The sequence below is a fragment of the Arthrobacter sp. NicSoilB11 genome (genome assembly GCF_019977375.1).
In the GTDB taxonomy this organism is placed as follows: domain Bacteria; phylum Actinomycetota; class Actinomycetes; order Actinomycetales; family Micrococcaceae; genus Arthrobacter.
The window spans coordinates 2459181-2516263 of record NZ_AP024657.1; the positions used below are offsets into that span (position 1 = coordinate 2459181).

Consider the following 57083-nt stretch of genomic DNA (forward strand, 5'->3'; position numbering starts at 1 on the left):
GGCGTCGGGCCGCAGCATGGTCATCACGGGGGCCTCCGGACCGCCCGTTCCGAGCACGGACCCGTCCGGATATTCGACGCGGAGCGGCAGCCGCTTGACCGCACCCCTGAACAGCAGGCCCGCTGTCCTGCCGGCCAGTCCGGCTTTCAGGCCCGACGGCGGTTGGGCAACACCTGGCCACAGGTCGGGATTGATGATGGCGGGCGACGCCGGCACCCCGGTTGCGCCCCAGGCTGCGGGCACGTGTCCGGCGGATGGTCCGCCGGCCTTGCCTTCGACACGGCCTGCGGTGGTGCCGTTATCGTCCGTCATGGTCATTGAACTGCCTCCTGTGAAGTGTGGGGTGGTCTGGCAACGACGGGCAGGTGTCTTGCCCAGAGTTTAATGCCCTGTATCCGGATCAGGGCGGATACCAGCAGCGGCGCGGCAGGCACCGCGAAAGCCGCCGCCAGGATGTTCGAAACCGTGGCGGGGCGGCGCCGTCCGTCCATGGTGGCCACGAAGGGCCGGTGCCCCTCCCGCTCCAGGATGATTGATACGGCAAGCCTGTCCCCCGGGGCCGGGAGCTTCATCCGGTACTCGCCGTCGACGTCGTTGAAGGGTGACACGTAGAACGCCTTCGGCACCGAGGCCCGCCCGGAGGGATCGGTTCGCAGCAGGTAGCAGTGCCGCTCCCCGTAGGTGTTGTGGACTTCGGCCACCACGCACTGCAGTTCCCCGGTGGAGCGGTAGCACCAGAACAGGGTGAGCGGGTTGAAGACGTAGCCAAAAACCCTGGCACTGGTGAGCATGTGGATGGGTCCGCCGTCGGGCTCCACCCCCTGGGTGCGCAGGTAGCGCTCCACGTTGGCCCGAATGCTTGCGCCGGGATCGCCCAGGTGGTCTCCGGCGCGGAACACTGCCAGCGGCCGGAGCAGGAACGGCAGGCGCGGCATGTGGTCCAGGTCCACGAACCAGCTGTAGCTGCGGTAGGTGAACGCATTCTTCAAGGGGCTGCGCCGGACATGGGAGATGGACGTGCGGAAAATCGAGGCGTCCATGGTCATGCCCGTTCCGTGGACAGCAGTTCCCGCTCCCCCTCGCCGGAGGAGTTGCCCGGTTCATCCGCGCGGGCCTCCGGCCAGGTGCGGCCCAGTTTCTCGGCCGCCCGCACCCCGGAGAGGGCACCGTCCTCATGGAAGCCCCAGCCAAGGTAGGCCCCGGCGTAGGCGATCCGGTTGTCGCTCAGCGCGGCGATGGCCTGCTGGGCTCGGAGGGATTCCGGCGTGTATTGCGGATGTTCGTACACCATGCGCTCCAGCACGGCGGTGCCGGCAATCAGTTCCGACTCCCCCAGGCTCACCAGGTACGGCTTTCCGTCCACGGGATGCAGCCGCTGCAGCCGGGTCAGGTCGTAGCTCACCACAACCTTGTCGGGTCGCGCGTCGCACGCCGGGAGCCGGTAGTTCCACGACGCCCTGGCGTTGTCCGCGGCAGGCAGGACTGCCGGGTCCCGGTGGAACACGGTGTGGTTCACCGAATACGGCATCCCGCCCAGCGCTTCCTTCTCTTCCGGTGTGGCGTCGGACAGGAACCGGAGAGCCTGCGCGGGATGGGTGGCGACCACGACGGCGTCAAACTCTTCCGGCCCGCTGGCCGTTGCGAGCTCCACGCCGTCGGGCACGCGCCGGATGGCAGTGACGGGCGTGTTGAGCCGGACGTCGGCCAGCGTGGCGGCGAGCTTTTCCACGTACCGGGCAGAGCCGCCGGTGACGGTGCGCCACTGCGGCGAACCCTTGATCCCCAGCATGCCGTGGTGGCCCAGGAACGTGAAGAGGTACCGCGCGGGGTAGGCCAGGGCGGTGGTGGGGTCGCAGGACCAGACTGCACTGACCACGGGGGTCATGAAGTGGGAGATGAAGTAAGGGCTGAACTTCTCCCGTTCCAGGAACGCGCCAAGTGTCAGTTCCGGCACCGGCACCTCGCCGCTGGCGGCCGACGGCGGCGCGGTCCTGAGCAACTCCCTCGCCTTCCGGTAGAAACGGGTCACCTCCAGCAGCATCAGCAGGTAGCGGCCGCGGAGCAGGCTGGAGGGTTTGGCGATGATGCCGCGGGCGCCGTCCCGTGCCCCCGCGTATTCCAGCCCGCAGCCGTCGCAGCGGATTGACATGCTCATCTCGGAGTCCTGGGTCTCGACGCCGAGTTCGGCGAACAACCGCAGCAGTGTGGGATAGGTCCGTTCGTTGTGCACGATGAACCCGGTGTCCACCCCGATGACGCTGCCGTCGGGCTGCGGCATGTCGTGGGTGTGGGCATGGCCTCCCAGCCGTGAGTCCGCCTCGAACAGGGTGACGTCGTCCTGCCTGTTCAGCACGTAGGCGGCCGTCAATCCGGCCACGCCGCTGCCGATCACGGCGACGCGCCGCCGCCCGCCTGGACTTCCTGCTGGGTTAGGTGACAATTCATGCTCCTCTGCTGAACATTTGCCGCTGGGCTGCGTATACAACTGGCTATTCGGTGCCGTGCCGGCTGTGGATGGGTGAAGTACTGTGGGCTGGTGTTAAACCCGGTGCACCTGAAGACCCTCCTTGAAGTCACGCGGCTGGGATCGTTTGCTGCCGCAGCGGCAACGCTCGGCTACACGGCCTCCGCTGTGTCCCAGCAGATGTCGGCTTTGGAGCGGGAAACGGGCACCATCCTGTTCCAGCGTTCGGCGCGCGCCGTGATTCCTACGGAAGCCGCCGTCGTCATGACGCGGCACGCCGCAAAGGTGCTCACGGATATCGAGGCACTGATGGCCGCCGCCTCCAGGACCCAGGCCACGGAAAGCCAGGAACTGCGGCTGGGGATCTTCCCCAGCCTGGCCACGTATGTCCTGCCGCGGATCCTGAAGAACCCGGCGTGGAAGAAACTTGGGATCGACCTGCAGGTGTCCGTGGCTGAACCCGGCCAAACCATCCAGGGGCTGCGTACCGGCGGCGACCTGGACCTGGCCGTGGTGTTCCAGGTGGGCCAGACCGGCTTCGCCTGGCCCAACACCATCAACAGGCAATGGATTGGCGACGACGATTTCCGGGTGGTGCTGCCTGCCGGCTGGGGTTTCCGGGCCGACGCGAAGGTCGCGGCCGACCACCTCTCGGAGATGCCGTGGATCATGCACCATCCCGGCACCAGTGACGCCATGGTGATCGAGCGTCTGTTTGCCGGCTGCAACCTGCACCCCAGGGTGGTGGCGCACAGCGACGATTTCCATGCCAGCCTGGAGATGGCCGCCGCAGGGCTGGGAGCCGCTTTGGTTCCGGAACTCGCGCTCCGGAACAAGCCGGCAGGCGTTGTGGTGCTGGACGTCCCGGAGATCCGGCTGGCCCGGAACGTGTTTGCGCTGCTGATCAATGACCGGAAGACGGCACGGGTGCAGCTTTTCGTTGACCTCCTGGCCGAAACCCTTGCCGGGATGCGCACGGCAGTGAATTAGGGCAGAACGCTGGAATGGTCTGCCCTTCGGGTCTATGTTGAGAATATGAACAAGGTAGCGAGCCAGCACTTTGGGGAGATCGAGCTCAACCACGGCATGGACCATCTCTTTGCCGCCAAACATGAGCTGCGTGGCCACCCGCTGGAACTCGACCTGAACATCAACGCCCACGACAACTTCGATGAAGCCGCGCTCCGCAAGGTCGAGTACCGGCTGCGCTTCCTGCCGGAACTGGTGGACGAGGTCCGCGAGATGATCGCTGAGGAACTTGAGCAGGAGGGCACCAGTCCGCAGGAGTATCTGCACTTCCACTGCAACGCCCTCAAGGACGAGCACCTGCACAAGGTTTTCGGTGTCCAGGACCGCAGCCAGCTCACCAACGAGGTCTTCCTCAAGGCCCTCAAACTTGGCCATGTGGGCATTTACCCCGGCCAGCCCGAGCGCTACTTTGTCCTGGATTTCACCCTGGGCGAGCACTTCACGGACGAGGTCCTGGTGGCGTCCGCCGACCAGGACGGCGTGGTGGACGACGAGATCGTCTGGGAGTCCTAGGCCGTCGACCGGTCGACAGCGCCCGGGCACCAAGGATGGTGGGCGGCCATGGATGTGGTTGATGACAGGCGTGGCATCTGGCGGCTGGCTTCGTCGCTGCTCCTCGCCGGCGTGCTTGTTTCGATTCTCGCCGGCCTCCTGCATGCCGAGTCCCACGACGCCAACGACCACGTGGCGTCCTTCACCGCCTATGCCAACAGCGGGATCTGGACCGCCGTGCACCTGGGCCAGTTCGTGGGAATGGCGCTGGTGGGGGCCGGACTTGTTACGTTGGGCACCGCGCTCGGCGTCCAGCGCCGCCCGTTGGCCTGGGCCGCACGGTTTGGTGCTCTGTCCGCCGCTGCTGCAGTTGTGCTCTACGCCGCCCTGCAGGCAGTTGACGGGGTGGCCCTGAAACAGGCGGTGGACGCGTGGGCTGCTGCCCCGGACCCGGAAAAGCCGCCCCGTTTTGCCACGGCTGAAGGCATCCGCTGGCTGGAATGGGGAATGCGCAGCTACCAGAGCATCCTGCTGGGTGCCGCCTTGGTACTGGTTGGTGTTGCTGTGGCCGCAGCCCGCCACACCTCCCGGATTGTTGGCTACCTCATGGCGCTGTCCGGGCTGGCGTATGTGGCGCAGGGGTGGATCATCGGGGAATCCGGATTTTCGGCAGCCAATTCGTTGCCCACGCTTGTGGGCATTGTGGCCATTGTTGTGGCGGCCGTGTGGCTGGCCGTCAGCGGGTGGCGGATGACGCAGACGACGGCGGCCGGCCACCTGGGGTGACCGGCCGCGGTTGCGTCGTTTCCCGTCTTACTTGGCCGCCTCCAGCAGGCCGGCCCGGACCGTCTGCGTGGCCTTGACCAGGTTGCGCAGGGACTCTTCGGTCTCGGCGTAGCCCCGGGTCTTCAGGCCGCAGTCCGGGTTGACCCACAGCTGGCGGGACGGAACGTGCTTGACGGCGGTGGCCAGCAGCTCGGTGACTTCCTGCTCGCCCGGAACACGCGGCGAGTGGATGTCGTAGACGCCCGGGCCCACACCGCGGCCGAAGCCGTGCGACTCGAGGTCGTGGACAACCTCCATCCTGGAGCGCGCAGCCTCGATGGAGGTGACGTCCGCGTCCAGCCCGTCGATCGCGTCGATGATCACGCCGAACTCGGAGTAGCAGAGGTGGGTGTGGATCTGCGTGGAGTCGGCGGCGCCGGCGGTGGCCAGGCGGAAGGAGTCAACAGACCACTTCAAGTAATCCGCCTGGTCGGCCTTGCGCAGTGGGAGCAGTTCGCGCAGGGCGGGCTCGTCCACCTGGATGACCTTGATGCCGGCAGCTTCCAGGTCGGCGATTTCGTCGCGCAGGGCCAGGCCGACCTGGTTGGCGGTCTCGCCGAGGGGCTGGTCGTCGCGGACGAAGGACCAGGCCAGGATGGTGACGGGGCCGGTGAGCATGCCCTTCATCGGCTTGCTGGTCAGGGACTGGGCGTACTTGGCCCACTCAACGGTGATGGGGGCGCTGCGGGTGACGTCGCCCCAGAGGATGGACGGACGCGTACAGCGTGAACCGTAGGACTGCACCCAGCCGTGGACGGTGACGTCGAAGCCCTCGAGGTTCTCGGCGAAGTACTGGACCATGTCGTTGCGCTCCGGTTCGCCGTGCACCAGGACGTCGTAGCCGAGCTCTTCCTGCAGCTCCACCACACGCTTGATTTCGTCCTTCATCAGCTGCGCGTACTGGTCGTCGGTGAGCTCACCCTTGTTGTTCCGGGCGCGCGCCGACCTGATGTCCGAGGTCTGGGGGAAGGAGCCGATGGTGGTGGTGGGCAGGGGCGGCAGGTGCAGTGCTTCCTCCTGCGCCGCTTCACGGACCGCATAGTCGGAGCGGGTGAAGTCGGCTGCGGTCAGTGCCTCGGTGCGGGCCCGGACGTCAGCGCGGCGGACGCCCTCTGCGGAGGCGCGGGAAGCGATCACGGCGGTTGCCTGGTCAATGGCGGCCTTGGCGGAAGCGGGGTCGGCCAGGTAGGACGCGAGGGTTTTGACCTCCACGGCCTTCTGGTCCGAGAACGCCAGCCAGCTGCGGAGCTGCTGGGAGAGCTGTGTCTCCTCCTCGACGTCATGGGGAACGTGCTGGGTGGAGGTGGACGTGGAAACGGTGACCCTGCCGGCAGCTGCCGTCAGTTCATCCAGCTTGGCAGCCGAAGCGGCGAGGTCGTTGCGCCAGATGTTGTGGCCGTCCACGACGCCGGCAACCAGGGTTTTGTTGCCCAGCGCGGCGAGTGCCGCTGCGGAGGGGACGGCGCCCTTGAAGACATCGATATGCAGGGCGTCGATGTTGGTGGCGGCGAGGGTCCCAAGCTGTCCGTCGAGGGAACCGTATGGGGTGGAGACGAGGATCTGCGGGCGGTTGGCCGCAGCGGTGAGGACCTCGTAGGCGCGGGCCACGGCTGCTTCGATTTCGACGGCCGGGGTGTCCTGGTCAACCACGAGTGCGGGCTCGTCGAGCTGGATCCAGCCGGCGCCTGCTTCGGCGAGCTTTTCGAGCAGCTGCACGTAGACGGGCAGGATGTCTTCGAGGCGGGACAGCGGCGCGAAGCCGGCGGGGGCGTCGTCGGAAGCTTTGGACAGCAGCAGGTAGGTGACCGGGCCCACGATGTAGGGGCGGGTCTCGATGCCGTTGGCCAGCGCGAAGGCGAACTCGTCAACCTTGGCGGTGGACGCAAGGGTGAACTTGGTCTCCGGGCCGATCTCCGGAACCAGGTAGTGGTAGTTGGTGTCGAACCACTTGGTCATCTCCAGCGGCTGCTGTTCCTTGTTGCCGCGGGCCAGCGTGAAGTAGCCGTCGATGTCCAGCTGGCCCCCGGCGTTGAGGAGCTTGCCGAACCGGGCCGGTACCGCGCCAAGGTGCGCGGTGGTGTCCAGGACCTGGTCGTAGTAGGAGAACGTGCCCGGGACCGCTGCGGCTTCGGTGAGGCCCAGTTCCTGCAGGCGTTTGGCGATGCTGAGCTGGATGTCCTTGGCGGCGGCGTCCAGGGCGCCGGCGTCGATCCTGCCGGCCCAGTAGGCCTCAACGGCCTTCTTCAGTTCGCGGCGGCGGCCGATCCGCGGGTAGCCGAGGAGTGAAGCTGCCGGAAACGGCGTGCGGGCGGTGTTCTGTTCAGTCATGGGGTTACTCCTGATGTCGAGGGCGTGCGCGGATGAACGCAGCACGGATGAACGCGGCGTGTACGAACGCTGCGTGGGTGAAGGAAAGCTGGTGAGGTGGGCGCCGGTCAGCTGGCGAGCTGGCTGCGGGCGATCGATTCGCGGCGGGTGCCGGGACGGCTGCGCCGCGGCAGGGCCAGCTTGTCCAGCACTTCCAAGGCACTCTGGTGCTCGTTGAAGGTGTAGATGTGGATGCCGGGTGCACCCGCATCAAGGGCGGCGTTGGCCAGGTCAACGGTGGCGTCGACACCAATGTGGAGGCGTTCGAGGTCGGAGTCCGCTGCGGCCAGGCGGGCCATCAGTTCCGGGGCGGGTTCCACGCCCGTCAGCTGGCCCAGCCGGTTCAACCGGCGGAGGCTGGTCAGCGGCATGACGCCCGGGATGATCGGGATGGTCACCCCGGCACGGCGGGCCCGGGTGAGGAGGTCGGCGTACTGCCTGGTCTCGAAGAACACCTGGGTGATGGCGAAATCCGCGCCGGACCGCTGCTTGGCAAGCAGCACCTCGACGTCGTGCTCCTCGCTGGGCGACTCCGGATGCCGGGTTGGATATGCAGCCACGCCCACTGCGATCTTTCCTGCGCACAGCAGGGCCGACCGGCGCTGCTCCACACGGCGGATGAGTTCGATCAGGTCCTGGGCGTACCGGAGCGAACCCGTGGCCGGGGCGCTGGCGTCCTTGGGAAGGTCTCCGCGGAGGGCGAGGATGCCCCGAACCCCGGTGTCCAGCAGTTCGCCGACGATCGCGGCAAGTTCCTGCGGCGTGTTGCCCACGCAGGTGAGGTGGGCCAGCGGCCGCAGCGTGGTTTCCAGCAGGAGCCGGTTGATGAGTTCGACGGCGGTGTCCCGGTTGGATCCGCTGGCGCCGTACGTGACGGACACGTAGTCCGGTTCAGTGGCTTCCAACTCGCGGATGGTGGTCCAGAGCGTCTCCGCTGCCGCGGGAGAGCGCGGCGGGAACAGCTCATAGGAAAGCGCCACCGGAGCGGTGTCGGAGAGGTTGGGATGTGCGTCAATCAGGCTTGGTGGTGACATTTGCGTCCTTGGCTTTGGGCCATTGGGGGTTCCCTGCCACGAAACAGGACAGGAAACCGGCAATGAATTTGAGTTTGGGGAACACGGAGGGACTCCACGAGGACGCAGCCGCGACTGTTACGCCTTGAATGAAGTAGTCCGTGAGCAAATGTCAGGCCCACATGGGGGCACCCACACCCTCCGGAACGGAGGATCGCTGACACGTTACCGCGGTAACTTGTCTATGACTCTATGGGGCCGGGCGGGGCCGGGACAAGTCGGGGCCGAATTAAGACGCACTTTTACGGGCTGTTTCCTGCGGCGGCAGAATTTTCTTCGCCTGGCGGGGTTCCTACCAAGGGCGGTCCGGCGCCGTGCCAGTGCCGCTGTCCAGGTATTCTTCCCGTTCGCGCCCGCTGTTCCGCTCCCGCTGGGCCTGCCGTGAATTCTCCTGGAGCCGGTCCAGCTGGCTTTGCTGTGCAGCCGCTGACCCGTCCTGCGGGGATTCATTTCCCGGCGCATCCTCCGGGTCCTCCGGCCGTCCGGCGGCGCCAAGCTTTCCTTCCAGCCGTTCCCGCGCTTCGGCCAACCTCCTGTCCGCTCCTGCTGCCGCGTCCGGGGACAGGCAGCCTTCCGGTGCCTGCCCGGCGGTTGCCAGTGCTTCGTTGAAAAGCGGAACGGCCGACGACGGGTCCCCGGCCTGGAGCCGCTGGTCGCCCAGGCGTTCGGTCACCAGGACAAGGTTCACCAGGACCAGGCATTCATCGCCGGCTCCGTCCGGGACCAGTCCCAGCGCCTGTTCGAACAGGGCCTTCGCCTCCCCATAGTCACCTGCCAGCACCGCGGCGTCACCGGCAGCGAACGGCGCCTTGTGCGGTTCCACCAGGTTGGCCAGGCCAAGGCCCTCTGCTGCGGCATCCACGGCGGGCGCATTCCCTGCCGCAAAACCGGTCGCGGCACGGTCCGCAAGAACATTGAGGCTCAGGAGTTTGGCGGCGACGCACAGCAGCAGCATTACGGGCACCGCCGACCAGAGGAGCAGGCGTTTCCTGCGGGCCCTGGCAGTCACCGGTCCCCTCCGCTGCGGCGCATGCGGGGCAACCCGCACAGCTGCCGGACGATGCCCACCGCCTCCGGCAGGGCCAGCAGGAAGGCGCCGGCGGCGAAGATCCAGTACAGCTCGGCTGCGGCCGCCGTCGGGCCGTCTCCATCCGCACGTTCCACCCTGCCGGGGCGTGCCTGCTGCATCATGTCCCCCACGGGATCGCCGGCGGCGCGGTGGACGTAGGGCACGCCGAGCTGGCCGGCGATGGTCCGTAGCCTCCCCTCGTCGATGACCGACAGTGCGTCTCCGCTGGTGCCGGCGCGGTTGTCCTGGACATACGTGCCGCCGTCGTCCTCCTGCCCTGAGTTGTCCTGTCCTTTGTTCTCCTGGCCTTTGTTCTCCTGTCCGGTGATCTCCTGTCCGCTGTTCTCCTTCATCCGGCCGCCCGCCGCCGTCCCGTAGCCCAGCACCGCTCCCCCGGCCACCAGGCCGCCGTCGAATGTCATTGCCCCGGGTTCCCTGCCGCTGGTCTGTTCGCCGTCGCCCAGGTAATACACCAGCCGGGGCCGGCCCGGATGGCCGTCCCTGGCGGCGGCCAATTGCTCTGCGAGCACCTGCCTCGCCGCGGTGATGCTGCTGCCTTTGGCGTACGCAGTCACCTGGGGTTCCAGGACATCCGTGATGGTCTCGAGTGCCAGCGTATCCGTGCTGAGGGGCATGCGGACGTGGGCGGTGGTGTCGAACGTGATGACTGAAAAGCGGGCGCCGGGCAACTGCCCGGCGATTGCCATGATGTCCTTCCGGACGCCTTCCAGCCGCGGGCTGCCGTTGCCGTAGTCCTCGGCCACCATGCTGGTGGTGGTGTCCACCACGAAGAACACGTTGAGGTCGGCGGCGGCAGCCTGGACCGATCCGCCGGGCAGGCCGGGCCGCAGGGCGGCCGCCATGACCAGCAGCACCACGGCGCCCCGCCGCAGCCACCCCCTGCTGCCGCGGCGGCCCGGCTGCAGCCGCCACAGGACTGCGCACAGGGCCAGGGCGGACAACAGCCCAGCAGCCAGCGGCAGGCCAGGTACCTCCGAGAACACAGCACGCGGCGCGCCCTGGATGGCCGCCGTTTCAGTTCTCTCCACGGCGGTGACTATTCCGGCAACGGCAGCAGGGCTGTCCAGGGCGTAATACGAGCCGCCCGTGGACTCCGCTGCCGCCCGGAGCTGGGCACCGGGCTGGCCGGTCCCGCTGCCATAGTCCAGGTCCCCCGGGTTCAGCGCGTGGACGTGCACCGATCGGTCCTTGGCCAGCCGCGCCGCCTGCTCCAGGGTCATGATCGGTTCACCGGAGAGCAAGTTGTCCGTGGCCAGCACCACCGACCGCGAGCGCCGGGGAGCGTTGCTTCCCGCAGCGTCGGAGCCGGGAAAGCTGTTGATGCACGATGCCAGGCCGTCGCCTATCAGTGACGAACCCCTGCCGCTCCATGTGCCGTCGAAGAATCCGGAGCTGCCCTGCTTGCCGTCGAACGCGTCCCTCGCGAGGTGGAGCTGCTCCTGGGCGTAGTGGTAGTCGTCGGTCAGTGGAAAGACCTGGATGGCGGTGCTGTCAATGATGGTCAGGCCGATCCGTTCACCGTCGAACTCCCGTGCCAGGCCAGCAAAGACGTCCGCCACTGCCGCGTCGGCACTGCTCATCGATCCGGAGGTGTCCAGGCAGAGCATGATGTCGCGGTTGTGCTGCTCCGGACGGAGGGTGGACACGTCAAGGGGGCGGGCCGCCGCAACCGCAGTGGAAACCAGCAGCACGGCGCAGGCGGCACCGGCCAGGACCAGCCACCGCCGGTGCCGGCGAAGGGCTGCCTGGTATTCGGGCAGCGCGGTCAGCCTGTCGGCGTGGGCAACCGGCCGCCGTCGTCCGTTGGACAACCGGTTGCTGCGCAAGGCAGCCCATACCGCCGCTCCTGCGGCAGCGGCCGCAACCGGCAGCAGCCACCAGAACATCAGCTCCACGAGCGCACCGCCGCCGAAGCTTTTGCTGCCGACACGCTCACGGACGGCAGCGGACCGGGGCCGAATTCAGCGGGGTACAGAGCTTGGACGACGTCGGCCGCCGCCGGGAGCGGGTGGCGCGCCAAATCGTGGTGCGTCATCCTGGTGGCGTCCACTCCGGTTGCATCGCGGACGAACCCGCGCAGCAGCAGGCTGAGCTGCTGGTGCGCTCCGCGTGCCTCGAGATGCCCGGCTGCCGCTGCCTCCTCCACCTCGTTGATGCGCTGAAGGTACGCGGCTTTGAGGGCCGGCAGGTCGGTCAGGGCGGACCTGCCGGGCTTGGAGCTGCGCTGCGCTGAGCGTTCCGCCTTGCGGGTGGAGGCAAACACGTAGGCGTACCACCCGGCCACCAGTGCCAGCAGTGCTGCGCCGCACCACAGCCAGGCGGGGCTGTACTGCAGCGGGCCATAGAATCCGGGATCAGCCTGCACGCCGGTGCCTCTCCAGCAGGGCGAAGAGACCCGTGATGACGTCTCCGCTGCCTGCCACCTCCCCCTCAGTAATCCCCGCGGCCCGGAGCATGGCCCTGCGCGCCGCGTCGCGCTCTGCGGTGGCCCTGGTGTAAGCGGCCTTCACCGCAGCGGACGCAGCAGGCTGCCATGGCAGCAGGGCGGAATCGGCCACGCTGCAGTAGTCCACCTCCGCGCTTGGAACCTGACCGGTCAGGGGATATGGTGCCAGGTCTGCGTCCCTGACGGTCAGCCAGAGGATCTCGTGCTGGGCGCGCAGCCTGCGGAGGAGTTGGGCCATGGCATCGTCTGCGGCAATCTCGTCCGCGACGACGAACAGCAGGTGGCGTCCCTTGATGGTGCGCGCCGTGTACTCGAGCTGTTCCTGGATCCGGCTGGGCGCCGCGTCGAGGCTCGTGTGGGAGTCCACGTGCCCCAGCAGCCGCTCCAGGTGGGCCTCGCCGCCCTTTGCGGGCAGGGAACGCGTGGCCGTTGAATCACCGCAGACGAGCCCCACCAGGTCCCCGTGCCGGTGGGCCAGGTAGCCAAGGACCCCCAGGGCGAGCACGGCAATGTCCTTCTTCGCCTCCCCTGACCGGGCCTCCGCCGCCATGTTGCGCCCGGTATCGGTGACCAGGAGGACAGTCTGCCGGCGGACGGCGGCGTAGCGCCTGATCAGGGGTGAGCCGTGGCGCGCGGTGGCCTTCCAGTCAATGTCGCGCACTTCGTCCCCGGGCACATAGCCGCGCAGGTCATCGAAGTCCAGGCTGCGGCCCTTGAACACCGAACCGTATTCGCCGTCGAGCATGCCGCGGGCTTTGCGGTGGGCGAAGATGGCCATCTTCGATTTCACCCGCTGGAGGAGGCCGGCCATAGGGGTTCAGGGAGTCTGGACAGCGGCGACGACCGCGTCGATTACCGATTCCACCGGAACCTGTTGGGCCACCGCGTCAAAGTTCAGGATCAGGCGGTGCCGCAGCACCCGATGGGCCAGCGCCTTGACGTCCTCGGGAATGACGTGGTCGCGGCCGTTCAGCAGTGCCACGGCGCGGGCGGCCTGGCTGAAGGCGATGCTCGCACGGGGGCTGGCGCCGAACTCGATGAACCCGGCGAGCCGGGCGTCAATGTACTGGGCCGCGTTCCGTGTCACGTACACCAGGCCCACAATGTAGTTGATCACCGCCGGGTCAATGTAGATGCGCCTGGTCAGTTCCTGGATCTCCAGGATGGCATCAAGGGAAGCGGCCGCCGCCGGTTTCTGTTCCGGCGTGAAGACGCCGGCGTCGATCCGGGCGATGATCTGCGCCTCTTCCGCAGGACTGGGGTAGTCCAGGACGTCCTTGAGCATGAAGCGGTCCATCTGGGCCTCGGGCAGCTGGTATGTACCCTCGTGCTCGATGGGGTTCTGCGTTGCCAGGACCAGGAACGGCGACGGGAGGCGGTAGTCCTGGCCGCCGATGGACGTCTGGCGTTCCTGCATCGCCTCCAGCATGGCGCTTTGGGTTTTGGCGCTGGACCGGTTGATTTCATCGAGCAGGACGATGTTGGCATGGACCGGGCCAAGCTGGGTGCGGAACGTTCCCTTGGCGGCGTCGTAGATCTGGGTGCCCACAATGTCGCTGGGCAGCAGGTCCGGGGTGCACTGGATCCGGCGGAATTCGGCGCTGACGGCTTCGGCCAGCGTTTGGGCCGCAGTGGTTTTGGCCAGTCCCGGTACGCTCTCAAGCAGGATGTGGCCGCCGGTCAGCAGGCCCACCAGCAGCGATTCCCGCAGCCGGGACTGGCCCACCACCTTGGCATCGAAACTGCGTGCGACGCCGGCGGCCACCCGCTGCGCCCTGGCCAGCTCCGCAGGCTGGATTCTTGCGGGCACGCTGGTCGAAAGCACTGGATCTCCCCCTGAAGACGGTGATGGGCGCGCGGTCCGGAAGGCCGTGTCCCGCCCGCCATCCTATCCAAGCCCGGCGCCCGGAACCCGGCAATGGGCACCCCTCCCCATGCGGGGTCTGCAGGTCTATCCTTTTGCCATGATCGAGCTTCCAGCCACCTACAAGGAATACCTCGCCGACAAGAGCCAGATGTTCATCGATACGGTCCGGCCTGTCCTGATGCAGTCTGCGGCGGAAAAGCTGCACGGTGTCCGGGTGGTTTACAACCCGGGCTCCACCGGGCACCAGGCCCACCTCGACGACACCCTGCCGTTCGGCGTGGTCTTTGAGGACATCGACTAACCCCTGACTGCGCCCGCAAGGGCCAGCGAGTTGCCGGATCCGCGTGCCACGAAGACGTAGAGGGCCAGGACCGGGACCGAATAGAGGATCGAGAATGCGGCCAGCTGGCCGTAGGCCACTGCCCCGTGCTGGCCGAAGAAGCTGAAGATCGACACTGCCGCCGGCTGCCGGCCCTCGGACAGCAGGAGTACGAACGGAACAAAGAAGTTCCCCCAAGCCTGGATGAACACAAAGATGAACACCACCCCCAGGCCCGGGCGCATGAGCGGAAGCACGATCGATCGCAGGGCGGCCAGCCTGGAGGCGCCGTCCACCCAGGCCGCCTCCTCCAGGGCCAGAGGCACGGCGTCCATGAAGTTCCTGGTCATCCAGATCGCCATCGGCAGGCTGGTGGCGGCCAGGAAAAGCACCGTGGCGGGCAGGGAATCCAGCAGGTGCAGCTGCACGAACAGTCCGTAGACCGGCACCATGATGGCGGTAACGGGAAGGCAGGTGCCAAACAGGATGCCGTACAGGAACGGCTTGTTGAACCTGGACTGGTAGCGGGAGAGCGGGTACGCCGCAAGCACGGCCGCCGCCAGGGTAACCGTTCCGGTCCCCGCGGACAGCAGCAGGCTGTTCCACAGCGGACGAAACAGCAGTTCGGGGGTCAGGACGGCAGCAAAATTGTCCAGGCCGGGCTGCTGCGGAACCCTGATGCCGTGTCCGGCGGCCGGATCCACGGAACCGAACACCAGCCACAACAACGGCAGCAGGAAGCAGGCGCCAATCAGCACCAGGACCGCGTCCGCCCACGCGTTGCCCCGGGTACGGCCGCGCCTGGGCTGCACTCGGCGTGGACGGCTGGGGCTGGGCTGGCCGGGCTGTTGCTGCGGGAGCCGCCGTCCCGCCCATTTCGGTGCAGTCACGGCTTCTGCTCACTGAGGAGGCGGAGATAGGCTGCGCCAAAGACGGCGCCGATCAGGATGAGGACGGACGCTACGGCGGTGCCGTAGCCGATGTCACCGAATTTGAAGGCTTCCTGGTAGGCCAGGACAGGCAGCGTGGTGCTGCCGTTGGCCGGTCCGCCCGCAGTCATGACCCAAATCAGGGTGAAGACAGCCAGGGTCTGCAGGGTAACCAGCATCAGGTTGGTGGCGATGCTGCCGCGGATCACCGGCAGCGTGATGAACGCCAGCCGCTGCCAGGCACCGGCCCCGTCCATGTGCGCGGCCTCGGTCAGCTCTGCCGGGACGCCGTTGAGCGCTGCCCGGTACACCAGCATGGAAAAGGCGGTCCCGCGCCACACGTTTGCCAGGATCACGGCGGCCATGGGCACGGTGTAGAGCCAGTCGGTTTCCCCCGCACCGAAGCGGCCCAGCAATTGGTTAAGCGTGCCGTCGCGGCTGAAGAAGGCATAGGCGGCGAACGCGGCAACGATTTCCGGCAGGACCCAGGCGGCCACGACGGCGGTGCCAACAGTTGCCGAGACCATCGGACGTGCGCGGCGCATGAGGACGGCGAGGGCCAGTCCCAGCACATTCTGGCCCAGGACTGCCGAGCCTGCGACAAACAGGACCGTCAGCGCCAGCGAGAGCGGGAAGACGGGGTCCTCCAGCAGCCGCTGGTAGTTCTCCAGCCCCACCCATTGGGGGTTCCTTGCGTTGCGGCCGGTCAGTCCGGCGTTGGTGAGCGAGGCGTTGAAGGCCCACAGTACCGGGCCGGCCAGGAAGACGAGCAGCAGCAGGACGGCAGGCAGGACGGGCAGGTAGCGGAGCAGCTGCCGTGTCCGGTGGTGGGCCGCCAACGCTACTTCCGGACGGTCTTGTCGCCGCCCACGATGCCGGCCACGGCTGTGTCATAGTCGGCCGCTGCCTGTTCAGGGCTCCTGCTGCCGGTGATCACGGCCTCGGTGGCTTCCTGGACGGCAGCGGAAATCCGCGGATAGTCGGAGGTGGCAGGCCGGAATTTGGTGACGGCCACCAGGCCGGACACGTCCTTCACGAACGGGTTGGCGGACTGGTAGGCGGGGTCGGCGGCCACGTCGGTCCGGACGGCGATCTGTGAGCTGGCCACCGTGAAGGCCAGCGAGTTCTTGGCATTGAGTGCCGTGGTGAGGAAGTTGAAGGCAAGGTCGGGCTGCTTGGTTTCCGCCCCGACGGCAAGGGTCCACCCGCCGGACATGCTGACCGCGCCGGGGGCGCCGCCGTTCTGCGTCGGGAACGGGGCCACGCCCATGTCCTGTTCGTAGCCCGGCCACGCGTAGCTTCCACCGGCCTGCCAGAACGACGGCGCGTAGGAGCCTTCCACGGTTGCCCCGAGCTTTGCTTTCGGGAACCATTCACCGAACACCTTCTTCCAGATGTTCGGGTCCAGCGCCTCGGCCGGGGCCACTGCGAGGTTCTCGCCGTAAAGGGTCTTGAGGAAGGTCAGCGAGTCCTTGAAGCCGGCAGACCCAACGACCCACTTTTTCGAATCCGTGTCATAGAGGCTTGCCCCGGTTCCATAGAGGAGCTCATAGAAGCCCTGCATCACGGTCCCTTCACCTGTGCCCTTGCCGGCATACATGTTGAAGGGGATGACGTCCGGGTTGGATGCCTTGATCTTCCTTGCGGTGTCCAGGATGTCCTGCCAGCTGGACGGGCGCCACGGCAACCCAATGCCGGCGGCCGCAAAGACCTTTTTGTTGTACCAGATGGCCCTGGTGTCGGTGCCCAGCGGCACCGCGTACGTGCCGCCGTCGTCCGCTTTCCCGGCCTCCTTGGCGCCGTCGCTGAACTTGTCCCAGTCACCCCATCCGGCCAGCCGGCTGTCCAGCTTCAGGAGGTACCCGGCGTCCACGTCGGAGCGGACCTTGAAGGTGTCTTCGTAGAAGACGTCCGGAGCAGTGGCAGGCGAGCGAAGGGCCAGGGCCAGCTTTGTGCCGTAGTCGTCGTCGTTCGCCTGGATGGGCTGCAGTTCGATGGTGACGCCCTGGTGTGCGGCTTCGAACTCTTTTTTCGCATCCTGGAACATGGTGTCCAGGGTCTTGAACGAATCCGTTTTCTGGTAGGCCACCTTGATGGTCTTGTTTCCCTCGGCTGGGTTTCCGGGAGTGCAGGCCGCAAGGGCAAGGACCACGGCGGCCAGCAGGGAGACGGTTTTCGATGTCCGGCGAAGCATGCTGTTCCTCAGCTTTCCAGCAGGAGCCGTTGGGCCCGGGGCGCGAGGGTATGTTCCAGGACCAGCGAGGCGGCGCCGATGGCTCCCACGTCCTCCCCGACGCCCGTGCCAACAACCTCGATGGGGTGGATCAGCCTGACGTCGCTGTTGGCATCCAGGAGTGGCGGAATCAGCTCCAGGTAGCGCTCCGCCAGTCCGCTCCAGAAGGGGCCGCCGAAAACGACGCGTTCCACGTCGAGGGTGTTGGTGACAACGGAGACCGCCCGGGCCACCAGGACGGCGGATTTGTCCAGGATGGCAGCGGCGCGTTCGTCCCCGCCGTCGGCGAGTGCGCACAGCCGGGCGAAGCTTTGCTGGACTTCGGCGCCGCTGTTACCCGCGCGGGATCCGTCCAGGATGCCCGCTGCTTCCGCCTCCGCCACCAGGACCTGCGGGATGCAGGAGGATTTCACGCAGCCGCGCAGGCCGCAGTCGCAGGGTGGGCCGTCGGGATCGACGATGATGTGTCCTATCTCCCCGGCGTTGCCGGACGTGCCGCGGACCACTTCGTCGTTCAGGACGATGCCGCAGCCGATGCCTGTGCCCATATACATGAAGACGAAGCTGCCGGCGCCGCTGGGCCCGCCTGCCCATGTCTCCGCCACGGCGGCGCTGGTGACGTCCTTGTCAACGAGTACCGAGTAACCGGTGGCCCCGGCCAGCGCTTCGCGCAGCTCCACCCTGTCCCAGCCGGGCAGCAGTGGTGGATCCACGACCGTGCCGTTGTCCAGGTCGATGGGGCCGGGCGCAGCCACGCCCAGGCCGGCGATGCGGCTGCGGTCTACGCCGGAATCGGCGACAAGCTGGTCGATTTCCGCAGCGATGGTGCTGATCACGGCGGAGGGATCGTTTCCGCCGGGGGTTTTGATCCGCGAGTGCCGGACAACAGCTCCCACGAGGTCCAGCACCACGAACGTGGTGACTGCGGGGTCCAGGTGGACACCAAGGGCGTACATGCCGCCGGGATTGAGGCGGAGGATGGTGCGCGGCTTGCCCGGGCCGGTACCCTCCTTGCCGGCCTCGACAATCAGGTTCTGGTCCAGCAGGCGGCGCGAGATGTTCGAAATGGTCTGCGGGGACAGGCCCACGATCTGGGCCAGTTCAACGCGGCTCAGGCCACCGGACGTCCTGCGGATTGCGTCAAGGATGACGGTGAGGTTGAAATCCCCCATCCTGGGCAAGTTGGTTCCGCGTCTCGGAGAGGATTGGCGGATCTCAGACACTGTGTCCCCTAAACGTCTTCGGCTACCTCGTGATGGTGATGCTTTGAATCGTACGTTAAGGGTGGTCCCCCGCCCATATGCGCGGGCGGCGGCGCGGCGCGGCAGGATCCGCGGTTCCCGGCGGTGGACTCCCGGTGGCCGGGCGCGTTCCAGTCAGAGGGGGCGGCGGGTGCTTCGGGTGACGGTGAACTTGGGGTTCCGCCCCTCCACCACGGTGGGCCCCACGTACCGTTCCAACGCCGGCAGGTAGGCGAGGTGCCGGTTGAAGACCGTCCACAGCTCGCCGCCGGGAGCCAGCACCCGCCCGGCTGCCTGGATCATCTTGAGGCCGGCACCGGCGTGGACGCCCGCACCAACGTGGAAGGGCGGGTTGAGCAGCACGGTGTCCACGGCGGCGTCCGGGAAGGTGCTCAGCGCATCGTCCTGCAGAACGCTGATGCGGTCTGCCATGCCGTTTGCGCGGGCGGTGGCAAGGGCGGACTGCACTGCGGCCGCGGACTGGTCGGTGGCTGTCACGGCGGCTGCCGGGAACTGCCGCGCGTACATCGCGGCAAGGATTCCGGTGCCGCAGCCGAGGTCGACAGCGTGCCGTGCCGGTTTCATCCGGGGCAGGAACGCCAGGAGGAAACGCGTGCCGATGTCCAGCCTGGGGCCGGCAAAGACTGCGCCGTGGGCTGCCACGTCCAGGTCCAGGCCGGCAAGGTGCTCCACCACCGGGAAGCGGGGCGCCGCGGTGGAGGGTTTGGGGCCCGCGGCAAGGAGGACCCGGGACTTTTGCCGTGCGAGCTGCGGCTGCACCGAAACGAAGTACCGTTCAAGGACGGCGTTCATGCCCAGCGACATGTGCTTCACCCGGCCTCCTGCCAGCAGCCGGACGTCCGGTGCGGCATGCAGGGCCACGGCGGCAGCGATTTCTTCCAGTTCCGCGAGGGTTTTGGGGAGCTGCAGCAGGATGGTGTCTGCTCCCGCCAGCAGCTGGTGCCCCAGGGGCAGCTGGACAAACTCCGCCCCGGGCCCGTCCCCCAGTTCGGCCGCGTTGAGCCGCAGTGCCCTTTCCCCTGTGATCAGGTCCTGGTGCACGCGCAGCGCCGCCGGGGCAAGCACTGCCGAGGCGCCGAGCGTCAGGGCCCCGTAGCGGTCATTGATCACCGCCACGGTACCGCCGGCCCGCCCCAGCTGCACTGCGGTCTCCAGCAGCAGCCGGTCCGTGGCATCCCAGGCCTGCAGGTTGGGGGCTTCGACATCGGGCCGCCGGCGCAGGACGTTGAAAATGTCCGCCAGGGTGTTTGCTGCCACCGGTGTCCTGCCGCCTTCTGTTGCCTTCGTTCGCCCCGCGTCCCGGGGCATCACCCCCACGTTACCGTTTTCGCCGCCGTCGCCATTCCAGGCAGCTTCAGGATCCCGGTCAGTGCCGCGCGGCCCGCACGGTTGGCGCCAATGGTGGACGACGACGGCCCGTAACCTACCAGGTGGACGCGCGGCTCGGCCGCCACCCGGGTTCCGTCCATGGCGATTCCGCCGCCGGGCCCGCGCAGGTGAAGCGGGGCGAGGTGTTCCAGTTCCGCCCTGAAGCCGGTGGCCCACAGGATGACGTCGGCCTTGCGGAGGCTTCCGTCGGCGCGGCGGACGCCGTCCGGTTCGATGGACGTGAACATCGGCTCCCGGTCGAGGGCGCCCCTTCCCCTGGCCGCGCGGAGGGCTGGTGTCCAGATGAGGCCCGTCACGGACACGACGCTTTGCGGCGGAAGTCCCTGCCGGACACGGTCCTCCACGAGCGCCACGGCCTCGTGGCCCGCTGTGGCATCGAACGGCGCGTCGCGCCACACCGGTTCCCTTCGGGTGAACCAGCTGGTGGTGGTGACGCGGGAAATTTCTTCCAGCAGCCCGACGGCGGAAATGCCGCCACCCACCACCACCACATGTTTGCCGCGGAACTCCTCCGCGGAGACGTAGTCGGCGACGTGCAGTTGCCTGCCGCGGAACGAGGACTGGCCCGGGTAAATGGGCCAGAACGGGCGGGTCCACGTACCGGTGGCGTTGATGATGGCCCTGGCCGTCCAGTCCCCGCGTGTGGTTTCGACCCGCAAGCGCCCGGCCGGGTCATCATCTTCGCGCCTGACGGCCCGTACCTTGACGGGCCGGAGAACGGACAGACCCAGCTCAGCCTCGTAGCTTCCGAAGTACCGGGTCAGGAATTCCGAGCTCGGTTCCGCCGGATCCACCTCCGGTTTGGCGATGCCCGGCAGATCGCTGATTCCGTTGACCGTGGCCATGCGCAGGCTCCTCCAGCGGTGCCGCCATGCACCGCCCGGCCCTTCCTCGGCGTCCAGCACGGCATAATCAATTCCCCGGCGCTGCAGGTGGTAGGCAGCCGAGAGGCCGGCTTGGCCCGCCCCGATTACCACCACGTCGGTTGGGTCAGGACTCACCTGCCCATGATAGTCGCGGAAGCCAACACGGCCTTAGGGTAGGCGCATGGAAACTGGAGCAGCCGAACGGACAGGAAACGGAAGCACCGGGCACGCTGCCCGGCTGGAAAAGGCCCTGGGGGTGGTGCTGGGGACCGGGCAGATCCCGTTGCGCCTGCGCGCGTGGGACGGCTCGGAAGCGGGACCCGTGGACGCACCCGTCCTGGAGTTCAGGTCCCGAAAGGCTCTGCGCCGCATTCTGTGGTCGCCGGGACAGCTGGGACTGAGCCGCGCCTACGTGGCAGGTGAAATCGACACCCCGGGGGACATCTTCGCGGCGTTCACGGCATTGAGCTCGGCCGGCAAGTTCGCCGAGCCCGGGCCGTTCCGCCCGCTGACCGCAGGCGAGCTCTGGCTGCTGTTGCGCACCGCGGTCCGGCTCGGCGCCATCGGGCCCAACCCTGCCCCGCCACCGGAGGAGGCGCGCATTGCCAAAAAGGGCAGGATGCATTCCCGCCGCCGGGATTCGGCCGCCATCTCGCATCATTACGACGTCGGCAACGACTTCTACGCCCTGGTGCTGGGACCGTCGATGGTCTATTCCTGCGCGGTATGGGCCGCCGGCGGCGCCGAAGCCCCCGGGAGTGGCCCTGACTCGGGGCTGGACGCCGCTCAGGAGGCCAAGCTGGACCTGGTCTGCCGCAAGCTGGGGCTTCAACCGGGGATGCGGGTGCTGGATGTGGGCTGCGGCTGGGGCAGCTTCGCCCTCCACGCTGCCGCCAGGTACGGCGTCAGCGTAGTGGGCGTGACGCTCTCCAGGGAACAGGCCGCCCTGGCCCGCAAGCGTGCAGCGGACGCCGGCCTGACGGACAAAGTGGACATCCGGGTCCAGGATTACCGGGATGTCAGCGACGGGCCATTCGACGCCATCAGTTCCATCGGCATGTCCGAACACGTCGGGCGCGCCCAGACCCCCGCCTACGCCTCGGCCCTCTACGGGTTGCTCCGGCCCGGCGGGCGGCTGCTGAACCACGCCATCTCCTGGAACGCCGGCCCCACCAGCCCGGACCCGGACTCATTCATTCCCCGGTACGTGTTCCCCGACGGGGAGATGATCAGCCTCGGCGAAATGGTGGCCGCCCTGGAAACGGCGCGGTTCGAAGTCCTCGACGTGGAGGCCCTCCGCCGGCACTACGCGCTCACGCTCCGGGCATGGGTAAGCCGGCTTGAGGAAAACTGGGACGAGGCGGTGAAGCTGGCCGGTGCGGGACGCGCCCGGGTGTGGCGGCTCTACATGGCCAGCAGCGCCATTGGCTTCGAAACCGGGCTGACCGGAGTCAACCAGGTGCTGGTGCGCCGCCCGGGTGGAGAGGAACCGCCGCTGCGGCGCACCGCCTGGATGTGAGCCGTTTTACTCCCGCCAACACTCCACGTACAGCGCCCTCCTGCCGGGACGTAACCCGGCAGGAGGGCGGCCTAATCCCGGGGAGGACCCGGGCTTCCTTCAGGCCACCGGCGGAGGTCCGCCTGGCCGGGTGAAAGGCTGGATTTTCTCGATCTGGACCACCTTCGGGTCTGTCTCGTCGGCGGCGTAATCCGTGGGCCGGGTGAGGTCCTCCCCCGTGCGGACCTTCAGGGCCCGCAGCACCAGGGTCAGGACGGCGGCGACAATCAGGTTCAGCGCGAACGCGGACACCGCGATGTAAACGGTGAAGTCCGTCCCGGGGATGGGGGCCAAAGAGCCGCCAAAATGGGCCTTGGTCGCCGGATTGACCACGTTGTATGCGGAGATTGTTCCGAAGATGATGCCCACCGCCCAGCCGACAAGCAGCGCCCAGCGGTCGAACCACCGGGTGTACAGGCCGGCCACCACGGCCGGGAAGGTCTGCAGGATCCAAATGCCGCCCAGCAGCTGCATGTTGATGGCCGCGGACTGGTCCATGGCGATCACGAAGACCAGCGCGCCCACCTTCACCACCAGCGAGACGATCTTGGAAACCTTCGCCTCTGTCCTGGCATCGACGTCAGGCCGGATGAAGTCGCGGTAGATGTTTCGGGTGAACATGTTTGCCGCCGCAATGGACATGATCGCCGCGGGGACAAGCGCCCCGATGGCGATGGCAGCCAGGGCCACCCCCGCAAACCAGGCCGGGAAATGGTCAAGGAACAGCTGCGGTACCACCAACTGCGGATTGACCGATCCGTCCAGGTCGATGGGCTTGGTGCCCGCCTTGATGGCCACGAAACCCAGCAGGGCCAGGAAACCAAGCATCAGCGAGTACAGGGGCAGGATGGCGGCGTTGCGGCGGATGGTATTGCGGGCCTTGGATGCCAGCACCGCCGTCACGGAGTGGGGATACATGAAGAGCGCCATGGCCGAACCCAGTGCCAGTGACCAGTAGGCGGAGTAGTTGGCAGCACCCGGAATGAAGACCCCTGCGGGCTTTCCGGTGGCCTGGTTCACCGTGCCCAGTTTGGCCTGTGCCGAACTGAAGATGGTGTCCCAGCCGCCGAACTTGATGGGCAGGTAGATGACGGCCACGATCACCGCAAGGTAGATCAGGAGGTCCTTGACGACGGCAATCATCGCCGGCGCGCGGAGTCCCGATGTGTAGGTGTACGCGGCCAGGACCACGAAGGCCAGGATCAGCGGCAGGTCGGTCAGGAGCACATTGCCTGAGCTGCCCAGGCCAAGGACCGTGAGGACGGCCTTGATGCCTACCAGCTGCAGCGCGATGTAGGGCATGGTGGCCACGATGCCCGTGACGGCGACGGCCAGCGAAAGCCAGCGGCTGCCGTAGCGGCCGCCCACGAAGTCCGCTGAGGTGACGTAGCCATGGCGGTGGGACACCGACCACAAACGGCTCATGATGATGAAGATGATCGGATAGAGGACGATGGTGTAGGGCACGGCAAAGAAGCCGCTGACGGCGCCCGTGGCCCACATCGCTGCGGGCACGGCCACGAAGGTGTAGGCGGTGTAGAGGTCCCCGCCCAGCAGGAACCAAGTGATCCAGGTGCCGAATCCGCGGCCGCCCAGGCCCCACTCGTCCAGGCTGTGCAGTCCTTCCACCTCACCGCTGCGGCGCCATTTGGCGGCCAGGAAGCCCATGACGGCAACAACGACGAACAGCAGCACAACAATGATCAAGGCAATCCAGTTGATCTCGCGCCCGTTCATGGCCGGTCCCCTCCCAACCCGGCATCGGCGGAGGCTGTGCCTGCCCGTGGCGGGCCGCCTGGACGTGCCTCAGCCCGCCGTCGTCGGTCTTCCTTGGTTACCAGCCAATAGGCCGTGCCGGTCAGGATGGCCGAAATGGGCACCCAGAGCAGCTGGTACCAGTAAAAGAACGGCAGCCCGGCCAGCCTGGGCGCATCGAAGGAGTAGAGCTGCGGCATGAGGGGGAAGAGGATGGCGGCGGCCAGGATGATGCCGGCGCCGATGTATGGAGCGGGCCTCGCAGGCCCCCGGATCGCGGTATCGCGTGTCAGGCGCGATTCCTCTGGAACAGCATCGCCGTTGTAGCCGGAACCATCTGCGTGGGACATCTGTGACCTCCTCGTCAGCCTGTCCCGCGTCCCCGCTCTTGGGTGAAAGCGGCCGGGCGGCGGGACGATGTGCCCTCAACCTCAGTTGTACCCCGCTTTGACCTGCGCGGGAAGGGTTTTTCCACCGGCTGCAGGTCCCCATCCGGAGAGAAAAGGACCAGGCCCCCAACAACGACGAAAAAGGGAACCAGCACAAATGTGATGGTTCCCTTTTCCGTGTATCGGTGGAGCTGAGGGGACTCGAACCCCTGACCCCCTGCATGCCATGCAGGTGCGCTACCAGCTGCGCCACAGCCCCGTACTCTTGTTCCTTCCGGTCGAATTCGCCGGAGCAACCTGACCAGAGTAATGCACTTTTCCGCTGGACGCCAATCGGCGGTCAACGGCCCCGGAACCGCGCTCCTCCGCCGCGCAGTCCCGCAGGCATTCAGCCCTCGTAAGCTGCGCGGGAACGGCTGGAAACGAAAAAGTCCGCCGGAACCAGGATGGTTCCGGCGGACCCGCCGGTGGAGCTGAGGGGACTCGAACCCCTGACCCCCTGCATGCCATGCAGGTGCGCTACCAGCTGCGCCACAGCCCCGGATTGTTGCTGCTCCAAGGAGCTCTCTCCGGGGTCTCCCCCGAAGCAACTCAAATATCTTAGAACAGCAATTCCGAAAATTCCAAATCGGGAATATTCACTCTCCGCACCCGTTCACGGCGCGGGCGCGGCCTACTCGCTGTCGGCTATTGCGCCGGCTTTGGCGGATGCGTCGTCCCCGAGCTGCAGGTCCACCACGGGGCAATCCTTCCAGAGCCGCTCCAGTGCGTAGAACACCCGGTCCTCCTCATGCTGGACGTGGATGACGACGTCGGCGTAGTCCAGCAGGACCCACCGGCCGCCGGAACGGCCCTCGCGGCGCACCGGCCGCAGGGCCTGTTTGGCAAGTTCTTCCTCGATGCCGTCAACAATGGCGTTGACCTGGCGTTCGCTGGGTGCCGAGGCGATGAGGAAGACGTCGGCCAGGGCCAGGCGTTCACTCACGTCCATGGCGACGATGTCCTGCGCAATCTTGTCGGCGGCGGCCTTGGCGGCCGTACGGGCTATTGCAATGGACGATTCTGTTGCAGTCACGGGACTCCTTGTTTGGTGAAAAGTTGATGCCGGTGCGGTCAGCGGGACATGCCGCTGACGATCAGGATGATGCCGGCAATGAGGGCCAGGATCCCGAACGCGAGGATGCAGAACTGAAGGATGCGGTTCCGCCGCGCCCTTGTCAGGCCGGCCGTTGCGGCGTCCAGGGGGTCAAGGCCATGGGCGGCGCGGGCAGGGACGCGGGGAAGATCCTCGAAGAGATCCTCTGAGGGGTTCTCCGTCTGGTTGTCCGGGAGCGATACCCGTTTGGGACGGCTGGCGGCTTTGGCCGCTGCCTCGGCACGGGCTATGACCTGGGACCTGCCGGTGGCGGATTCGGGCGCTGGCGCCTTGGGGCGGTTGGCAGGTTTGCGTTTTCCCGGAACTTTGGTGCCGGGCCTGGTGGTGACCGGGACATGCGAGGTTGCCGGCGGCTTCATCACCGGACGTTCGACGCCGGGCACCTGGACGAACTCGAGCGGCGTCACCATCGCCAGGTTGTTGGCGGTGGACGGGCCGGGCTTGTCTTTGGCGGCGGCTTCCCTGGCCGGGGCGGGAGGATTCCCCGCCTGTTCGGCGAGCTTCTGCCGGGCCATTGCCCTGCGGTTCAGGACCGCGGCCCGCTCCGCCAGGGCGATCTGTTCGGCCAGGATCTCCGGATCGACGGCCTCCGGATCCACAGACGCGATGTGCTCCATTTTGGCGATCTGGTTCCTGGCCTGCGCGGCGATCAGCGCCCGCGCTTCCAGTGCCTGTTCCACCGTCATCCCCTCCGGGGCGCCTCCTGGAGCCGGTGCAGGACGTTCAGCGGCGGCTGCGGGCCCTGGTTTCGCCGGGGCACCAGTTTTTACCGGCGCGCCGGTGTTCGCTGCAGGGGCCGGGGCAGCAGTGTCCGCTCCTGACGACGCCGTTGGGTCCGGGGAAGCGGCCGGCGGCACCACCGGGTTGGCGGCTGTCAGCGTCTGCTCTTTGAGTTGCTGCAACCGCAGCTGGCGCCGGGTGGGCGGTCCCCCGGCAGCAAGCTGGCCTTCCTTTTCCTCAAGTTCCTTGATGGTGCGAAGCGCGGCCCGGTCGCGGGCGCGGATCTGGGACGAACGCTGGGTGGGCGTCTGGTCTTCAGGCGTCCGGTCGGCAGGCGTGTCGGCGGGGGCCGGCGGAGTTGTTACTGCGGAGCGGGAGCGGGCCGTCGCATCCTGTCCCGCCGGTGCGGGTGCGCCGTCGGCCGGCCGGTTCGCGGCAGGCGGGCGCTGCCCGGTGGCGGGCGGGGTGGCCTGTTGGGCGTCCCTGGCCTTCCGGAGTTCCCGGCGGCTGCGGATTGGGGGCTGTTCCTGACTCATTGAGAACTCATTCAGTACTGGCTGGTTCGCGTGCTTCGGAAGTTGCTTCATCCGCGCTTGCAGGCGGCGGGTCCGAATACAGGCCGTACTTGGCGATGTATTGGACCACCCCGTCGGGGACCAGGTACCAGACCGGGTTGTTCGCTGCCACACGGGCCCGGCAGTCCGTTGACGAAATGGCCATGGCCGGAACTTCCAGGAGGCTGACGTCGTCGCGGCCCATCCCGTCCAGGACGTGCCCGGGACGTGTCACGCCCACGAAGTGGGCCAGCGACCACAGCTCGTCAATGTCCTTCCAGGACAAAATCTGCGCCAGGGCGTCCGCGCCGGTGATGAAGAAAAGGTCGGCATCGGGGCGCTGGGCCCGGAGGTCGCGGAGGGTGTCGATGGTGTAGGTGGGACCCGGACGTTCAACGTCGACACGGCTGACGGTGAAGCGCGGATTGGATGCCGTGGCGATGACGGTCATCAGGTAGCGGTGTTCGGGCTCGCTGACCTGTTTATGGGACTTTTGCCATGGCTGCCCGGTGGGGACGAAGACCACCTCGTCGAGGTCGAACTCCGCCGCGACTTCGCTGGCCGCGACAAGGTGGCCGTGGTGGATGGGATCGAATGTCCCGCCCATCACGCCAAGCCGCAGCCGCCCCCGGGCACCATTGCGGTGCAGGTTGTGGGAAATCTTAGTGGCCCTGCCCGCGATCGTGCTTATTGGGGTGCTGGCGGTGCGGATCGGCGTGCTCGTCCGTGGCGGCGTGGCGGTTGCCCAGGTTGGTGTAGGACCAGGCAATGAACATCAGGACCACCAGGATGCCGAACATGGAAACGCCAAAGACCCACGGTTCGGCCCACAGCGGCGCAAGCTCCTCATGGCCTGATTCACCTGCGGCGGCGACGGACGTGGCAATCTGCTGGAGCAGCATTTTCTCCCCTATGTTCAAGGATTTACGGGCAGCGGAACCTTCCGCTGCTTTCCGGGTTCTGGTCTATGTTACCGCGTTGCTATGCGCGGACCTGGCCTTCGCCCTGGACGATCCACTTGGTGGTGGTGAGCTCGGTCAGGCCCATGGGCCCGCGGGCGTGCAGCTTCTGGGTGGAAATGCCCACCTCGGCACCGAGGCCAAGTTCCCCGCCGTCGGTAAACCGCGTGGAAGCGTTCACGATCACCGCCGCCGAATCCACCTCGGCGATGAACCGTTCAGCGTTGGCAAGGCTGTTGGTGAGGATCGCTTCGGTGTGCCCGGTGGACCAGGTGCGGATATGTTGCACGGCCTCATCGAGGCTGTCCACCATGGCCACGGCCAGGTCAAGGTCCATGTACTCGGTTCCCCAGTCCACATCCGTGGCCGGCTGGGTCTCGATCCCGGGCAGCGCGGCGCTGATGCGCCCGTCCACGTGCAGGCGGACACCGGCGCCACGCAGGGCGGCGGCCACGGCGGGCAGGACGGTTGAGCGCGAATGCACCAGCAGGGTCTCGACCGTATTGCAGACACTGGGCCGCTGGGTCTTGGCGTTGAGCAGGATCTCCACGGCCATGTTTTCGTCGGCGGACTCGTCGAGGAAGATGTGGACGTTCCCCTCCCCCGTTTCGATGACGGGCACGGCGGAGTTGGTCACCACGGTCTGGATCAGGTCGCGGCCGCCGCGGGGAATCAGCACGTCCACCCTGCCGCGGGCCTTCATCAGGACGCTGGCACCGGCGCGGCCGTACTGGTCCACGGTCTGCACGGCGTCGGCCGGAAGGCCCACAGATTCGAGGGCTTCGCGCAGCACCCGGACCAGGACCTGGTTGGTGGCCTCGGCAGCGCTGCCGCCGCGCAGGATGACGGCGTTGCCGCTCTTGAGGGCCAGCCCCGCGATGTCCACGGTGACGTTGGGCCGTGCCTCGTAGATGGCCGCCACGACGCCCATGGGCACGTTGACCTGGCGGAGGCGGAGCCCGTTGGGAAGGGTCTGGCCGCGCACCACATTGCCCACGGGATCCGGGAGGTTGGCCAGGTTCTCGAGGGCGGCCACCAGCCCTGCCACGCGGGCCTCGGTGAGGGTGAGCCGGTCCAGGAGCGCGGCGGAGGTGCCGTTGGCCTTGCCTTTTTCCACATCCATGGCGTTGGCGGTGAGGATGGCCGGCACGTTCTCCTGCAGGGCGGCTCCGACAGCCCGGAGGGCGCGGTCCTTCCAGGCACGGTTGGCGGTGGCCATCCGGCGGGCAGCGTGGCGGGACCGGTCCGCGAGGGCGTGGACAGCCGCTTCAACCTCCGCAGCGGAAAGAGGCGCAGCAGCTGATCCCTGTTCTGCCACGGCACCCGGCTGCGCCTGCGCAGCAGTGGTTCCGGAATTTTCAGCAGTGTGGATCAGGGCTTCAGTCATGCTCCAAGTTTAGGCGAGCCCTGGGCTCAGACCAGCACCAGGTCATCAACATGAACAACTTCGCGGTCATAGCCGCTGCCCAGTGCCTCGCCCAGCTCCCGGGTGGAACGCCCCAGCATGCGGGGCAGCTCCTCCGACGAGTAGTTCACCAGGCCGCGGGCCACAACGATGCCGTCGGTTCCTGCCAGCTCCACGGCGTCGCCCGCTTCAAAGTCGCCCTGCACCGCGGAAATCCCCGCCGGCAGCAGGGAGGTGCGGTGGTGCCGCACGGCACGCACCGCCCCCTCGTCCAGGACCAGGCGGCCCTGCACCGAGGCAACGTGCGCCAGCCACAGGAGCCGGACGGGCTTGCGGGAACCGTTGACGGAAAACCACGTGCCCACGTCCTCGCCATTCAGGGCTGCGGCGGCGTTGGACGTGGAGGTCACCAGGGCGTGAATGCCCGAACCTGCCGCCATGCTGGCAGCTTCCACCTTTGTCATCATCCCGCCGGTTCCCACACCGGCCTTGCCCGCTTTGCCAATGGAAACGCCCTCGAGGTCGTGCGCGCCGGTGACCAGGGGGATGCGCTTGGCACCCTGGGCGGGCGGCCCGTCATAGAGGGAGTCGACGTCGGACAGCAGCACCAGTGCGTCGGCGCGCACCAGGTGCGCCACCAGGGCGGCGAGCCGGTCGTTGTCGCCGAAGCGGATTTCGTGGGTGGCCACGGTGTCGTTCTCGTTGACGACGGGGACCACACCGAGGTTCAGCAGCCGGTCCATGGCGCGGAGGGCGTTGGTGTGCTGGCTGCGGCGCATCAGGTCCTCGGCCGTGAGCAGGACCTGGCTGACGGTGACGCCGTGCGCGCCGAAGGCCTGGGTGTACCGGGCCATCAGCAGCCCCTGGCCCACGCTGGCGGCGGCCTGCTGGGTGGCGAGGTCGCGGGGGCGCTTGGCCAGTCCCAGCGGGGCCAGTCCGGCCGCGATGGCGCCGGAGGAGACCAGGATGATCTCGGCGCCCGCGTTGCGCTTGGCCGCGAGTGCGTCCGCCAGGGCGGTCAGGGATTCCTCCGAGATGCCGCCCTTGATGCTGGTCAGAGACGAGGAGCCCACCTTCACGACGATCCGGCGGGCGCCTGCCAGTGCGCTCCTGTCCGCCGTCCGCCCGGCGGGTTCCGCGGTCATGCCCCTAGAGGTCATCGTCCGCTTCCAGTCCGCTCTCCTTCACAGGGAGGGCAGCGCGGCGGCCACTGACGGATTCGGTCCAGATACCGGCTTTCCGTTCCGCCTCGAGCTCGGCCCGGGCGGCGGCCTTGGCGTCACGGCGCTCCTGCTGCTCATCGCGCTTCTGGCTGCGGGTGGGCCGATCCCCAATGTCTGCGAACCGCACATCGGTGCCGCGCGGCGACGCCAGGAGCTCGGCCCCTGCCATCATGGTGGGCTCCCAGTCGAAGACGACACCGTCGTCCCCGCCGATGACCACGGTATCGCCCGGCTTGGCGCCCTGCTTGAACAGTTCAGTCTCCACGCCGAGCTTGGCGAGCCGGTCCGCAAGGTAGCCGATGGCTTCCTCGTTGGTGAAGTCGGTCTGCTTGACCCAGCGTTCGGGCTTTTCGCCGAGGACGCGGAACAGCGGCTCCAGGTTCTTTTCCTCGCGCCGGATCTTGAAGCCGGCCTCATTGACGGCGCGGGGACGCAGTACGGCGGGCTGGACCTTGGGCGGTGCGGCAGCGACGGCGTCGCGGGCCGCCTTGACGATCTCCGCCATGGCGAAGCCCAGCTGGCGCAGGCCCTCATGGCTGGTGGCGGATACCTCGAACACGCGGTAGCCGCGGGATTCGAGTTCCGGACGCACGAATTCGGCCATGTCCTTGCCGTCGGGCAGGTCCACCTTGTTCAGGGCCACCAGCCGGGGGCGGTGGTTCAGGGGTACCACTTCGCCGTCCTGGCCTGCGTAGCTCATGTCGACGGCGTACTTCTCCAGCTCGCCCTCGATGATGGCGAGGTCCGACAACGGGTCGCGCTCCGATTCCAGCGTGCCGCAGTCCAGCACGTGCACCAGGGCTGCGCAGCGCTCCACGTGCCGCAGGAAGTGGTGGCCCAGGCCGCGTCCCTCGCTGGCACCTTCGATGAGCCCGGGTACGTCGGCGATGGTGAACCGCACGTCTCCGGCCTGCACGACGCCGAGGTTGGGAACCAGCGTGGTGAACGGGTAGTCAGCGATCTTGGGCCGGGCCGCGGACATCGCCGCGATGAGGCTGGACTTGCCGGCCGACGGGAAGCCCACCAGCGCGATGTCGGCGATGGACTTCAGTTCCAGGACGATGTCGCGGGACTCGCCTTCGATGCCCAGCAGCGCAAAGCCGGGGGCGCGGCGCTTTTGCGAGGACAGGGCGGCGTTGCCGAGTCCGCCAATGCCGCCTGCGGCGGCCACGTATTCGGTGCCCTCGCCGACGAGGTCAGCCAGGACGGTGCCGTCCTTGGACTTCACCACGGTGCCGTCCGGGACAGGCAGGATGAGGGTTTCACCGTTTTTGCCGCCGCGCCAGTCACCCATGCCGGGGCCGCCGTTGCTGGCGTGCCGGTGCGGTGCGTGGTGGTAGTCAAGAAGCGTGGTGGTCTGGTGGTCGACGCGGAGGATCACGTCGCCGCCGTTGCCCCCGTTGCCGCCGTCGGGTCCGCCCAGCGGCTTGAACTTCTCGCGGTGGACGGAGACGCACCCATGGCCGCCGGTACCGCCGGATACGTGCAGTACTACCCGGTCTACAAAGCTGGCCACGTGGATCTCCTCAGAAACTGTTTACCTGGCGGCCCAGGGGACGCCACATCGATTGTAATGCGGTTAAAAGAACAGTGGAGCGGACCCTCAGGCCCGCTCCACCGTTTCAGAACTTGTTGTTACTCTGCAGCTGCAGCAGCAACGATGTTGACTACGCGACGACCGCGGCGGGTGCCGAATTCAACGGCGCCCGGGGTCAGGGCGAACAGGGTGTCGTCGCCGCCACGGCCAACGCCGGCGCCCGGGTGGAAGTGGGTGCCACGCTGGCGGACGATGATCTCGCCGGCCGAAACAACCTGGCCGCCGAAGCGCTTGACGCCGAGGTACTGAGCGTTGGAATCGCGACCGTTGCGAGTGGAGCTCGCGCCCTTTTTATGTGCCATCTGAAATGCCTGCCTCTAAATTCTGGGGAATCTGTTGAAATGCCTGAACAGTAACCGGTGGTTACTTGATGCCGGTGATCTTGACCTTGGTCAGTTCCTGGCGGTGACCCTGGCGCTTCTTGTAGCCGGTCTTGTTCTTGAACTTCTGGATGACAATCTTAGGACCACGCAGGTCCTGGAGGATTTCAGCCGTAACAGTTACCTTGGCCAGGTCAGCGGCGGCGGAGGTGACCTTGTCACCATCAACCAGGAGCAGTGCGGGCAGCTCAATGGTGCTGCCGGCTCCACCGGCGACGCGGTTCAGGGTAACGAAGTCTCCAACGGAAACCTTCTCTTGGCGGCCGCCTGCGCGGACAATCGCGTACACCACTTGGGAACTCACTTCTCTCGACGTTTATTACAAAATTTGCGTGCGGAACCGACTTGCTAAAAGCTTGGTTTCTCGCTGTGCCTCAACGCCGTGGGGTCGTAACCCAAGTGTTGGCGTAAGCACCGAAGATCAAGAATACGCTAAATCCATCTTCGGCCGCAAATGAGGCTGGTTCAGGCGGGCCGGCTGTGGTAGTAACCACAGCCTGGCAGGAACCGCCGCAACCGTGCTCCACCATCATAGCCGGGCCCGGCCCGCGGGGGTCAGGAATGCAGCCTCGGCGCGTCGAAGAACTCCACTTCCAGGCGGCAGGACTGCTTGAACGCCGTCACCATCGCCGCCCTCTCATGGTCCGGCGCGGTCCGTCCGGCTGCATCCACGATGGCGATGGCTTTGCGGGTGGCTTCGGCGAAGCCCTCGTCGGCGTACGTCCGGAGCCAGGCCGCGTAGGCATGGCCGTCCGGTTCGCCCGAGGCCAGGAACCGGGCGTGGAGCTTCCCGCCGACTTCGGCGTAGAGCCAGAAGCAGGGAAGCACGGCGGCGGCGAGGACGGCATAGCTGCCCGACGCCGACGCTGCCGTGAGGTGGTCCACGTATGACTTGGTGACGGGGCCCAGGCCCTTCGGGGCCGGGCGGGTGCTGAGCCACGAGCGGTGGAGTTCCGATTCCACCTCAAGGCACTGCTGCGCGGATCCGGCCCAGAAAAGCTGCTCGGCCTCCGAGGGGGCCAGCGCGCTGGCCCGTGCCAGCACCCTGGAGTAGCCGTTCAGGTAGAGGGCATCCTGCGCCAGGTAGTAGGCAAAGTCCTTCTCCGGAAGGTCTCCTGACGCCAGGCCGTGGATGAAGTCCAGTGCGTAGATGTCCGCCAGGTCCTGTTGGGCTTCCGACCACAACCGGGCCGCGAAGCCGCCCTCCTCCAGGACCGGCCGCACGTGGTGGAAGTGGTGTACGGGGCCGTTCCCCTGGCCCACCTCCAATTGGCCGGAGTTCTCAAGTGCGCCGGCCAGCCAGGGCTTGACCGTTCGCAGTGATGCCTCCCAATTGCCCAAACGGGCCTGGACTGTTGCCATGGCAGAGGACAGGGAACAGCCCGTCCCGTGGCTGTTCCGCGTGGAAACCCGCTTCCCCTGCACTTCCACCACGTCCGGGCCCAGGAGGCCCGAAGCGTTGACCAGCGCATCCGGGCAGTCGAGGCCTGAAAGGTGGCCACCCTTGACCAGCACGGTGGCTCCGGTGGCTTCCGCCAGGCGCCTGCCCTGGTCCAGCGCGGTGTCCCAGTCTTTCGCCGGCTCCGTGCCCAGCAGCAGCGCGAGTTCGGGAAGGTTGGGGGTGATGAGGTGGGCAAGGGGCAGCAGTTCCCGGAGCGCGGCTTCGGCGGATTCCTTCAGCAGCCTGTCGCCGCTGGTGGCCACCATGACGGGGTCCAGGACCACGATGGCGGGACGGGCCTTTTCGAGCCATTGGCGGACAGTGCGGATCACCGACTCGTCGCCCAGCATGCCGATCTTGACGGCGTCGATGCTGATGTCGTCACTGACCGCGCCCAGCTGCTGGGCCAGGAAGCCGGCCGGCGGGACGTGGACGGACTGCACACCCCGGGTGTTTTGCGCCGTGAGTGCCGTGATCGCGGCCATGCCGTATCCGCCATGGGCGGCAATGCTTTTGAGGTCCGCCTGGATCCCGGCCCCGCCGGACGGGTCGGAGCCTGCAATGGAGAGGACGCGCGGGACATCGCGGCCCCCAGGCAGCGCGGGGGCCACGCCGGACGCTGTGGGCAGGGGCATGGAGAGGGTCGAAGACAACAGACATCCCTTCGCCGGTACTAGCCGGACAGGTTCAACGGGTGTGGATCTCAGCCGGCCTTCTGCGCGGCACCCCGTGTCGGGTTCCAGAGTAGCCGCTGGGGCGTACCCGGCGGAAAGGTGACAGCACCCGCGCATGCAGGAAGTCCCCGTCCGTGGACTGTTCCCCCTGGATTCATGGGGGACAGTCCGCACGACGGGGACTTCCTGGGTGGCGCGTTAACTGCGCCTTGGCTTAGAGCTCCGAGGCGGGGACGCCGACGCCGAGGATGATCGGTTCCCCTGCCGGCTTGCCGGGCTCCGCCGCAGCGGGCTGTGCTTTGGCGGTGTCCGGGGCCTTGGCTGCGTGCGAGTGCCCCGCGCCTGTCGCCTGGACGTTCTCGTGGTGCTGGACAGCGGTTTCATTTGCGGCACCCTGGGCACGGCTGGCAGCGCGGTGGCGCCGCGGCCTGCGTTGCCGGGACTGCTCCAGCGTGTGGTCGGAGTAGTCCTTTTCCACCGGAGCTTTCACGGCGGCACGCGCCTGCGCTCCCCCGCCGGGCTGCTGTTCGGGCACCGACTGTTCGGGCGCTGACTGTTCGGCCGGCTTCACCGTGTCTGCGGCCTTGGCGGGCGCGTTCTCCACCGGGGAAGCCGGCTGGCCGAGGTGGGCGAAGGCTTCCGCGAGCCGGTCCAGCGTGAGGGCGGGCCTGGGATGCTGGTCCTCAGCGTGCTCCACGAAGGGAAGCGGGACTTCCTCGCCGCCGAAGGTCAGGACAGCTGCGGGGCGTGCCGGGCCATCGGCGTCGTGCTTCTCTTCAACAGGGACCTGCGCCGGCTCGGCGGACGGTGCCTGCCGGGTGGCTGCCACCTCATCGTCATGCAGGTGGGCCGCATGGGCGGCAGCCGCGATGTTCGCCAGGGCAAGCCGGGTGGCCTCTGCCTTGGCGTGCCGCTCTGCGTCTGTGGGGTCCGGCAGGACGGTGTGGACGTGGACAGCAGGCGCCGGGGCAGCCTCGGGCTGCTGGCCGCCGCGTCCCCGCCGCCGTTTGCGCTCGGGACGGACTCCGGGCTGGCCGCCATCGGCCCGCTGCCCTTCGGGGCGGTGGGCTTCCCCGCGGGCTTCGGGGCGGCTGTCGGCGCGCTGGACGTGGTGCTCGGCCGCCACAATGTTGGCGCGGCGGTGCTCCACGGGATCGTCGTGCGTCACTACGCCCCGGCCGGCGCAGGCCTCACACTGCTCGCCGAAGACTTCCAGCAGGCCCGTCCCCATGCGCTTGCGGGTCATCTGGACCAGGCCCAGCGACGTGACCTCGGCAACCTGGTGCTTGGTCCGGTCGCGGCCCAGGCATTCCACCAGGCGGCGCAGGACCAGGTCGCGGTTGGATTCGAGCACCATGTCGATGAAGTCGATCACGATGATGCCGCCGATGTCGCGCAGCCGCAGCTGGCGCACCACTTCCTCGGCGGCTTCCAGGTTGTTCTTTGTGACGGTTTCCTCGAGGTTGCCGCCGCTGCCGGTGAACTTGCCGGTGTTGACGTCCACCACGGTCATGGCCTCGGTGCGGTCGATGACCAGGGAGCCGCCGGAGGGCAGGAAGACCTTCCGCTCAAGGGCCTTGTGGATCTGCTCGTCGATGCGCCAGGCGGAGAAGATGTCCTGGTCCTTGGTCCACTTCTCGAGGCGGCCCACCAGGTCCGGCGCCACGTACGTGACGTAGGCCTCGATGGTGTCCCAGGCCTCCTCACCGGAGACGATCAGTTTGGAGAAGTCCTCGTTGAAGACGTCCCGGACCACCTTGATGGTCAGGTCCGGTTCGCCGTACAGCAGCTCCGGGGCCAGGATCTTGGTGGACTGGGACTGGCTTTCGATGCCTTCCCACTGGGCGCGCAGGCGGTTGATGTCGTGCGTCAGTTCCTCTTCCGAGGCACCTTCCGCGGCGGTCCGGACGATGACGCCGGCGTGCTCGGGCAGGCGGTCCTTGAGGATGCGCTTGAGGCGGTTGCGTTCGACGTCGGGCAGCTTGCGGGAGATGCCGGTCATGGAGCCGCCGGGCACGTAGACCAGGTAGCGGCCGGGAAGGGAGATCTGGCTGGTCAGCCGGGCGCCCTTGTGGCCGACGGGATCCTTGGTCACCTGGACCAGGACGGTGTCGCCGGATTTGAGCGCGTTCTCGATGCGGCGCTGCTTGCCTTCGAGGTTGACGGCTTCCCAGTTGACCTCACCGGCGTACAGCACGGCGTTGCGGCCACGCCCGATGTCCACGAACGCAGCTTCCATTGACGGCAGCACGTTCTGGACCTTGCCCAGGTAGACGTTGCCGATGAGCGAGTCCTGCTGGGTCTTGGATACGAAATGCTCGGCCAGGACACCGTCTTCAAGGACGGCGATCTGGATTCTGTCGTCGCGCTGGCGTACGATCATCTGCCGGTCCACGGATTCGCGGCGGGCCAGGAACTCGGCCTCGGTGATGACGGTGCGGCGGCGGCCGGTGTCGCGGGATTCGCGGCGGCGCTGCTTCTTGGCCTCAAGGCGGGTGGAGCCCTTGACGCTGGTGACCCGGTTGTTGACCGGCGCTTCACTGACCGCGCGCGGGGCACGGACCCTCGTCACCGTGTTGGGCGGGTCGTCGCCTTCCCCGCCGGTCAGCTCCAGGTCCTGGTCACCGCGGCGGCGGCGACGGCGGCGGCGGGACGTCACGCCGTCCTCGGCTTGTGTGGCGCTGTCCTCGTCGGCCTCGTCCTCGGCGTCAGCCTCGGCGCTGCCACCCTCGATGTCCTCGTCCGCCTTGTCGCCGACGCGGCTGCGGCCCCTGCGGCCGCGGCTGCGGCGCCGGCGGCGGCTGGAGGAATCGTCGCCGTCGTCGGTTTCTTCCTCTTCAGGTTCCTCGACGGCGGGTGCTGCGGGACGGACCACGGTGCTGAGGTCCGGGGCCTGGAAGAGCACGGATGTGGGCGATGCAGGCTCCAGGAAGAGGGAACCAAAGGGGCTGGCGGCCGCGGCGGGGGCGGTCTGTTCCTTGACCGCAGCGTGCTCTTCCTTGGCCACAGCGGGGGTTTCCCGGGCAGGCCCGGGGGCTCCGGCAGCCTCGGCGGCCGCGACGGGTTCCTGGGGCTGCTCCTGCGCAGGAGCTGCTTCCTGGGCGGCAGCTTCCTCCCGGGCCGGTTCCTGTGCCGGGGCTTCCGGGATTGCTGGTTCTGCAGCGACGGCGTCCGCTGCCGCGGCTTCCGCCGCGGGCGGGGCAGCCGGGGACGCGGCCTTGCGGGTGGCTACCCGACGGCGGCGAACAGGTTTGGTTTCGGCGTCCGCCGTGGCAGCAGGTGCTGCGGCAGCGTCTTCACCGGCCACGGCCGGTGCCGGGGCATCAACGGACGCAGCATCGACGGACACAGCATCAACAGGCGCAGTGCCGGCGGCAGCGGTTGCCTCTGCGTCATCAGCGAAGGCGGGCAGGGGTTCGGGGGCGTCCGCTTTCCTGCGGGCGCGGGTGCGGCGGGCCGGGGCCTTGGTCGCCGCGGCGGCTTCCGCCGACGGCGAGTCGCCGCTTGCTTCAGGGGCGGCTGCCTCCGGCGCCGTGGCCGCTGCATCCGTCACGGCTTCTTCGGTCTTGGGAGCCGTTTTCCGGCGGGTGCGTACAGCCCTCTTGGGTGCAGCAGCAGCCTCGGCAGCCGGTGCATCATCGTTAACGGCCAGTTCCTGATCATTGTCCATATGTGGCAACACTCCTGCCCCTGACGTACCGCCACATCCGGCACCCATTGGGGCACATATTGTCAAAACCCGCAGGCGTTGACAGAAGTCACGTGGATACTCCCAGGTTCGCACCGTCATTGGGGTGCGGCAGCCCGTGGGAGCCGGTGGATGTTCTGAAAACCCGTTGTTCTGCGTGCCACAACCAGGTGCCGCCCAATGGAGTGGCGGGAGTGCCGGAAGAATCCGAAGCCTGCCCTGCCCATCATTGGCGGTCTTGGGAACATACCACCGGACCGGAGTCCGAATGTGGATCGGCTTCCAGCCACGTTCATTCTCTCATACCCGCGCCGGATCGCCGCGGAGGCAGGCACTTCCGTTCCCATTCCTGTGTGGCGGCACCAGCCGCCGGCGTTACAATCAGGCTCAGGAGCACCGGACGAAAAGGACGCCACACCCATGCCCAGCATCTCCCCCGTCAGCGCCCATGAAACGGAAAGGGCCACGGATCCGCAGGCCACTGCGGCCCCTGGCGTTCCGCGGATGGCCCGGAACCGGCCCTTCGGCTGGCTGCTGGTCATCACCGGAATCGTGGGCTGGCTTGCCTCCGGAACCCTGGTCCTGGAAAAGCTCGAAGTCCTCAAGGACCCCAACCACACCACCGTTTGCGACGTGAACCCCTGGATCTCCTGCGGCCAGGTCATGCAGACGTGGCAGAGTTCGCTGTTCGGTTTCCCCAACATGTTCATCGGTATCGTCGCGTTCGCCGTCACCATAACCGTGGGCATGGCGTTGCTGTCCGGTGCCACGTTCGCGCGGTGGTACTGGATGGGGCTTCAGGTGGGCGTCACGCTCGGCTTCGCCTTCGTGGTGTGGCTGTGGTCCCAGGCCCTGTATTCGATCCACATCCTGTGCCCGTTCTGCATGATCGTCTGGGCGGCCATGATTCCGCTCTTTGTGTGGACCACCATCAGGAACATCACGGCCGGAGTGATCCCAATGCCCGCGGGGGCGGCCCGCGTGCTGGGTGATTCCGGCTGGATCATCACGGCACTGCTGTACGTGGCCGTCGTCGCCACCATCTTCTTCGCGTTCATCCAGGTCTTTGCGGGCACGTCAGGCTTCTGAGCTGCGGACGGCAAAAGGCCCCTGGTTCCGAAGAACCAGGGGCCTTCTGCCGTCCTTGGACTGTCAGCCCTGGAACCAGATCTTGATCTCGCGCTCGGCGGAGTCGGTTGAGTCGGAGCCGTGCACCAGGTTCTGCTGGACCTTCAGGCCCCAGTCCCGGCCGAAGTCGCCGCGAATGGTGCCCGGGGCCGCGGTCGTGGGGTCCGTGGTGCCGGCCAGTGACCGGAACCCTTCAATGACGCGGTGGCCTTCGAAGATGGCCGCCACCACGGGTCCGCTGAGCATGAACTCCACCAGCGGCTCGTAGAACGGCTTGCCTACGTGCTCCTCGTAATGCTGCTCCAGCAGCTCACGGGTGGCGTCGACCTTTTTCAGCTCAACAAGGCTGTAGCCCTTGGCTTCAATGCGGGCCAGGATGGCGCCGGTCAGGTTACGGGCGACGCCGTCGGGCTTGATCAGGACGAGGGTGCGCTCTGTAGTCACAACTGCTCCAATGCGTTCGTGGGGTTTCGGGATAAGTCTACGGGGACTGGCTTACGGGGACTGGTTTACGGGGACTGGGGCTGGGCGGGACCGGCCCCGTCCGGGTGGGCGGCTTCCCATTCGGCCTGTTCGCGTGCCCGCTGCGCAGCCTCGCGGTCCAGCCGGATGCCGGTGCGGATTCCGTACCACCAGGCCGCGGCGAAAAGCCCACCCACCAGGAACATGGCCGGCTCGAAGATGCCTGTGAGGATCAGGACCAGCTGCAGGATCCAGCCCAGGCCGATGCCCCAGGGCCTGTTGAGGACCGCGCAGGCGAAGATCATGACCACGCTGAGTGCGATCCCCACGCCGAGGATCAGTGCCGGCGGAAACTCCCCGCGGCGCAGGCCAAACACCACCAGGGTGGCGAAGAACATGACGAACGCTTCCAGGAGCAGCACCGTGGAAGCGAACATCACCTTGGTGGAGCGGCGCTTCTTGGGCATGCCGGGACGCCACTCGCGCTGGGCCTTGGTCAATCTGGCCACGCCTACGCCTCCGTTTTTCCGAGCAGGATCCGCGCCTCTGCCACCAGGGTGATGGAGCCGGTGACCAGCACGCCGCCGGAAAGGTCGTCATTGGCTTCGGCCCGTTCCACGGCCCATTCGAGTGCGTCGTCCAGCTTTTCGGCGATGTGGACGTTGTCCTCGCCAAATCCCAGGTCGATCGCCAGCTCCGCCAGCTCGGCGGCCGGAACCGCCCGGGGAGAGTTGGACTGGGTGAAGCAGTAATCCACTGCCATGTCGCCCAGCGACTCCCTGATTTCGCGCAGGATCTCCTCCGCGTCCTTCTCCTTGAGCACGCCCACCACCGGAACCAGCCTGGTGAAGGTGAATGCTTCCCGCAGGGCGGCGGCGGAGGCCTTGATGCCGTCGGGGTTGTGGGCGGCGTCCACGATGATGGTGGGTGCGGTCCGCACCACCTCAAGGCGGCCGGGGGACGTGACGGCCGCGAAGCCTTCCTGCAGCACGTCGAGGTCGAGTTCCTTTTCACCGCCGAAGAACGCCTCCAAGGCGGCCACCGCGACGGCAGCGTTCTGTGCTTGGTGGGCGCCGTGCAGTGGCAGCATGAGGTCCGGGTAGCGGCCGGCGATGCCCTGGATAGTCAACACCTGCCCGCCAACAGCCACCGTCCGTGACTCGACACCGAACTCAACGCCCTCGAAGCGGAACGGTACGCCCACCTCCTTGGCCTTCTCCAGCAGCACCTGGGCCGCATCGAGGGGCTGGGCCGCGCTGATGAGGTAGCCGCCGGGCTTGATGATGCCGGCCTTTTCGCGGGCGATGTCCTCCGTGGTGTCGCCCAGGAGGTCGGTATGGTCCAGCGAAATCGGCGTCACCACCGAGACCTGGCCGTCGCCGACGTTGGTGGCATCGGTAATGCCGCCCAAACCCACCTCGATGATGGCCACGTTGACCGGCTGGTCAGCGAAGATGGCGAAGCCCAGGATGGTGAGGCACTCGAAGTACGTCAGTCTCGGCTCCCCCTCGGCTTCGAGTTCCGAGTCCACAATCTGCAGGTAGGGCCTGATTTCGTCCCAGATCCTGACAAACGTCTCGTCGGATACCGGATGGCCGTCGATGCTGATCCGCTCGGTGACCTTGGACAGGTGCGGGCTGGTGTAGCGTCCGGTGCTCAGGCCGTGGGCGCGGAGCACGGACTCGATCATCCTGGATGTGGACGTTTTGCCGTTGGTTCCGGTCACATGGATGATCGGGAACGCCTTGTTGGGCTCGCCCAGCACGTCCATCGCACGGAACAGCGGAGCCAGCCGCGGCTCCATCTTGTTTTCCGGCGCCCGTCCCAGCAGTTCGGCGTACACGCTTTCCACGGAAAATTCGTCGCTCATGTCCTAGGCCTCCACTTTTTCAACCGCAACGGCGGGTTCGGACACGGTGCCCGGCTCTGCCACCAGGTCCACCGTCAGTGTCTCGCCCTTGACCAGTTCGGCGTTGGCCAGCAGGGCATCAACGACGTTCCCGGGAGCGGTGACGGTGGTACGGATGCGGTCGCTCACGTTGAGCCCGGCGTCCTTGCGGGCCTGCTGGATTGCCCGCACCATGTCGCGTGCCAGCCCTTCGGCTTCAAGCTCCGGCGTGACTTCCGTGTTCAGCACGACGAAGCCGCCGCCGGGCAGCACGGCCACAGCCGCGGAAGCACCGCCGGACCCGGCAACCACTGTCTCAAGCGTGTACTCCTGGGGTTCCAGCTGCAGCCCGCCGGCGGTGACCACACCGGCGTCGTCCACCGACCAGTCCCCTGACTTGGACCCCTTGATGGCAACCTGGACGTTCTTGCCCAGGCGTGGCCCGGCAGCGCGGGCGTTGACCACCAGCTTCTGCTGGATCCCGAACTCCTCCGGGGAGGCGGTGGCGGCGTCCAGCAGGCGAACGGAACGGAGGTTCAGTTCATCGGCGACGACGGCGGCGAAACCCTGCAGGGCGTCCGCTCCGGGTGCCACAACCGTCAGCTCCTGCAGCGGCAGGCGGACACGCAGGTTGGCTGCCTTGCGGAGCGAGGAACCGGTGGAGCAGATCTGCTGGATCCGGTCCATGGTTTCCACCAGGGAGGGATTGGCGGGGAAGAGGTCCGCGTCCGGCCAGTCGGCCAGGTGCACGGACCGGCCGCCGGTCAGGCCGCGCCAGATTTCCTCGGAAACCAGCGGCAGCAGCGACGCGGCGGCACGGGTGACGGTCTCCAGGGCAGTGAACAGCGCATCGAAGGCGTCCTGGTCCTCGTCGAAGAACCGCTGGCGGCTGCGGCGGACGTACCAGTTGGTGAGCATGTCCAGGTAGCTGCGCAGCGAGTCGCAGGCGCCGGAGATGTCGTAGGTGTCCAGCTGTGCCGTCATGCTGCGGACGAGGTCGCCCGTGTTGGCCAGCAGGTACTGGTCCAGGGTGTCCCGGTAGCCCTCGTAGCGCAGTTTGGCATCGTAACCGGCGCCACCGTTCGCGGCGTTCGTGTACAGGGTGAAGAAGCTGTACACGTTCCAGAGCGGCAGGATCACCTGGCGGACGCCGTCCCGGATGCCCTGCTCGGTGACGATCAGGTTGCCGCCCCGGAGGATGGGGCTGGACATGAGGAACCAGCGCATGGCGTCGGACCCGTCGCGGTCCAGGACCTCGGAGACGTCCGGGTAGTTGCGCAGGCTCTTGGACATTTTCTGGCCGTCGGATCCAAGCACAATGCCATGGCTGATGACGTTGCGGAACGCCGGCCGGTCAAACAGTGCGGTGGACAGGATGTGCAGCATATAGAACCAGCCGCGGGTCTGGCCGATGTACTCCACGATGAAATCCGCGGGGTTGTGCGTGTTGAACCAGGCTTCGTTTTCGAACGGGTAGTGCACCTGTCCGTAGGGCATGGAGCCGGAGTCGAACCAGACGTCCAGGACGTCCTCGACGCGGCGCATCACGGACTGGCCCTCTTCGGGGGTGCGGGGATCGTCCGGGTTGGGCCTGGTGAGCTCGTCGATGAACGGCCGGTGGAGGTCCACCTCGCCGTCCTTGTTCAGGGGCAGCCGGCCGAAGTCCGCCTCGATCTCGGCCAGGGAACCGTAGACGTCGGTGCGCGGGTATTCGGGATCCGTTGACTGCCACACGGGGATGGGGCTGCCCCAGAAGCGGTTCCGGCTGATGGACCAGTCGCGGGCGTTCTCCAACCATTTGCCGAACTGGCCATCCTTGACGTTCCCCGGGATCCAGTTGATCTCCTGGTTCAGTTCGGACATCCGGTCCTTGAACTTGGTGACCTCCACATACCAGGAGGACACCGCACGGTAGATCAGCGGGTTGCGGCAGCGCCAGCAGTGCGGGTAGCTGTGCTCGTAGCTGGCCTGCCGGACCAGCCTGCCCTGGGCGCGGAGCACTTGGGTGATGGGCTTGTTGGCCTCGAAGACCTGCAGGCCCGCGATGTCGTGGAGGTCGCCGTGCTTGAACAACGGCAGGAATTTGGCACCCTCGTCCACGGAGAGCACCACGGGAATGCCAGCCTCCTCGCAGACTTTCTGGTCGTCTTCACCGTAGGCGGGCGCCTGGTGCACCACGCCGGTTCCGTCGGTGGTGGTGACGTAGTCAGCCACTACGAACCGCCAGGCGTTCTCCATGCCGTACTTTTCGTTGTCGGCAAAGTCGTCCCAGAGCCGCTGGTATGCCAGGCCTTCCAGTTCGGCGCCGGAGTGGGTGGACACTACGGCGGCTTCCGCGTCCTCGAAGCTGTCGTAGCCGAGGTCCTTGGCGTAGGCGCCCAGGAGGTCCGCCGCGAGCAGGAAGCTGCCCGTGACCGGGGCGTCGGCCGAGGCGGCCTTGATGCCGTTGGGACCGGCGGGCAGCACGGCGTACGTGATGGAAGGCCCGACGGCGAGCGCGGCGTTGGTGGGCAGCGTCCAGGGGGTGGTGGTCCAGGCGAGCGCCTGCACGCCGGCAAGTTCCTTGGACAGTTCCGAATCCCCCGCAAGGATGGGGAAGGTGACGGTGACGGTCTGGTCCTGGCGGTTCTTGTAGACGTCGTCGTCCATGCGCAGCTCATGGTTGGACAGCGGGGTTTCGTCTTTCCAGCAGTACGGCAGCACCCGGTAGCCGTTGTACGTCAGGCCCTTGTCATGCAGCTGCTTGAACGCCCAGAGGACCGACTCCATGTACTCGACATTGAGTGTCTTGTAGTCGTTGTCGAAGTCCACCCACCGGGCCTGCCGGGTGACGTAGCTGCGCCACTCATCGGCGTACTTCATGACGGACGCGCGGCAGGCGTCGTTGAACTTGTCGATGCCCATGGCCTCGATCTGGGTCTTGTCCGTCATCCCCAGCTGTTTCATGGCCTCCAGCTCGGCGGGCAGGCCGTGGGTGTCCCAACCGAAACGGCGTTCCACGCGCTTGCCGCGCTGGGTCTGGTAGCGGCCAACCAGGTCCTTGGCGTAGCCGGTGAGGAGGTGGCCGTAGTGGGGCAGGCCGTTGGCGAACGGCGGGCCGTCGTAGAACACGAATTCGTTGCTGCCCGGCTCCCCGCCGGGGACGTCGGCGCTGCGCTGGTCAATGCTGGCCTGGAAGGTGCCGTCCTGGTCCCAGTACTTCAGGATGCGCTCTTCGATCTCCGGGAACTTCACGGAGGCGGAAACGCCGGCGCTGCCTTTGGAGGAGGTGCTGGAGGCTGAGGCCTTGGGGTAAAACGTCATGTTCGACATCCTGGGTTGAGCGTGGTGAGCCCCCGGCACGGCCGGAGGTTCCGTTCAGGATGCGAGGACGGCTGCCGTGCCGTCCCGAAGACTGCACGCCCACCGCGGTACCACCTCACTTACCGGCGCCGCGTGGTTCCCAAAGGAACACCCGCCGCCCCGGCCGCTTCATTACTGCTGTGACGGGCTTACCCGTCCGGTTCTACTGACGCGGGCCCGCCTTGCGGGGCGCGGCCTGCGTGTTCTTCCGGAAGCTCACCGGTGATTGCCGGGTCATAGCCACTGCAGAGTCTACTATCGCCGCGGCATCCAGTGCCATTCCGGGCGCAACGCGGTTCCGGCGGGCAGTGCCGTTCGGGGCGGGCCGGGCCATTTCCGGGCGGCCTTCTCCGTCCGGGGGCTGCCGCCGTCACCGTGCATTGCCTAGACTCGCGTCATGACGGCTTCCGGGCGCCCCGCGGGATGGAGGCGTACGGCCACGGCGTGCAGGTGGCTGTTCATCCCTGCTGCCCTGCCGGTGGCGGCGGTCTCCGCCGTCCGCGCGGTGCCTGCCGACTGGCCGGTACTCGGTGTCCAGCTGGTGGCATTCACGCCCTGGCTCGCCGTTCCCGCCGCCGCAGCGCTGCTCATGGCCTTCGCTGGACGGAGCCGGTGGCAGCAGGTCCTGGCCACGGCACTGGCGGCCTGCCAGGTGTTCTGGCTTTTCCCGCTCGATATCCGCGCACCGGCCGCCGGGGCAACCGCCGGGGCAGCGGCCGGGGCTTCCGGCACGTCGGTCTCCCTGGTTGCCATGAGCATCAACACGGAACTGGGCGGGGCTGATGCCGGCAGCATCGTGGCCCTGGTCCGTGATTTGCATGTAGACCTGTTGGCGGTTGAGGAGTACACACCCGAAATGGCGCGAAAGCTGATGGCGGCCGGACTCGACGACCTGCTCCCCCACCGGGTTGCCCAGGCCCGTGACCGCGCCGCAGGCTCCGCCATCTACTCCTCCTACAACCTGACAGCCACCGGCGTCCTCCCGGACACGCGGTTCGCCATGCCCGTGGCACGCCTTGACCTCGGCAGCGGTGCCGGCCTGGGTGTGGTGGCAGTCCACGCCCTGGCGCCAGTGGGAAAAGGCCTCAGTCAATGGCGCAGCGACCTGGCTGCCGTGGCCAGGGCTGCCGACGGATCCGGTCCCCTGCTGCTGGCGGGAGACTTCAACGCGACCTACGACCACCGGGAATTCCGGGACCTGTTGGCCGGAACGGGCGGCAACCTGCCCCTGGTGGACGTGGCTGCCGCCGTGGGCAGCAGGCTGGTGCCCACGTGGCCCATGCGCGGCTTCCGGCTGCCGGGGATTGCCCTGGACCATCTGGTGACCAGCCCGGACATCAGAGCATCGGATTACTCGGTCCACCGGGTTGGCGGGACGGACCATGCCGCCGTGGCAGCCACCCTGACCGTCCGGGTCTCCTAGTGTTCCTGACCGGTCCAGCCACGGGATGGGCAGGCCCCGCCCGGCTCAGCCCTTCCTGACCAGCTTGTGGGTGGCTGCCTGCGCCACCGGCCGGATGACGATCTGGTCCAGGTTGACGTGGTGCGGAACCGTGACGGCATAACGGACCACGTCGGCCACGTCCTCTGCGGTCAGCGGCTTCTCAACCCCCCGGTAGACCTTGTCCGCCGCCTGCGCGTCCCCCAGGCGGTTGAGCGCGAATTCCTCGGTCTGCACCAGGCCCGGCGCCACCTCGATGACGCGGACGTTGTTCTCCACCTCTTCAAGCCGGAGCGCGTTGGTCATGGCGTGCTGGGCGAACTTCGCGGCGTTGTAGCCGCCGCCGCCCTCGTACGCGTCCAGTCCCGCAGTGGAGGTGAGGTTCAGCACGGTACCTTCGCCGTTGGCGCGCAGCATGGGCAGGAAGGCGCGGGTGAGCTTCATGGTGCCCAGGACGTTGACCCGGTACATCCACTCCCAGTCCTCCGTGCTGGCATCTCCTACCCTGTCGGCGCCGCGGGCGCCGCCGGCAATGTTGATGAGCGTATCGATGCCGCCCGCGTCGGTGACCTGCGCGAGGAGCCGGGACACGTCGTCGTCCTCTGCAATGTCAGCAGGAATCGCCACGGCGCCTGTCCCGCTTTCCAGGGCGGCCAGGCGTTCGGCGCGGCGTGCCACGGCGAAGACCGTCCACCCGTCGGCGCGCAGCGCGCGCACAGTGGCCTCCCCGATTCCGCTGCTTGCTCCGGTCACCAGTGCCGCTTTTTTCTGCATGTCCTTCGTCATGGCACCACCCTAACGGGATCAGCCGGCAGGACGTCCCCGGAGGTAATCAAGCAGGACAAGGGCGTGGTTTGCCTCCGTGTTGCGGGCAGCGTAGAGCAGGGTGATCCTGGGGTGGCCGGCGGCCAGTTCCAGCAGCGTCTCCACCGCCGGATTGGAATCCAGTTCCACCCGGTAGCGTTCGCTGAACTCCGCGAACCGTCCGGGGCGGTGGTTGAAGTCCTTGCGCAGCCCGGTGGACGGGGCCACGTCCTTGAGCCACACATCGATGGCCGCGTTGTCCCTTGACATCCCGCGCGGCCAGAGACGGTCCACCAGCACCCGGCAGCCGTCGTCGTCCGCCGGTGGATCGTAGATGCGCTTGATGCCGAAGGTGCCCCGCTGTTGGACCATACGCCGCATGCTACCCGCCTTCGCATGCGGCCGGGCGGGACCGGTTGGGCGGGATGGAAGCGGGCATGAAAGAATTGCCCAATGGCTGAAGACACGCAGGGTACAGACACGCCCACCACCGCCCCCATCAACGTTCCGGACAAGCCGGCCCTCGAAGGCCTCGAAGCAGCGCTCACCCAGCGCTGGCTGGCCGAGGGAACCTACAAGTTCAACCGCGACACCACCCGGGAGCAGGTCTACTCGATCGACACTCCCCCGCCCACGGCGTCGGGATCCCTGCATGTGGGCCACATGTTCTCCTTCACCCAGACCGACGTGCAGGCGCGCTACATGCGCATGACCGGCAGGAACGTCTTCTACCCCATGGGCTGGGATGACAACGGCCTCCCCACGGAGCGCCGTGTCCAGAACTACTACGGTGTCCGCTGCGATCCCGCCATCCCCTACAACGCCGACTACCGGCCGCCCGCCCAGCCTGCCAAGAACCAGCGCGATTTCGACGTCGTCTCACGCCAGAACTTCATCGAGCTCTGCGAGGAACTGGCTGTCGAGGACGAGAAGGTCTTCGAAAACCTGTTCCAGACCCTGGGCCTGTCCGTCGACTGGGACCTGACGTACCGCACCATCGACGACACCTCCCGCGCCGTGTCCCAGCGCGCCTTCCTTGCCAACCTGGCCGCCGGCGACGCGTACATGGCCGAAGCACCCACACTGTGGGACGTCACCTTCCGCACGGCGGTTGCGCAGGCCGAACTGGAGGACCGTGAGGTTCCGGGCGCCTACTACCGGTACCCCTTCTTCACCGAAGACGGGGACAAGGTCTTCATCGAGACCACGCGTCCGGAACTCCTGGCTGCCTGTGCCGCGCTGGTGGCAAACCCCGACGACGAGCGGTACCAGCCGCTCTTCGGCAAGACCGTGAAGTCCCCGCTGTTCGACGTTGAACTCGAGGTCAAGGCCCACCCGCTGGCCAAAGCGGACAAGGGCTCCGGCATCGCCATGGTCTGCACCTTCGGTGACCTGACCGACGTCACGTGGTGGCGGGAACTGCAGCTGCCCACTCGCGCCATCATGGGCCGCGACGGCCGCATCATTGCCGAGACCCCCGACTGGATCACCAGTGAGGCCGGCAGGGAAGCGTACGCCGCGATCGCCGGCAAGACGGCCTTCTCCGCCAAGGAAGCCGTGGTGGAACTGCTCAAGGAAGCGGACCTGCTGGACGGTGAGCCCAAGAAGATCACCCACCCGGTCAACTTCTTCGAGAAGGGCGACAAACCCCTGGAAGTGGTCACGTCCCGCCAGTGGTACATCCGCAATGGCGGCCGCGACGAGGACCGCCGCGAACGCCTGATCGGCCGCGGCAAGGAGATCGACTTCCACCCGTCCTTCATGCGCTCCCGCTACGAGAACTGGATCGCCGGCCTGAACGGTGACTGGCTGGTCTCCCGCCAGCGGTTCTTCGGCGTGCCCATCCCCGTCTGGTACCCGCTCGACGCCCAGGGCAACCCGGAGTACGACAACCCCATCCTGCCCTCCGACGAACTGCTGCCCGTTGACCCCGCGGCTGACGCCGCCCCCGGCTTCGACGAGGCGCAGCGCGACCAGCCCAACGGCTTTACGGGCGATGCCGACGTCCTGGACACGTGGGCCACCTCCTCGCTGACCCCGCAGATCGTTGGCGGCTGGAGCCGCGACGAGGACCTGTTTGCCAAGGTCTACCCGTTCGACCTCCGCCCCCAGGGCCACGACATCATCCGGACCTGGCTCTTCTCGTCGGTGGTCCGCGCCGATGCCCTCCAGAACTGCGCGCCGTGGAAGCACGCTGCCATCTCCGGCTGGATCCTGGACCCGGACCGCAAGAAGATGTCCAAGTCCAAAGGCAACGTGGTGGTCCCCACCGACGTGCTGAACGAGTACGGCTCGGACGCGGTCCGCTACTGGGCTGCCTCCGCACGCCTTGGCGCCGACACCGCCTATGAGATTGCCCAGATGAAGATCGGCCGCCGCCTGGCCATCAAGCTCCTCAATGCCTCCAAGTTTGTGCTGAACCTCGGTGCCACCGAGAACTCCGTGCTGGCCGGCGATCTCTCCGTCCTTTCGAACCCCCTGGACCGTGCCCTGCTGGCCCAACTGGCCGACGTCGTCACCCAGTCCACCAAAGCGTTCGACAACTACGACTACGCCCGCGCCCTGCAGCTCACGGAGACATTCTTCTGGCAGTTCACGGATGACTACGTGGAGCTGATCAAGGACCGCGCCTATGGAGCGGCAGGCGAAGCCGAGCAGGCATCCGTGCTGGCAGCCCTGGCCACCACCCTGGACACCCTGCTGCGCCTCTTCGCCCCGTTCCTGCCCTTCGCCACCGAGGAAGTCTGGAGCTGGTGGCGCAACGGATCGGTGCACCGGGCGGCGTGGCCGGCCGCGCTGGAGATCCCCGGCGGAGACACCACCATGCTGGCAACCGTGGGCGTGGCCCTCAGCGGTGTCCGCAAGGCCAAGTCCGAGGCAAAGGTCAAGCAGCGCACCGAGGTCCTCTCCGCGACGATCACCGCTCCGGAGGCACTGACGGCGCAACTGCAGGCTGGCCTGGCCGACCTGAAGGCGGCGTCCAACGCCCGGCAGATCACGTTGGTGGCGGGCGACGGAGATCTTGCCGTCACGGACGTTGCCCTCGCCGCTAGCGACGAACCCGCCAAGGCCTGACAGCCGGTCTCATCCGAACGGGCCCGTTTCCGGGCAAAGGGGAAGCCCCATCAGCGTTTTGCCGTTGGTGGGGCTTCGACTTTTCGGCCATCTTGTGACGTTATTTCGATGGTCTGGCAGGATCCTCCGAAACTCCAGGTCTTACTACACCGTCACTGGTAGCTTGCACTCAACTTTGCCGATGGCTGCGTCAAATTACATATCACTGGATCTTTGGTTCCTGCGTCCCGCCTCTTTCGAAGTGGGTAAGAACCATTGTTCTCCTGCCCCAAGGCATGCACAAGGGCCCCGCAGGAACTACACGCTGGTAGTTTCTGCGGGGCCCTTGGCGCGGCCAGCCAATGGCAGGCGGCCCGGCGCTTAGTTGAATTCCGGGCTCTCCGTGCGGCTGCGCTTGAGCTCGAAGAAATGCGGATAGGCGGCGATGGTGGTGGTGGCGTCCCAGATCCTGCCGGCTTCTTCGCCGCGGGGGATGCGGGTCAGGACCGGTCCGAAGAACGCCGTTCCGTTGAAAGCGACCACGGGCGTTCCCACGTCCTGGCCCACGAGTGAGATGCCTTCTTCATGGCTGGCCCGGAGCTGCCGGTCATAGGCGTCGGTGGTGGCGGCATCGGCCAGGGAGGCGGGCAGGCCACACTCGGCGAGGGCTTTGGTGATGACCTGTGCGCGGTCCTTTTCCCCCTGGTTGTGGATCAGCGTGCCCATGGCGTCGTAAAGCGGCTTGATGACCTGCGGGCCGTGCCCTTCGCGGGCCGCAATGATCACGCGCACCATGCCCCAGGCGTTGTCCATGGACTCCCGGTAAGCGGGCTCCAGGTCGCGTCCCTGATTCAGGACGGCGAGGCTCATGACGTGCCATTCGGTCTCGATGTCCCGGACGGCCTCCACCTCGCCGAGCCAGCGGCTGGTGACCCATGCGAACGGGCAGAGGGGGTCGAACCAGAAGTCGGCTTTGTTCTTGGCAGGTACAGTCACAGGGTCCTCTCGGTCAGGCAGACTTACGGCGCTTGGCCACGTGCGGAATCATGGTGGGTTCGGCCCCGCGCAGGACCACGTCCTCGGTGATCACCACGCTGGCGACGTCCTCGCGGCTCGGGAGATCGAACATCACGGGAAGCAGGACTTCCTCCAGGATGGCGCGAAGACCGCGTGCACCGGTGCCACGCTCCAGTGCCTGGTCGGCGATGGCTTCCAGGGCGGGCTCGTCAAACACCAGCTCCACGCCGTCGATCTGGAACATCTTCTGGTACTGCTTCACCAGGGCGTTCTTGGGGGTGGACAGGATCTGGATCAGGGCGTCACGGTCAAGGTTGGACACCGTGGTGATCACCGGAAGGCGGCCAATGAACTCCGGGATCAGGCCGAACTTCAGCAGGTCCTCCGGCATGACTTCGCCGTAGGAGTCCACCTTCTTGCTGGCGTCGTTCAGTGGGGCGCCGAAGCCGATGCCCTTGCGGCCGGAGCGGGAACCGATGATCTCCTCCAGGCCGGCGAAGGCGCCGGCCACGATGAACAGGACATTGGTGGTGTCGATCTGGATGAACTCCTGGTGCGGGTGCTTCCGTCCGCCCTGGGGCGGGACAGAGGCAACGGTGCCTTCCAGGATCTTCAGCAGGGCCTGCTGCACGCCCTCACCGGATACGTCACGGGTGATGGAGGGGTTTTCGCTCTTGCGGGAAATTTTGTCGATCTCGTCGATGTAGATGATGCCCTGTTCGGCCTTCTTGACGTCATAGTCTGCGGCCTGGATGAGTTTGAGGAGGATGTTCTCCACGTCTTCACCCACATAGCCGGCTTCGGTCAGGGCGGTGGCGTCCGCGACGGCGAACGGGACGTTCAGGCGCCGGGCGAGGGTCTGGGCCAGGTAGGTCTTGCCGCAGCCGGTGGGGCCGATGAGGAGGATGTTCGACTTGGCAATTTCGACGTCGTCGTGATGCCCGCCGTCCCCCAGGCTTCCGGACTTGGGCGCGTGGCCCGCCTGGATGCGTTTGTAGTGGTTGTAGACCGCGACGGCGAGGGAACGCTTTGCGGGCTCCTGGCCGATGACGTATTCCTGCAGGAAGTCGAAGATTTCGCGCGGCTTGGGCAGTTCAAAGCTGCCGAGGTCTGCCACCTCCGCGAGCTCCTCTTCGATGATTTCGTTGCACAACTCGATGCACTCATCACAGATGTAGACACCGGGCCCGGCAATGAGCTTGCGCACCTGCTTCTGGCTCTTTCCGCAGAAAGAGCACTTCAGCAGATCCGTGCTCTCGCCAATCCGAGCCATATGTGAACCCCTTAGTATCCTGCTGCCAGGCAGCCCTGCACCGTTGCTGAAATCTTCGGCCGGCCCGCGGGGGCCGGTTTGTGACAACATCCACTCTAGGTCACATTCGCCCCCAAGGGTGGAAAGAAAAGGCCGGTGCGGCCAAATGAAGCTGGGCCGCACCGGCTTTCCGTACTGCTACCTCGTGATTGCCTGGGGCTTGATCTTGCGTGAGTCAAGCACCTGGTCGATCAGGCCGTATGCCTGCGCCTCTTCGGCGGTGAGGATCTTGTCGCGCTCGATGTCGTTGTTGACCTGCTCCGACGTGCGGCCGGAGTGGTGGGCCAGCGTGTCTTCGAGCCAGGAGCGCATGCGCATGACCTCGGCCGCCTGGATCTCCAGGTCGGAAGCCTGGCCGCCCTGGCCGCCGGACAGGGCCGGCTGGTGGATCAGGACGCGGGCGTTGGGCAGTGCCAGCCGCTTGCCGGGGGTACCGGCAGCCAACAGGACAGCAGCCGCGCTGGCGGCCTGGCCCAGGCAGACCGTCTGGATCTCGGGACGGATGTACTGCATGGTGTCGTAGATGGCCGTCATGGCCGTGAACGAGCCGCCCGGGGAGTTGATGTAGAGGGTGATGTCGCGGTCCGGGTCGGTGGACTCAAGGACCAGCAGCTGGGCCATGATGTCGTCGGCGGAGGCGTCGTCAACCTGCACGCCGAGGAAGATGATGCGGTCCTCGAACAGCTTGGTGTAGGGGTCCTGGCGCTTGAAGCCGTAGGGCGTGCGCTCCTCGAACTGCGGCAGGACGTAGCGGCTGGACGGAAGATTGCCGGCGGACCACCCGAAGTTGTAGTTCATTGTTTTTGCTCCTGATCGAAGTGTTCTGGTTGCCGGTTAGTTCTGGGAGGCTGATTCGCCGGAGGCCCCGTTGGACGTTCCGCCGCCGCCGGATACCGAACCGGCGTGCGCGGCGATCTTGTCGAAGAAACCGTACTCGAGGGCCTCTTTAGCCGTGAACCACTTGTCACGGTCGTTGTCCTTGAGGATGGTCTCAACGGTCTGGCCGGTCTGCTCGGCCGTCAGTTCCGCCATGACCTTCTTCATGTGCAGGATGAGCTCGGCCTGGATCTTGATGTCCGAGGCCGTGCCGCCGATGCCGCCGGAGGGCTGGTGCATCAGGACGCGGGCGTTGGGCGTGGCGTACCGCTTGCCCTTGGTGCCCGAGGAGAGCAGGAACTGTCCCATGGACGCGGCCAGGCCGGTGGCGACGGTCACGACGTCATTGGGGATGAACTGCATGGTGTCGTAGATGGCCATGCCTGCGGTGACGGAGCCGCCGGGCGAGTTGATGTAGAGGTAGATGTCCTTTTCCGGGTTCTCGGCCGAGAGCAGGAGCAGCTGCGAGCAGATCGCGTTGGCGTTGTCATCACGCACCTCCGAGCCCAGCCAGATGATCCGCTCCTTGAGAAGGCGGTTGTAAATGTAGTTGTCCTGGGCTGCAGGATCGACGGTCGCCATCCGGGGGGCCTCTGAGTGCTGTGACATGTTTACTTACCTCTCACTGGTGACGGTGACATCACTGAAAATCACTACTTGGACACTAACCGGTTTCCCCGGCGTTTTGTTCGCGCACTGACGGCTGTTCGCTGACGGCGCACGATCGCCGAACTGGCGCTGCGGGGTTTCGGGTCCAACGCGAACGGCCCCCGGATCGGAAGGATCCAGGGGCCGTTGCTGCGGGTTGTTAAGGACTAGGCCTTGGCGTCTGCCGTGGCGTCCTCGGCGTCGACAACCTCCGCCTCGGCGGCTTCGGTTGCGTCAGCGCCGGCTGCTTCTGCAGCGGGGGCTTCCTCGCCGCCGGGGCGGACGAAGTCGCTGAGGTCAACGGTGTTGCCCTCGGTGTCGGTCACGGTGGCCTGGCCAAGGACGACAGCCAGTGCCTTGCGGCGGCGGACCTCGGAGACCATCATGGGGACCTGGCCGCTCTGGTCGATGATCTGTGCGAACTGGTTGGGATCCATGCCGTACTGGCTGGCGGTGGTGACGATGTAGTCGATCAGCTCATTCTGGCTGACGTTGACTTCTTCCTTTTCCGCGATGGCGTCAAGGATGATCTCGTTCTGGAAGGCGCGGGCCGTGTTGGCGCGGACCTCTTCGCGGTGCTCCTCGGTGTCGTGCTCGCCTTCGCCGTGGCCGTTGCCCTCCTGGAAGTGGGCTTCGAGCTGCTCCTCGACCACCGAGTCAGGAACAGGAACCTCGACCATTTCGACGAGCTTGTCCAGGACCTTGTCGCGGGCTTCGACGCCCTGCTCAACGATCTTGGAGTCGGCAGCCTGCTTGGCCAGGTCTTCGCGGAGTTCGGCAAGGGTGTCGAATTCGGAGGCGAGCTGGGCGAAGTCGTCGTTCGCTTCCGGCAGTTCGCGTTCCTTGACGGCCTTCACCACAACCTTGACCTGGGCGGCTTCGCCGGCGTGGTCGCCGCCCACCAGGGTGGTGTCGAAGATGGCGTCCTCGTCAACGCTGAGGCCGGTCACGGCCTCGTCCATGCCCTCAAGCATGGTGCCGGCGCCCACCTGGTAGGACAGGCCGGCGGCGGAGTCGACTTCCTCGCCGTCGATCGTGGCGGTGATGTCGATGGTAAGGAAGTCACCGTCGGCAGCCGGGCGGTCCACGGACTTCAGGGTGCCGAATCGGCCGCGCAGTTCGTCCAGCGCCTTGTCCACATCAGCTTCGGAGGATTCCGCAGCCGCAACCTGGACCTCGATGCCGGAGTAGTCCGGGAGTTCGATTTCGGGGCGGACGTCAACCTCAGCGGCGAACTTCAGGCCGCCGTCGGTCGCGGAGGGATCGGGCACCTCGGTGATTTCCACCTCGGGACGGCTCAGGGGGCGGATGCCGGACTCCTGCACGGCAGCCTGGTACCAGCCGTTGAGGCCGTCGTTGATGGCCGTCTCCAGGACGTAGCCGCGGCCGACGCGCTGGTCGATGAGCTTGGCAGGAACCTTGCCCTTGCGGAACCCGGGAACCTGGATCTGGGACGCAACGGTCTTGTAGGCCGAGTCGATGCTGGGCTTCAGTTCCTCAAAGGGGACCTCAACATTGAGCTTGACCCGCGTGGGGGTGAGGTTCTCGACAGCGCTCTTCACGGTCTAAGTACTCCTGGGTTGTGGGATGGGTTTCTGCAAACGCAATGGATGTCCAGGCCTGACGGTCCTGGCCGCAGAGTCGGGGTGACAGGATTTGAACCTGCGACTTCCTGCTCCCAAAGCAGGCGCTCTAGCCAAGCTGAGCTACACCCCGTAAGTGCACAGGCAAGTCTACGGTGATACGCGTCGCGATTGCACATTTGACACGTAGGCCATGGATTAGGTTTAGTTGTATCCGGCTTGAACAGCCAGCCCGGAGTTTCCGCGAAAAACGGATCTTCCTTCGGGGACGTAGCTTAATGGTAAAGCCTCAGTCTTCCAAACTGATTACGCGGGTTCGATTCCCGTCGTCCCCTCCACAACACGAAGAAGGCCCCTCTCCGGAGGGGCCTTCTTCGTGTTTCGCCTTCCTACTCCCCCGGTTGCTGGCAGTAAGGGCACCAGTAGAGGTTCCGCCCGGCCAGGTCGGCGATGAGCACGATGGTGCGGCAGACGCGGCAGGGCAGGCCGTGCCGCTTGTAGACGAAGTGGGCATCGTCGCGGCCGGGAAAGTGGGCGCTCCTGGGTGGCACCGGCGCGCCGGCCGCGGCGGCTTTGGCGGCGGTGGTGCCGTCAAGCGCCCAGTACTTCGGCGGCGTGGTGATGATCCGCCCGTCCGTCACGCCGTCGCCCATGACGGCCACGATGTCGCGCCACAGCTTGCGGGCATCGTTGTCCGGCAGGGCAGTGCCGGGCAGCCAGGGGTCCAGGCGGCGGCGGAACAGGACTTCCGCCCGGTAGACGTTCCCGACGCCGGCAATCACCTTCTGGTCCATGAGCAGGGCAGCCAGGGGCGTCTTCCGCGCCTGGACGTTGGCAGCAAAGCGCCCGGCATCGCCGCGGAGGTTCCGCAGTGGGTCAGGTCCCAGCCGTGCCAGCACGGCGCGGACTTCCGCCTCGGTGATGGTTTCGCAGGTGGTGGCACCCCGAAGGTCCGCCCAGCCATGGCTCCCGGCGAGCCGCACCCGCACGGCCCCGACGGGCGCCGGCGGACCGGCGTAAGGCGCGCCGCCGTCGTCGTCCCCGTCACCGAAGGCCTCCCGCTCCCCGACGCGCCGGGGGGCACCAATGCTGGAGGCGCCGGCGAAGGTGCGGTCCCCGCCGAAGCTCCAGGCCCCGTACAGTCCAAGGTGGACGTGCAGGACCAGGGCGTTGTCGAAGTGCAGGAACAGGTGTTTGCCGTGCGCCTCGGCGGCAAGCAGGGTATGCCCGTCCAGCAGCGCCGCACCCCCGCTGAACCTGCCCTGGGGACTGGAAACAGCCAGTGCCTCACCGGCGAAGACATCGCCGAACTGCCGGGCGAGCCTGCGGACGGAATGGCCCTCGGGCACTACTCGATGACCTCGCCTGTTGCCTCGTA

At 66.9% G+C, this 57083-nt stretch carries 50 protein-coding genes, 4 tRNA genes and 1 riboswitch (2 of these 55 cut by a window edge); of the genes, 9 read left to right on the forward strand and 45 right to left on the reverse strand.

Features of this window, described 5'->3' with window-relative positions; translation table 11 throughout:
* The 3 genes in view from LDO14_RS11405 to LDO14_RS11415 are tightly spaced (each overlapping or abutting the next) and all read right to left on the reverse strand, a layout consistent with a single transcriptional unit that may run on beyond the window.
* Positions 1 to 318, reverse strand: partial view of a class I SAM-dependent methyltransferase gene (locus tag LDO14_RS11405; RefSeq protein ID WP_223991848.1) — the 5' end (the start) only. It extends 1059 nt beyond the left edge of the window; 318 of the gene's 1377 nt are visible here — the first part of the coding sequence; it begins with the start codon at positions 316 to 318; its stop codon lies off the left edge, out of view.
* A complete protein-coding gene (locus LDO14_RS11410; protein WP_018769434.1) occupies positions 315 to 1046 on the reverse strand; it encodes a DUF1365 domain-containing protein in 732 nt (243 codons plus the stop codon). Before LDO14_RS11410 ends, LDO14_RS11405 begins: the two co-directional genes overlap by 4 nt.
* Positions 1043 to 2440 carry an FAD-dependent oxidoreductase gene (locus tag LDO14_RS11415; RefSeq protein WP_223991850.1) on the reverse strand — a complete coding sequence of 466 codons (1398 nt, stop codon included), beginning with the start codon at positions 2438 to 2440 and terminating at the stop codon, positions 1043 to 1045. The genes LDO14_RS11410 and LDO14_RS11415 overlap by 4 nt, the downstream gene beginning before the upstream one ends.
* 96 nt (positions 2441 to 2536) lie before the next feature.
* Between LDO14_RS11415 and LDO14_RS11420 the strand changes: the two genes are divergently transcribed.
* Genes LDO14_RS11420 through LDO14_RS11430 form a run of 3 tightly spaced genes read left to right on the forward strand, consistent with a single transcriptional unit; the run spans position 2537 to position 4771 of the window.
* Positions 2537 to 3454, forward strand: coding sequence for a LysR family transcriptional regulator (locus LDO14_RS11420; protein WP_223991852.1), 918 nt, complete (start codon positions 2537 to 2539; stop codon positions 3452 to 3454).
* Positions 3455 to 3499: 45 nt separating this feature from the next.
* The gene (locus tag LDO14_RS11425) at positions 3500 to 4006 is read left to right on the forward strand and encodes a DUF2004 domain-containing protein (RefSeq protein WP_018769437.1); all 507 of its coding nucleotides are present in this window, start codon (positions 3500 to 3502) and stop codon (positions 4004 to 4006) included.
* A gap of 48 nt (positions 4007 to 4054) precedes the next feature.
* Positions 4055 to 4771: a hypothetical protein gene (locus LDO14_RS11430; RefSeq protein WP_223991854.1), complete on the forward strand. Its 717-nt coding sequence runs from the start codon at positions 4055 to 4057 to the stop codon at positions 4769 to 4771.
* A 27-nt stretch (positions 4772 to 4798) separates the two neighbouring features.
* On the opposite strand, the gene metE is transcribed toward LDO14_RS11430, so the two are convergent.
* From metE to LDO14_RS11465, 7 genes are all read right to left on the reverse strand, one after another.
* Positions 4799 to 7138, reverse strand: coding sequence for a 5-methyltetrahydropteroyltriglutamate--homocysteine S-methyltransferase (gene metE / locus LDO14_RS11435; RefSeq protein WP_144599801.1), 2340 nt, complete (start codon positions 7136 to 7138; stop codon positions 4799 to 4801).
* A gap of 107 nt (positions 7139 to 7245) precedes the next feature.
* Positions 7246 to 8211, reverse strand: coding sequence for a methylenetetrahydrofolate reductase (locus LDO14_RS11440; protein WP_018769440.1), 966 nt, complete (start codon positions 8209 to 8211; stop codon positions 7246 to 7248).
* A gap of 331 nt (positions 8212 to 8542) precedes the next feature.
* Positions 8543 to 9259, reverse strand: a complete 717-nt coding sequence (locus LDO14_RS11445; protein WP_346656230.1) for a hypothetical protein — start codon at positions 9257 to 9259, stop codon at positions 8543 to 8545.
* On the reverse strand, positions 9256 to 11226 hold the full coding sequence (locus LDO14_RS11450) for a VWA domain-containing protein (RefSeq protein WP_223995194.1): 1971 nt from the start codon (positions 11224 to 11226) through the stop codon (positions 9256 to 9258). The genes LDO14_RS11445 and LDO14_RS11450 overlap by 4 nt, the downstream gene beginning before the upstream one ends.
* Positions 11226 to 11705: a hypothetical protein gene (locus tag LDO14_RS11455; protein ID WP_134164663.1), complete on the reverse strand. Its 480-nt coding sequence runs from the start codon at positions 11703 to 11705 to the stop codon at positions 11226 to 11228. Before LDO14_RS11455 ends, LDO14_RS11450 begins: the two co-directional genes overlap by 1 nt.
* Positions 11695 to 12597: a DUF58 domain-containing protein gene (locus LDO14_RS11460; protein ID WP_018769444.1), complete on the reverse strand. Its 903-nt coding sequence runs from the start codon at positions 12595 to 12597 to the stop codon at positions 11695 to 11697. Before LDO14_RS11460 ends, LDO14_RS11455 begins: the two co-directional genes overlap by 11 nt.
* Before the next feature lie 6 nt (positions 12598 to 12603).
* Entirely contained in the window at positions 12604 to 13611 is a 1008-nt protein-coding gene (locus tag LDO14_RS11465) for a MoxR family ATPase (RefSeq protein WP_018769445.1), read from the reverse strand.
* 139 nt (positions 13612 to 13750) lie between these two features.
* On the opposite strand from LDO14_RS11465, the gene LDO14_RS11470 reads away from it, so the two are divergent.
* On the forward strand, positions 13751 to 13954 hold the full coding sequence (locus LDO14_RS11470) for a hypothetical protein (RefSeq protein ID WP_223991855.1): 204 nt from the start codon (positions 13751 to 13753) through the stop codon (positions 13952 to 13954).
* Here the strand turns inward: LDO14_RS11470 and LDO14_RS11475 are convergent.
* The 6 genes from LDO14_RS11475 to LDO14_RS11500 form a co-directional block, all read right to left on the reverse strand.
* Positions 13951 to 14784, reverse strand: coding sequence for a carbohydrate ABC transporter permease (locus LDO14_RS11475; protein ID WP_223995201.1), 834 nt, complete (start codon positions 14782 to 14784; stop codon positions 13951 to 13953). The two genes, LDO14_RS11470 and LDO14_RS11475, sit on opposite strands and share 4 nt — an antisense overlap.
* A gap of 74 nt (positions 14785 to 14858) precedes the next feature.
* Complete coding sequence (locus LDO14_RS11480) at positions 14859 to 15740, reverse strand: sugar ABC transporter permease (protein ID WP_223991857.1); 882 nt, start codon at positions 15738 to 15740, stop codon at positions 14859 to 14861.
* 2 nt (positions 15741 to 15742) lie between these two features.
* Entirely contained in the window at positions 15743 to 17095 is a 1353-nt protein-coding gene (locus tag LDO14_RS11485; protein ID WP_018769449.1) for an extracellular solute-binding protein, read from the reverse strand.
* 8 nt (positions 17096 to 17103) lie between these two features.
* Positions 17104 to 18306 carry an ROK family transcriptional regulator gene (locus LDO14_RS11490; RefSeq protein ID WP_018769450.1) on the reverse strand — a complete coding sequence of 401 codons (1203 nt, stop codon included), beginning with the start codon at positions 18304 to 18306 and terminating at the stop codon, positions 17104 to 17106.
* A gap of 204 nt (positions 18307 to 18510) precedes the next feature.
* Positions 18511 to 19653, reverse strand: coding sequence for a methyltransferase (locus LDO14_RS11495; RefSeq protein WP_223991863.1), 1143 nt, complete (start codon positions 19651 to 19653; stop codon positions 18511 to 18513).
* A gap of 50 nt (positions 19654 to 19703) precedes the next feature.
* Positions 19704 to 20786, reverse strand: coding sequence for an FAD-dependent oxidoreductase (locus LDO14_RS11500; protein WP_223991864.1), 1083 nt, complete (start codon positions 20784 to 20786; stop codon positions 19704 to 19706).
* 46 nt (positions 20787 to 20832) lie between these two features.
* Here LDO14_RS11500 and LDO14_RS11505 point away from each other — a divergent pair, with 46 nt between their 5' ends.
* Positions 20833 to 22170 (forward strand): class I SAM-dependent methyltransferase, encoded by a 1338-nt coding sequence (locus LDO14_RS11505; RefSeq protein WP_018769453.1) that lies wholly within the window; start codon positions 20833 to 20835, stop codon positions 22168 to 22170.
* A 99-nt stretch (positions 22171 to 22269) separates the two neighbouring features.
* On the opposite strand, the gene LDO14_RS11510 is transcribed toward LDO14_RS11505, so the two are convergent.
* The 15 genes from LDO14_RS11510 to LDO14_RS11580 form a co-directional block, all read right to left on the reverse strand.
* Positions 22270 to 23946 carry a sodium:solute symporter gene (locus tag LDO14_RS11510; protein ID WP_018769454.1) on the reverse strand — a complete coding sequence of 559 codons (1677 nt, stop codon included), beginning with the start codon at positions 23944 to 23946 and terminating at the stop codon, positions 22270 to 22272.
* Positions 23943 to 24314: a DUF3311 domain-containing protein gene (locus tag LDO14_RS11515; RefSeq protein WP_018769455.1), complete on the reverse strand. Its 372-nt coding sequence runs from the start codon at positions 24312 to 24314 to the stop codon at positions 23943 to 23945. The genes LDO14_RS11510 and LDO14_RS11515 overlap by 4 nt, the downstream gene beginning before the upstream one ends.
* Before the next feature lie 225 nt (positions 24315 to 24539).
* Positions 24540 to 24612: transfer RNA gene (locus tag LDO14_RS11520), tRNA-Ala, on the reverse strand.
* Positions 24613 to 24821: 209 nt separating this feature from the next.
* A tRNA-Ala gene (locus LDO14_RS11525) sits at positions 24822 to 24894 on the reverse strand.
* Positions 24895 to 25026: 132 nt separating this feature from the next.
* Entirely contained in the window at positions 25027 to 25428 is a 402-nt protein-coding gene (gene rsfS / locus LDO14_RS11530; protein ID WP_223991865.1) for a ribosome silencing factor, read from the reverse strand.
* Between the two features lie 38 nt (positions 25429 to 25466).
* Positions 25467 to 26765, reverse strand: coding sequence for a hypothetical protein (locus LDO14_RS11535; RefSeq protein ID WP_223991866.1), 1299 nt, complete (start codon positions 26763 to 26765; stop codon positions 25467 to 25469).
* 7 nt (positions 26766 to 26772) lie between these two features.
* Positions 26773 to 27390, reverse strand: coding sequence for a nicotinate-nucleotide adenylyltransferase (nadD, locus tag LDO14_RS11540; RefSeq protein ID WP_263422477.1), 618 nt, complete (start codon positions 27388 to 27390; stop codon positions 26773 to 26775).
* 55 nt (positions 27391 to 27445) lie between these two features.
* Positions 27446 to 27685: a hypothetical protein gene (locus LDO14_RS11545; RefSeq protein ID WP_018769459.1), complete on the reverse strand. Its 240-nt coding sequence runs from the start codon at positions 27683 to 27685 to the stop codon at positions 27446 to 27448.
* 79 nt (positions 27686 to 27764) lie between these two features.
* Positions 27765 to 29129 carry a glutamate-5-semialdehyde dehydrogenase gene (locus tag LDO14_RS11550; protein WP_223991868.1) on the reverse strand — a complete coding sequence of 455 codons (1365 nt, stop codon included), beginning with the start codon at positions 29127 to 29129 and terminating at the stop codon, positions 27765 to 27767.
* 26 nt (positions 29130 to 29155) lie between these two features.
* The gene (gene proB / locus LDO14_RS11555) at positions 29156 to 30292 is read right to left on the reverse strand and encodes a glutamate 5-kinase (protein WP_018769461.1); all 1137 of its coding nucleotides are present in this window, start codon (positions 30290 to 30292) and stop codon (positions 29156 to 29158) included.
* Between the two features lie 4 nt (positions 30293 to 30296).
* On the reverse strand, positions 30297 to 31886 hold the full coding sequence (gene obgE, locus LDO14_RS11560; RefSeq protein WP_223991869.1) for a GTPase ObgE: 1590 nt from the start codon (positions 31884 to 31886) through the stop codon (positions 30297 to 30299).
* 119 nt (positions 31887 to 32005) lie between these two features.
* Positions 32006 to 32269, reverse strand: a complete 264-nt coding sequence (rpmA, locus tag LDO14_RS11565) for a 50S ribosomal protein L27 (RefSeq protein WP_009372867.1) — start codon at positions 32267 to 32269, stop codon at positions 32006 to 32008.
* A 61-nt stretch (positions 32270 to 32330) separates the two neighbouring features.
* A complete protein-coding gene (gene rplU, locus LDO14_RS11570; protein WP_003803420.1) occupies positions 32331 to 32639 on the reverse strand; it encodes a 50S ribosomal protein L21 in 309 nt (102 codons plus the stop codon).
* A 263-nt stretch (positions 32640 to 32902) separates the two neighbouring features.
* Positions 32903 to 34423: a bifunctional hydroxymethylpyrimidine kinase/phosphomethylpyrimidine kinase gene (gene thiD / locus LDO14_RS11575; protein ID WP_223995203.1), complete on the reverse strand. Its 1521-nt coding sequence runs from the start codon at positions 34421 to 34423 to the stop codon at positions 32903 to 32905.
* Between the two features lie 7 nt (positions 34424 to 34430).
* A riboswitch (TPP riboswitch) is annotated at positions 34431 to 34528 on the reverse strand.
* A gap of 148 nt (positions 34529 to 34676) precedes the next feature.
* Positions 34677 to 38132 carry a ribonuclease E/G gene (locus LDO14_RS11580; RefSeq protein ID WP_223991870.1) on the reverse strand — a complete coding sequence of 1152 codons (3456 nt, stop codon included), beginning with the start codon at positions 38130 to 38132 and terminating at the stop codon, positions 34677 to 34679.
* Positions 38133 to 38570: 438 nt separating this feature from the next.
* Between LDO14_RS11580 and LDO14_RS11585 the strand changes: the two genes are divergently transcribed.
* The gene (locus tag LDO14_RS11585; RefSeq protein WP_223991871.1) at positions 38571 to 39239 is read left to right on the forward strand and encodes a vitamin K epoxide reductase family protein; all 669 of its coding nucleotides are present in this window, start codon (positions 38571 to 38573) and stop codon (positions 39237 to 39239) included.
* Positions 39240 to 39302: 63 nt separating this feature from the next.
* Here the strand turns inward: LDO14_RS11585 and ndk are convergent, their stop codons facing one another.
* The 4 genes from ndk to ileS all read right to left on the reverse strand — a co-directional run bounded on the left by ndk (position 39303) and on the right by ileS (position 44931).
* Positions 39303 to 39722 (reverse strand): nucleoside-diphosphate kinase, encoded by a 420-nt coding sequence (gene ndk, locus LDO14_RS11590; protein WP_018769466.1) that lies wholly within the window; start codon positions 39720 to 39722, stop codon positions 39303 to 39305.
* 65 nt (positions 39723 to 39787) lie between these two features.
* Complete coding sequence (locus tag LDO14_RS11595) at positions 39788 to 40249, reverse strand: DUF4233 domain-containing protein (RefSeq protein WP_026265799.1); 462 nt, start codon at positions 40247 to 40249, stop codon at positions 39788 to 39790.
* Positions 40250 to 40251: 2 nt separating this feature from the next.
* Complete coding sequence (locus tag LDO14_RS11600) at positions 40252 to 41610, reverse strand: folylpolyglutamate synthase/dihydrofolate synthase family protein (protein ID WP_018769468.1); 1359 nt, start codon at positions 41608 to 41610, stop codon at positions 40252 to 40254.
* 3 nt (positions 41611 to 41613) lie between these two features.
* Positions 41614 to 44931 (reverse strand): isoleucine--tRNA ligase, encoded by a 3318-nt coding sequence (gene ileS, locus LDO14_RS11605; RefSeq protein ID WP_223991873.1) that lies wholly within the window; start codon positions 44929 to 44931, stop codon positions 41614 to 41616.
* A gap of 436 nt (positions 44932 to 45367) precedes the next feature.
* Between ileS and LDO14_RS11610 the strand changes: the two genes are divergently transcribed.
* The gene (locus LDO14_RS11610) at positions 45368 to 46393 is read left to right on the forward strand and encodes an endonuclease/exonuclease/phosphatase family protein (protein ID WP_223991875.1); all 1026 of its coding nucleotides are present in this window, start codon (positions 45368 to 45370) and stop codon (positions 46391 to 46393) included.
* Between the two features lie 45 nt (positions 46394 to 46438).
* On the opposite strand, the gene LDO14_RS11615 is transcribed toward LDO14_RS11610, so the two are convergent.
* Together LDO14_RS11615 and LDO14_RS11620 are read right to left on the reverse strand one after the other, a co-directional pair.
* Positions 46439 to 47197, reverse strand: coding sequence for an SDR family oxidoreductase (locus tag LDO14_RS11615; RefSeq protein WP_223991877.1), 759 nt, complete (start codon positions 47195 to 47197; stop codon positions 46439 to 46441).
* Positions 47198 to 47215: 18 nt separating this feature from the next.
* On the reverse strand, positions 47216 to 47596 hold the full coding sequence (locus LDO14_RS11620) for a DUF488 domain-containing protein (RefSeq protein ID WP_134164655.1): 381 nt from the start codon (positions 47594 to 47596) through the stop codon (positions 47216 to 47218).
* Between the two features lie 72 nt (positions 47597 to 47668).
* Between LDO14_RS11620 and valS the strand changes: the two genes are divergently transcribed.
* On the forward strand, positions 47669 to 50290 hold the full coding sequence (valS, locus tag LDO14_RS11625; RefSeq protein ID WP_056390681.1) for a valine--tRNA ligase: 2622 nt from the start codon (positions 47669 to 47671) through the stop codon (positions 50288 to 50290).
* 360 nt (positions 50291 to 50650) lie between these two features.
* On the opposite strand, the gene LDO14_RS11630 is transcribed toward valS, so the two are convergent.
* From LDO14_RS11630 to LDO14_RS11655, 6 genes are all read right to left on the reverse strand, one after another.
* A complete protein-coding gene (locus tag LDO14_RS11630) occupies positions 50651 to 51265 on the reverse strand; it encodes a DsbA family protein (protein ID WP_223991880.1) in 615 nt (204 codons plus the stop codon).
* Between the two features lie 13 nt (positions 51266 to 51278).
* Positions 51279 to 52559 (reverse strand): ATP-dependent Clp protease ATP-binding subunit ClpX, encoded by a 1281-nt coding sequence (clpX, locus tag LDO14_RS11635; protein ID WP_018769475.1) that lies wholly within the window; start codon positions 52557 to 52559, stop codon positions 51279 to 51281.
* 177 nt (positions 52560 to 52736) lie between these two features.
* Positions 52737 to 53396, reverse strand: a complete 660-nt coding sequence (locus tag LDO14_RS11640) for an ATP-dependent Clp protease proteolytic subunit (protein WP_018769476.1) — start codon at positions 53394 to 53396, stop codon at positions 52737 to 52739.
* A 36-nt stretch (positions 53397 to 53432) separates the two neighbouring features.
* Positions 53433 to 54056, reverse strand: a complete 624-nt coding sequence (locus LDO14_RS11645; RefSeq protein WP_018769477.1) for an ATP-dependent Clp protease proteolytic subunit — start codon at positions 54054 to 54056, stop codon at positions 53433 to 53435.
* A gap of 233 nt (positions 54057 to 54289) precedes the next feature.
* Positions 54290 to 55684, reverse strand: a complete 1395-nt coding sequence (gene tig, locus LDO14_RS11650) for a trigger factor (RefSeq protein WP_223991882.1) — start codon at positions 55682 to 55684, stop codon at positions 54290 to 54292.
* Between the two features lie 79 nt (positions 55685 to 55763).
* Positions 55764 to 55838: transfer RNA gene (locus LDO14_RS11655), tRNA-Pro, on the reverse strand.
* Between the two features lie 131 nt (positions 55839 to 55969).
* Between LDO14_RS11655 and LDO14_RS11660 the strand changes: the two genes are divergently transcribed.
* Positions 55970 to 56043 (forward strand) — tRNA-Gly (locus LDO14_RS11660).
* A 51-nt stretch (positions 56044 to 56094) separates the two neighbouring features.
* Here the strand turns inward: LDO14_RS11660 and LDO14_RS11665 are convergent.
* Together LDO14_RS11665 and LDO14_RS11670 are read right to left on the reverse strand one after the other, a co-directional pair.
* Positions 56095 to 57054, reverse strand: coding sequence for a DNA-formamidopyrimidine glycosylase family protein (locus tag LDO14_RS11665; protein ID WP_018769479.1), 960 nt, complete (start codon positions 57052 to 57054; stop codon positions 56095 to 56097).
* On the reverse strand, positions 57054 to 57083 hold the final stretch of the coding sequence (locus LDO14_RS11670) for a ribose-5-phosphate isomerase (protein WP_018769480.1). 465 nt of this gene lie beyond the right edge of the window; 30 of the gene's 495 nt are visible here — the last part of the coding sequence; its start codon lies off the right edge, out of view — the gene reads right to left on this strand; the stop codon is at positions 57054 to 57056. The genes LDO14_RS11665 and LDO14_RS11670 overlap by 1 nt, the downstream gene beginning before the upstream one ends.

Coding starts and splice junctions, on each gene's coding strand:
- LDO14_RS11410 (WP_018769434.1), bottom strand. CDS start 1,046: ATGACCATGGACGCCTCGATTTTCCGCACGTCCATCTCCCATGTCCGG.
- LDO14_RS11425 (WP_018769437.1), top strand. CDS start 3,500: ATGAACAAGGTAGCGAGCCAGCACTTTGGGGAGATCGAGCTCAACCAC.
- LDO14_RS11430 (WP_223991854.1), top strand. CDS start 4,055: ATGGATGTGGTTGATGACAGGCGTGGCATCTGGCGGCTGGCTTCGTCG.
- metE (WP_144599801.1), bottom strand. CDS start 7,138: ATGACTGAACAGAACACCGCCCGCACGCCGTTTCCGGCAGCTTCACTC.
- LDO14_RS11440 (WP_018769440.1), bottom strand. CDS start 8,211: ATGTCACCACCAAGCCTGATTGACGCACATCCCAACCTCTCCGACACC.
- LDO14_RS11450 (WP_223995194.1), bottom strand. CDS start 11,226: ATGTTCTGGTGGCTGCTGCCGGTTGCGGCCGCTGCCGCAGGAGCGGCG.
- LDO14_RS11460 (WP_018769444.1), bottom strand. CDS start 12,597: ATGGCCGGCCTCCTCCAGCGGGTGAAATCGAAGATGGCCATCTTCGCC.
- LDO14_RS11470 (WP_223991855.1), top strand. CDS start 13,751: ATGATCGAGCTTCCAGCCACCTACAAGGAATACCTCGCCGACAAGAGC.
- LDO14_RS11485 (WP_018769449.1), bottom strand. CDS start 17,095: ATGCTTCGCCGGACATCGAAAACCGTCTCCCTGCTGGCCGCCGTGGTC.
- LDO14_RS11490 (WP_018769450.1), bottom strand. CDS start 18,306: ATGGGGGATTTCAACCTCACCGTCATCCTTGACGCAATCCGCAGGACG.
- LDO14_RS11505 (WP_018769453.1), top strand. CDS start 20,833: ATGGAAACTGGAGCAGCCGAACGGACAGGAAACGGAAGCACCGGGCAC.
- LDO14_RS11510 (WP_018769454.1), bottom strand. CDS start 23,946: ATGAACGGGCGCGAGATCAACTGGATTGCCTTGATCATTGTTGTGCTG.
- LDO14_RS11515 (WP_018769455.1), bottom strand. CDS start 24,314: ATGTCCCACGCAGATGGTTCCGGCTACAACGGCGATGCTGTTCCAGAG.
- LDO14_RS11535 (WP_223991866.1), bottom strand. CDS start 26,765: ATGAGTCAGGAACAGCCCCCAATCCGCAGCCGCCGGGAACTCCGGAAG.
- nadD (WP_263422477.1), bottom strand. CDS start 27,390: ATGGGCGGGACATTCGATCCCATCCACCACGGCCACCTTGTCGCGGCC.
- LDO14_RS11545 (WP_018769459.1), bottom strand. CDS start 27,685: ATGCTGCTCCAGCAGATTGCCACGTCCGTCGCCGCCGCAGGTGAATCA.
- LDO14_RS11550 (WP_223991868.1), bottom strand. CDS start 29,129: ATGACTGAAGCCCTGATCCACACTGCTGAAAATTCCGGAACCACTGCT.
- proB (WP_018769461.1), bottom strand. CDS start 30,292: ATGACCGCGGAACCCGCCGGGCGGACGGCGGACAGGAGCGCACTGGCA.
- rpmA (WP_009372867.1), bottom strand. CDS start 32,269: ATGGCACATAAAAAGGGCGCGAGCTCCACTCGCAACGGTCGCGATTCC.
- thiD (WP_223995203.1), bottom strand. CDS start 34,423: ATGCCCCTGCCCACAGCGTCCGGCGTGGCCCCCGCGCTGCCTGGGGGC.
- LDO14_RS11580 (WP_223991870.1), bottom strand. CDS start 38,132: ATGGACAATGATCAGGAACTGGCCGTTAACGATGATGCACCGGCTGCC.
- LDO14_RS11585 (WP_223991871.1), top strand. CDS start 38,571: ATGCCCAGCATCTCCCCCGTCAGCGCCCATGAAACGGAAAGGGCCACG.
- LDO14_RS11600 (WP_018769468.1), bottom strand. CDS start 41,610: ATGAGCGACGAATTTTCCGTGGAAAGCGTGTACGCCGAACTGCTGGGA.
- ileS (WP_223991873.1), bottom strand. CDS start 44,931: ATGACGTTTTACCCCAAGGCCTCAGCCTCCAGCACCTCCTCCAAAGGC.
- LDO14_RS11610 (WP_223991875.1), top strand. CDS start 45,368: ATGACGGCTTCCGGGCGCCCCGCGGGATGGAGGCGTACGGCCACGGCG.
- LDO14_RS11615 (WP_223991877.1), bottom strand. CDS start 47,197: ATGACGAAGGACATGCAGAAAAAAGCGGCACTGGTGACCGGAGCAAGC.
- LDO14_RS11620 (WP_134164655.1), bottom strand. CDS start 47,596: ATGCGGCGTATGGTCCAACAGCGGGGCACCTTCGGCATCAAGCGCATC.
- valS (WP_056390681.1), top strand. CDS start 47,669: ATGGCTGAAGACACGCAGGGTACAGACACGCCCACCACCGCCCCCATC.
- clpX (WP_018769475.1), bottom strand. CDS start 52,559: ATGGCTCGGATTGGCGAGAGCACGGATCTGCTGAAGTGCTCTTTCTGC.
- LDO14_RS11640 (WP_018769476.1), bottom strand. CDS start 53,396: ATGAACTACAACTTCGGGTGGTCCGCCGGCAATCTTCCGTCCAGCCGC.
- LDO14_RS11645 (WP_018769477.1), bottom strand. CDS start 54,056: ATGGCGACCGTCGATCCTGCAGCCCAGGACAACTACATTTACAACCGC.